A 53,651-nucleotide genomic window follows, 5' to 3' on the forward strand; every position below is an offset into this window, starting at 1 on the left:
CACGCCAGTAAAATACGTTCAGTTGCCACAGGTGCCGATACCAGCAAGCTTACTTTCTGACTGTCTGCCACCAGAAATCCCTGAAGCATTAACTTGGGGAAATAGCCTGTTACTGAATGACACGCTACTAACAGTGATAGAGAAGTGCAACGCAGACAAGGCGAGCATTCGAAAGATAGAGGAATCACGCAAACAGTAAAAGGAAATAATCATGGCCGGAATGACGCTAACAGAAGAACAAAAGGCGCTTTTCGATGCCCTGACACCACTACAGAAAAAGTTTGTCACATGTCTGCTAAATGGTGACCGACAGGCTGAGGCTTATCGCAATGCTGGCGGTAAAGCAAAGGGTGAGGGTATCCACTCCAAGGCCGCCACTATGGTAAGAAATGGTAAGGTTCAAGCCTTCCTCCAGTCAGTTCAGTACGAAGCGATTAACGAAGCCATCATGACCTTTGAGGAGGCAATGGAGCGGCTATCAGTGATGGGGCGTACGTCGATTGCTGATCTGGCTACATTTGGCACTCACGTTGTTGGTAAAGATGATGACGGCAACTCAATCATCCAGGCGGTCTGGTCGTTTAAAGATGCCAGCGAATTGAAGCCTGAGCAGATGGCGGCAATTTCTGAACTGACGGCAGGCAAAGACGGGCTGAAAATCAAGCTGCATGATCCGAAAGCTGCTATTAAGCAATTAGCCGAAATGCGCGGGTGGGAAGCACCGAAGAAAACCGAGTTAACCGGCCCGAATGGTGGAGCAATTCAAACTGTAAGTATGACACCAGATGAAGCCGCCGAAGCTTATCGAAAGCTTATGGGGTAAACTGATAACGTGGTGAATGCGCAGGCTGATGCGCGCGAAAGAGAGAAATCTCTGGACATATGGCAAGACAATTCGATAACTCGATGCGGCCCCCGTTGATATGTCAATGCCGGAGATCAGCGCCGGTCACCACCCCTCAAAACATTCAGAAATAGCCCATTAGATTGATAAATCCTCTATGCAAAATATGGGATGTTTTATGCATGATTTATGCACTCAATTATCTAACACTCTGACACGTTAACCCTGATAAATAAGCCTCTCACGCGGCTTGTTCGGTGAGTGCTGTGCGCTCGGTACGGGTAACGGTCATTATGTTAAAAAGTCCCGAAATTCACGCATTTATCGAGTAAAAAAATCACATGCCAATCCCATTCCCTTTTGACTTCAAGAACCCGGATTACATGCAGGTTTTTGAATGGCGAATGGAAAGATTGCAGCGCATTCGCCAACAGCCTGAATTACTGCCGGTCATGAAGGCGTTTTATAAAGACAACCCCGCTCAGTTCATTATTGATTGGGGTATGACGGTTGACCCACGCAACGTTGAACGGGGATTGCCTGCCCGTATCCCGTTCCTTTTGTTTCCGAAACAGGAAGAGTGGATTGAGTGGTTTGTTGATCGCTGGCGTAGTGCTGAGCCGGGCATCACAGAGAAAACCCGTGATATGGGTATGTCGTGGCTAACTGTTGGTATGGCTTCGTCGCTTTGCCTGTTTAACCGTGGCGTGTTCGCCGGGTTCGGTTCTCGCAAAGAGGAATATGTCGATAAGATCGGTTCGCCTAAATCGCTATTCGATAAGGCCCGTAATTTCATTTCTCTGCTGCCCACTGAGTTTCGTGGTGGCTGGAGCCTAAAACAGCATGCCCCGCATATGCGCATTCTGTTTCCTGAAACTGAATCAGCCATGACCGGCGAGGCGGGGGACGGAATAGGGCGCGGTGACCGTACCAGCTTTTATATAGTCGATGAGTCAGCGTTCTTGGAGCGGCCTTATCTGGTCGATGCGTCTCTGTCTGCGACTACCAACTGTCGGCAGGACGTATCAACGCCAAACGGCATGGCTAACTCATTCGCTGAGCGGCGGCACAGCGGCAAGATTAAGGTATTCACCTTTCACTGGCGAGACGACCCGCGCAAGGATGATGCCTGGTATGCAAAACAGGTTGAGAACCTCGACCCCGTTACCGTGGCACAAGAAATTGATATCAACTACAGCGCCTCTGTTGAGGGGGTATTGATTCCGTCCGCATGGGTACAGGCTGCAATAAACGCACATGAGGTATTGGGTATTGTGCCAACTGGCCAGCGCCTGGGTGCTCTCGATATCGCTGACGAGGGCAAGGACACCAATTCCTTTGCAGGTCGTCACGGCTTCTTACTTGAAAGCATCGAAGAGTGGTCCGGTAAAGGCGATGATATTTTCGGTACCGTACAGAAAGCCTTTGATATTTGCGATGCACAAAACCTCGAAACTTTCCGCTTTGATACCGATGGATTGGGGGCCGGTGCGCGAGGTGATGCTCGGGTTATCAACGAACAACGCGAAGAGCAACGCAGGCGGCACATCGTTGCCACGCCATTCCGTGGTAGCGGTGGTGTTACCGACCCCGATGATGAGGCGGTTCCTGGTGATAACGGACAGCAAGGGCGACTTAATAAAGATTTCTTTGCTAACGCTAAAGCACAGGGATGGTGGAGCCTGCGCACCCGGTTCCAGAAAACGTATCGAGCAGTTAAAGAGAATATGGAGTTCGATCCCGATGAAATTATTTCCATCCCGAAAGACCTCAAAAACCTAACCAAATTAGCTTCTGAATTATCGCAACCCACCTACTCAGTCAATGGCGTAGGGAAAATTGTGGTGGATAAAAAACCTGACGGCACTAAGTCACCTAACCTAGCGGATTCAGCAATGATTTTATATGCACCAATGGATAACGCGCTGGATATCTGGCTACGGCTCGGGGGGGCGTAATGTCGAGAAAACGTAGAGTAGGCAAGGCATCATCACCTCAGAGAACAACCGATAGCTATCAAAACCTCACTGCTCGATATGGACTTCGCACCGAGAATCAAAGCGCTGATTTTAACTACCAACCCAACTGGACATCCCGCAACCGTCAGCTGATAGAAAATGCTTACCGGTCGTCGTGGCTGGTAGGCGCGGCGGTTGACACCATCGCAGATGATATGACCCGCAAGGGGATTAACATCACCTCTAAAATGGCTCCGGATGCCAAGATGCGGATTGAGGGGCGCTGGGAAGAATTATCTTTATGGGATGCTCTCAATGACACCATCAAGTGGTCACGGCTATACGGTGGCTCTATTGGTTTCATCATGATTGACGGGCAAGCACCTGAAACACCTTTACGGATAGAGACCATCGGCAAGGATGCATTTAAAGGGTTGCTGGTACTCGATCGCTGGATGGTTAACCCGACAATCAGCGAGAGAGTGACGGATATGGGGCCAGACCTCGGCATGCCAAAATATTACCAGGTCGTTACGACTGGCAGCGGCATTCCTAGCATGAAAATTCACCACAGTAGAGTTATTCGCCTTGATGGCGTTGGCCTGCCGTATCAGCAGAAACGAACAGAAAACGAATGGGGTATGTCGGTTATCGAACGGTTGTTCGACCGGTTACTCGCTTTCGATAGTACCTCTACGGGGGCAGCACAGTTGATTTTTAAGGCGCACTTACGCACCTACAAAATCAATAAGTTTCGTGAGCTGGTAGCGATGGGGGGTAAAGCATTTGATGGGCTAATGAAAAGCATGGACATGATCCGGCAATTTCAAAGCACTGAGGGGCTTACCCTTATGGATGCGACGGATACGTTTGAAACACACAGTTATGCATTCGGTGGCCTGTCTGACGTAATGGCACAGTTCGCCCAACAGATAGCTGGTGCCATTGGTATCCCGTTGGTGCGCTTGTTTGGTCAGTCCCCGGCTGGGTTCTCAACCGGTGACGCTGACCTGGCTAACTACTACGACAATATCGGTACTCAACAAGAGCGCCGTTTGCGTCGTCCACTGCGCCGATTATTCGAAGTGATCCACTACTCCGAGTTTAGTTCACCATTGCCTGACGGCTTCTCTTTTGACTTCAATCCTCTGTGGCAAATGTCGGAACCTGACCGGGCAACGGTGGCAGAGCAAACGGTCAATACCATTAATGCTGCGATGGATTCAGGCTTGCTGACGTTACAGGGTGGCATGACTGAACTAAGAGACAAAGCAGGCATTATCGGTATCGGCTCTAGTATCAGCGATGAGGATATAGAGAGTGCGAAAGACATCGACCCGCCGAGGTTCGGCGAAAGCGCAGATCTCAACGCGCCTGAAGTCACGACGCGCAGAAGTCCAATATCAAACTCAACTACGCAAGATAGCGCGAATGGTCGGCGACATCGTAAATGGTACTTACGATGGTTCCAATGACTCAGTAACGCTCATCCAGCGGAACCTATCAAGCTATGCGGAAATTATTACCCCATGGGCTGAAGGTGTCGCCAGTAGTATGTTTGATGCCGTGAACCGAAAAGAATCGGAAATGTGGCGTCAGGCATCGAGAGACATTTCATTAGAGTTACGTGATGTCATGGCAAACAGTGCTGTTGGTCAGGTGGCCCGTAGTATTGTTGAGGAAAATATCAAGTTAATGAAGTCTCTTCCGTTGGAAGCTGCGGACAGAGTGAGTGATATTCATGACCGTGCCATTGAAGCCATGATTAATGGTGAGAGAAGCAAAGATTTTGCAGCAGAGATATTCAAATCGGGTGACGTCGCCGAGTCACGCGCAAAGCTTATTGCACGAACCGAAATAGGAAGGGCCTCTACAGCGCTGACACAAGCCAGATCACTCTCTGCAGGTTCCGAGGGCTATATTTGGCGAACCGCAGAAGATGGTGACGTTAGGCACTCACATGCAAAGATGGAAGGTAAGTTTGTCGCGTGGACTAACCCACCAACGTTAGACGGTATGACCGGGCATGCAGGCGCATTGCCTAATTGCCGGTGCTACTGCGAGGTTGTGATCCCAGAAGGGTAAAACCGATTAAATACAGGATTAGCCCCCAAATTCGACTGAACCTCAATACCTGAAAATTGTTATAAAAATGTTATTGCTCTAAAGGGTGAGTTTTAGAGGAGTTAATGCCGACTTTTACTCATCTCGGCATGATATTTAAGTGAGAGCCATTTGCTCGGTGCGCTTAAGGGTCTTTATGTTAAAAAGTCGCTAAATCAGCACAATTATCTATTATCTGGGCAGGTCGCTAAGGCGGCCTTTTTTTATGCCCGCAATCCATCAGGTGACTCATGCAATATTTCTATAACTCCCGCTTAGGGGAAAGCCGCTTTGAAATGAGTGACGGTGGCCTATTGTGTAAAGACGTACCAATAGGCCGAACCGGAGTACAGCTTTATGGTGGTGAAGAGCTGGACGACATAGAGCCTGATAGCGATGGCGAAATACTCGTTGAAAGAACCGAGGATGAGGTATTTAAACCCGAAACACTCGCCAGCTTTGAGGGAATGACATTCACAGTATCTCACCCCATTGAAGATGTAACCCCTGACAACTGGGGCCGTTACGCTGCTGGTCACGTTCAAAATGTCAGGCGGGGTACGGGAGACCAATCAGATTTAATGATCGCCGACATCGTGGTTAAGAAGGCCGAAGCAATATCGGCAATTCTTGATGATGGTGTCGATCAAATTTCGGCTGGCTACGATGCCGAATATCAGCAAACCGCCATAGGCAAAGCCCGTCAGCACGACATTATAGCCAACCATGTTGCTCTCGTTCCTACGGGACGCGCAGGGAAACGCTGCTCAATCGGAGATAGTAAACGTATGACAACCAATAACACCTGGCTAGCTAAGCTACGCCGAGCAATTAAAACCAAAGATGCGGCAGCGATGGAGGAGGCAATGGAAAGTGTCCCTACCGAGCTGACTAATGATGAAGGTACCGGCGAACTGCCCAAGGCCATCAATATCACCATTAACCCGCAGCAACCACTACCGAAGCAAGAACCAGAGCTGGATGCTATCGCGACTACTGATAGTGGTGATATCGAAAGTCGCGTTGCTGCGATGGAGACAGCCTTAGCCGCGATTCTGGAAAAGTTAGGTTCCACTACTGACTCTGACCCGGATGAAGAGGAAGAGGGGCGACGCATGACCAGCGATGCCGCTTATCATCAGGATATTGTTTCCCGCGCCGAATTGATTATACCCGGCATTAAATTACCAGAGGGTGGAAAGCTGTCGTCCTTTAAACGGACCGTATTAGACTCGGCGTTTAAAACAACCGAAGGTGAGAAGCTGCTGAAAGGTATTGTCGGCGACAAACCAGATTTTGCCAAAATGCCGAAACTGTCTCTTGATGCGGCATTCATTGCTGCCAGTGAGATTGCCAAGGGTCGCAATAACACTCAGTTGAACCATCGAACCATCGATTCCGCCGCACCAAATCACCGACCTACCGCCGCCGACCTCAATAAACAGAACGCCGCGTTCTGGGCTAAAAAAGGAAACTAATTCATGACAGCATATTTATTCCGGATGCCTGCGGGCATTGCCGGGGCAGTCTCACGTCCGCAGGATCTGACTATCGAGCCGGTATTGATTAATACAGCCAACCCGTTCAGCCAATACGGTCTGGCGGGCAAGTTCAGTGGCAACTTCTTTGTGCCATTGGAAGAAGATGACACGGCAGACAAAATCGTCGGCATCTTTGTCCGTCCATTCCCTACCACGTCAACACCAGACAAAGTGCGCCAGATTGGTACCAGTAATAACTTTGCCGGTGATGCGCTGAAGCGCGGGTACATGACTGTAAATATTGGCGCTACGGCTGCTGGCGTTGTTAAAGGTGCGCCAGTTTACATCCGCGTTGCTGATGCCACCGAAGCTAGCCCTCTGGGTTCTGTTCTGGCCGCTGCGATTGCTGACGCTACTGTGGTGCTGCCTAACGCTTATTTCACGGGTGCCGGTGATGCTGCTGGTAACACTGAAATCTCTTACAAGATTTAAGGAACAATCAATATGTTCACTTACGACAGCCAGCGCACCATTGATGCCAGCGGCGCATTCCTCATCGGGGAACTGGAGCGATTAGATCCAGAGATTAACCTGCCGTTGGTGGGAACGACTTACACCCGCGATATTCAATTCCGTGAAGATGTGAATATTGCTGATGAGATCAGTTCATTCACTAAAACTGGCTTTGGTGTTGCCGGTACGGGTGCCAATCCAAAAGGTAAAAACTGGGTTAGCCAGGAATCGACAGCGCTGGCGGGCGTTAACGTCGATATCGATAAAAAGGGTTTCCCGCTGACGCTGTGGGGGATGGAGTTGGGCTGGACAGTAATTGAATTAGCCGCAGCTCAACAAGTGGGCCGCCCAATAGACACGCAGAAATATGATGGCATGGTGTTGAAATGGCATATGGACGCCGATGAGCAGGTCTATCTCGGTGATACCGATCTGGGTGTAAAAGGTCTGGCTAACTACACCGGCGTAGCGATTGGTAACGCAACTAAATCATGGCTGATATCGACCGTGGCTGAAATCCGCGATTCCATCAACAAGGTGCTTTCCGATGCCTGGGCTGCCTCTGGTTATACCGTGGTACCGAAAGACCTGTTGTTACCCCCTGAGCAGTACGCCTATCTGGCACAGGTTATTGTGTCTGATGCGGGTAACCAATCTTTGCTGACCTACCTGACCACTAACACTATCGCTTTCCATCAAAACGGTATTCCTCTGAATATCCGTGCGGTGAAGTGGCTGAAAGGTGCTGGTGTGGCAGGTAAGGATCGGATGGTGGCCTACACCAATGACCGTAAATATGTGCGTTTCCCATTAGTGCCACTGACCAGCATCCCGATCCAGTATCGCGGGTTGTGGCAGTTGGTGACCTATTACGGGAAATTGGGCGTGGTTGAAGCCCCCTACATCGAAACACTGGCTTATTTCGACGGTATTTAATAACTCAGATGGCCTCCTGCGAGGCCAGTAAGGTGAAATGATGAAAATTGCAGTACACACACCCTTTAAATTGTCGCTGCCTGGTCAGCCAGATATTGCCTTTCTTGTTGGCACTCACACAGTAACCAAAGACGTTGCTGAGCACTGGTTCACTCTGGCTTATGCCGAAGTTATTGACGGTGAGATCGAGCAAAGCAATGCCGATATGCAAGCAGCCATCCTTGAGATGCAGAAGCAAATCGATGAGCAGGTACTGGCGCTTGTGGCGCGTGATGACACCATCCTTGAGATGCAGAAGCAAATCGATGAGTTGACCAAGCCGAAGGTGAAAGCAAATGCCAAGGAACAAAAACCTACCGACACCGGAACAGTTCAGGACTGATTTTCCTCAGTTTGAGAATGAGGCCCGATACCCTACCGCCGCCATTCAGTTTCGACTATCACTCGCTGACAACCTTTTAGATGAGAACCTACTGGATAATATGTTTCCTTATCTGGTTGAGTTGTTTGTTGCTCACTACATGACGTTGCAGGCGAAGGATATGCAATCAGCGGCAATGGGAGGTGGTAGCGGGGCAACCAGTGGCGTGGCAGCGTCCAAGAGCGTAGACAAGGTTTCAGTGAGCTATGACAACAGCGCCACGCTCAACCCTGATGCCGGATTCTGGAACTTTACCCGCTATGGTGCCGAGTTCTACCAGATCATTCTTATGTTTGGTGCTGGTGGGAGGCAGTTATGAAAAGCGGCTTAAAGGTTCGGGTAGATAAGGCGAATAGCGTTCTGGCTGCGCTCAAATCTATCGGTAATAAGGATGTGCTGGTGGGGATCCCCGAGTCAACCAGCAACAGAAGTCCGGAGGAGGGAGAGAAGGTAACGATAGGTAATGCTCAGATAGGTTATATAAACGAATACGGCTCTCCCGCTCAAAACATCCCAGCACGACCACATCTGCAACCCGGCGTTCAATCCGTTCAGGACAAGACGATAGCAAAACTCAAACAGGCTGCACAGGCCACGTTTGATGGTAACTCAGGGGCAGCAGATAAAGCACTTAATCAGGCGGGGTTAATTGCCAGTAATGCCGTAAAGCGCTACATGACCATCACCAATTTAGTTCCCTTGGCTGATAGCACTCTCGCGGCCAGGGCCAGGCGTGGGCGAAAAGGTGCAGCAAGGGAGTTAGCGAGGCGTTCGGGTGAGAGTTCTGTCATGGATAAAAACGATGCTGGTCAACTTATCAGCAATACCAACGCCAGACCATTGATTGATAAGGGGCAGTATCGACGCGCCATAACTTATGTCGTAAGGAATAAAAATGCCAAATCTTGATGTTACTGACGTGCTGTTTGATCCGGACTTCTGTGACATGTCACTGGTGGTTAAACGAAACATTCAGACGGTGGATGCTGACGGATTTGCCACAAATGAGGTTACTGAAAAGGGTTTTGCAGGTGTAGTGACAGTCGATCGTTCCCTTGAGTCGCGCCGGATGATGTCAGGGAATGTTATTGGTGGTGCCATTCTTATTGTGACCATTGAGCGACTTACACAGGGACAAACGGGGCGTGATGCCGATATCGTGACCTACCAGAATCGTGATTATCGTGTGACGTTTGTTGACCCCTATACGGCGTATGGTGCGGGATTCGTTCAGGCGCACTGTGAACTCCTGCCGTTCGATGGAGGGATACCCATTGAGCAACAACAGCAGTAATGAGGCGGGCTGGTTAACGCCAATCGCTGAGGGTCCCTCATATGATGAGACGCTGGAGCGACAACTTAGCCAATGGCTGAGGGGAGTCTCCGGGTTACCCGATGGTTACGTTCGCCCCAGATGGACCTCAGTCCAACCCCCAATCATGGAGGCTAATGTTAATTGGTGTGGTTTTGGGATTATTGACATACCCGACGATTCCGGCCCAGCCTTTGAGAACCAAACAGAAAACAGTACCGAGTTATGGCGACACGAAGAAATAGAATGTATGGCGAGTTTCTACGGCCCTAGTGGTCAGCGTTATGCAGCCCAATTTCGTGACGGCCTGACTATCACCCAAAATAACGACGAACTGGTAACGATGGGCCTTTCTCTGGCCCGATGCAGTCACATCACACCATTTCCTGAACTCATTAATAACAAATGGGTACGTCGTTTCGATATCACCATCAAGTTACGCCGCAAAGTGATACGCGAGTACGGCATTAAATCGCTGACCTCCGCACCCGTTAAATTCTTCGGAGAATAACCTCATGTCGCAGGGATTACCTGTTTCTAACATCGTCAATGTGACGGTGAATATGGCTGTGCGTGCTGCCATGGCTCGGAACTTTGGTTCCCTGCTGGTGGTTGGCCCGTCGCCTGTTATCGATGCTCACGAACGCCTGCGCAGCTATTCCAGTGCGACGGATATTGCATCTGACTTTGGTCTGGATGCACCAGAGTATAAAGCCGCGAATTTGTATTATCAGCAGTCACCGCAACCGATTGATTCTTATGTCGGGCGCTGGGTGAAAGAAGATTCGGCCGGATTGTTGCGCGGGGCGATTTTAAACCCAACTCAGCAGCTTATGGCTAACTTTACCGCCGTTGCTGATGGTTCCATGAAAATCACCGTTGATGGTGTTGAAACCGTTGTCAGTGATGTTGATTGGACTGCTGAATTAAACCTGAATGGTGTGGCGGCCCGAGTTGAGGAATCACTTCTCATCGCAACGGTTATCTGGAATGGTAGCCGCTTCATCATCACATCCAAAACCACAGGGGCAGCATCGGCGGTCGGCTATGGCTCTGCTGATGCGACCGGCACCGATATCTCTGTATTGATGGGATTGATTGAGAATGCCGGAGCGCTGCCTGTTCAAGGTCTGGCAAAGGAAACCATTCAGGCCTGCATCTATAAACTGGCTGATATGTCTACACGCTGGTATGGATTGGTAATTGCTGACCCGTCATTAAATGATGAGGACGTGATCAGTATTGCCGCGTTTATCCAGAGTGATGATGTATCGCGCATTTACGGCCACACTACGCAGGTAACTTCTGTGCTGGATGCGGATATTGATACTGATATCGCCAGTAAGCTTAAGGCCGCGAACTATGCCCGTACGTTGGTGCAATATTCCAGTTCGAGCCCGTACGCCGTCGCCTCTATTTTTGGTCGCGCCTTTACCGTGAACTTTAACGGCAATAACACCACCATCACGTTGAAATTTAAACAGCAACCAGGCATTACCGCTGAATCAATTAGCCAGTCTCAGTCCAATGCGCTGAAAGCGAAGAATTGCAATGTGTTCGTCAATTACGACAACGACACGGCGATTATTCAGGAAGGTGTGATGTGCAATGGTGATTTCTTCGATGAGCGCCATGGCCTCGACTGGTTGCAGAACTACGTACAGAACAACCTCTATAACCTGTTGTATACCAGCACCACCAAAATCCCACAGACAGACGCGGGTGTAACTCGCTTGCTCACCAACGTAGAAAAATCACTGGATCAGTCTGTCACTAACGGGCTGGTGGCTCCGGGCGTGTGGGGTGGTGATAGTTTCGGTGTGCTGGAAACGGGCGACACTCTGACTAAGGGGTATTACGTCTACGCACCACCTGTAGCAGATCAGGCACAGGCTGATCGTGAAGGGCGTAAAGCGCCGGTGATGCAGTCTGCAACCAAGTTGGCCGGTGCTGTTCACTATGCCGATGTCATTATTAATGTTAACCGCTAAGGGGCTGATGAATGTCTACTTATAGTTTTATGGATGTCACTGCCTCCATTACTGGTGTGGGCGGTTCCTTCGATCTGGGTTATGGCGCAGCTGTAGCTGAAGAGGGCATTACCACCTCGATGATCGAGAATAAAAACACCATGACCATTGGTGCTGATGGTGAGGGTATGCACAGTCTGCATGCGGGGAAAGGTGGGACAGTCACAGTAAACCTACTGAAAACCAGTCCGACCAATCGCAAATTATCGGCCATGTATAACGCGCAGGTACAATCGAGCGCAACGTGGGGCAATAACATCATTCTGATTCGAAATACCGCCAGTGGTGACACATACGCGGCGCGAGGTTGTGCATTCCAAAAACAGCCTGATTTCAATAACGCCAAAGACGGTGCGCTGGTGCCATGGGTATTTGACTGCATCAAAGTAGACCAACTGCTGGGTACTTTTTAGGGGGTAGGTAATGGAATTCACGATTAAAGGTATTGAATACCGCTCTCAGAAACTTGATGTATTCGCGCAACTGAAAGTGTCCCGCAAGTTACTGCCTTTGCTGGCGGGCATTCTCAAAGACCTGCGAAGCGGTACCGTCACGATTGAAACGGCATTACCCAGCATCGCCCAGTCACTTTCGGATATCAGCGACGAGGATTGTAACGCCATCATTCATCCTTGCCTGGCGATAGTGTCACGCAAGCATGGTAGCGCCTATAACCCGATTTTCACCGGTGGTGAACTGATGTTTGATGACATTGATCTGATGGCAATGCTGCAAATTGTTGGTCGGGTGGTGGGCGACTCCATGGGAAATTTTTTGCACGAACTCCAAGAGAGCGCACCAGCGGAACCGCCAGCGGCTTGATGCTGGATACCTTGCCGGGTGGGGAGGATTTTATCTTGCGCCCGGTAAAGCACCAACTCACGACGATGGGTGAAATAAAAAGCGGCAATATTGATTTACTCGACATTGCACTACTGAATGATTACCTCGATCTGGAGGCTGAGAATCAGGCGAAAATAGATAAGTGGAGATCCGATAAATGAGCAACGCTGAAACCATTAAGGACTTCCTTGTCAGTCTTGGCTTTAAACTGGATGAGGCGGGGGAGAAGAAATTCTCCGCTGTTGTTTCTGGCGTCACGGCCAATGTGCTGAAAATGGGGGCCGTTGTAGAGGGTGCGGCGTTGGCCGTGGTTGGCTTTACCACCAAAATTGCCAGCGGGTTAGACAAGGTCTATTTTGCCTCTCAACGAACCGGCGCAAGTGTGGCGGGCATCAAAACTCTGGGTTATGCCGCTTCTCAATTGGGCGTTGATGCCGCGTCAGCGCAAGGCTCACTGGAAAGTCTGGCCCGATTTGTTCGCAACAGTCCGGGGGCCGAGGGCTTCCTGAATCGCCTCGGTGTTCAGACCCGTAGCGCAAACGGCAGCATGCGTGATACATCAGCCATCTTTACCGGACTTAGTGCAAAACTGAGCAGCATGCCGTACTACCGCGCCAATCAGTACGCACAGATGCTGGGTATTGATGAAAATACGCTGATGGCAATGCGTAAGGGGCTGAGGGGCTTTGGCTCCGAATATGCATTAACCGCTAAGAAAATCGGCTTTAATGCGAATACCGCGGCCAAACAATCCAACCGCTTTATGACATCCATGCGTAATCTAACGATGACGGTTGGTCAGGCGCGGGACAAAATCGGCGCAAATCTGGCAGATGGGCTGGCAGGGGATATTGATGCTCTGCGCAAGCAACTTCTCGATAACTGGCCGAAGATTGAAGCGGTGCTGATGAAAGTTATCAAGGGCATTCTCTGGGCAGGGGATGCGGTTGCGCGCGTATTGTGGCGCACTGGACAGGCCATTGATGATGTTATGTCATGGTTTAAAAAGCTAGACCCGGTCACGCAACAACTCCTTATGTTGTTTGGTGGCTTGCTGGTGGCATGGCGTTTACTCAATACAGCGTTCCTGACGTCGCCAGTGGGGATTGTTCTTTCTCTGGGTGCAGCGCTTTTTGCCCTGTACGACGACTATAAAACATGGAAAGAGGGCGGGAATAGCCTGATTGATTGGGGAAAATGGGAGCAGGAGATAAACGCGGCGCTCAAGGGGATAGATGACCTAACGAATTCCATCAAGGGCGTTGGTGTCGAGTTAGCCAGACTGCTTAACATCAACCTGAAAAATTGGTCGCTAAAAGGCGATATCGAGAGCCTGACGAAACAATTCGGCGAGTTCGGCAAAATGATATCGATGATCGGCGATCTGATTAATGCGTTGAAAGATGGAAACCTGAGCGAGGTTGGCAGGATTGGGAAAGCGTTATTTAGTCAGGGTAGCGAACAGCCGGATGCCATGCCTGCCGTAACAGATAGCGCGAATAGCGCCGCTGATTGGTTTAAGGATAAAACTGGCTTTGACCCCAGAAGTGTTGGGCGATGGCTACGTGGCGAAAATAACAGGGCAGAACCTGAACAACATGCCCAGTCAGCGCGTCGGATAAAAGACATTGATCTCCCCGGCACTGTAGCGGGGCAACTCAGTGAGACCGTTGAAAAGATAAAGGGCCAAAAGTTCGCGGATAATCTTACCGATGCCCTGCTGCGATTAGTTAACCGCGCTGCTGAGACCGTCAGTCAGGTTGTTAGCCCTGCTGCAATGCCTGACGGCGTGACCGCACCTAAACCCTCATCGACTGGAGCTGCTTTACTTGGTTGGTTACAGCCAACGTTCAGTAAGCTTGAAGCACTCTATAAGTTGCCAGCGGGCCTGCTTAAAAGTGTGGCAATAACGGAATCGAGCGGTAATCAATACGCCGTTTCTGGCGCGGGTGCTAAAGGGTTATTCCAGTTCATGGACGGAACAGCAAAGGATATGGGGCTAAAAGGCAATGACGTTTTTGACCCTGAAAAATCTGCCGCAGCTGCTGCTAAATATCTCAACATGCTCCTTAAGATGAACGGTGGTGATTTGGATAAGGCTCTAGCCTCTTATAATTGGGGGATCGGCAATGTCCAAAAACACGGTTTAGGCCTGATGCCACCAGAAACCCGCAATTATATCCCTAAAGTGCGGAGCAATATGCCTGGTGGTGGATTACAGCAGGAAACGAACATCAATATTTATGGTGCAGCCGATCCCGTATCCACTGGAAATGAAGTGGCCAGCAGACAGACCGGCGTTAATGCGCGACTGACTCAGCAATTAAACCCAGTAACCCGATAGGAGGGTGAATGGATATTCTTTCTGCTCTCTTTCGACAGCAAACACGAAAAATCGGGGTGTTGGTACCCAGTGTGATTATCTCTGAAAAACATCAGGACGCACTGGAGATTACAGAGCATCCCGTAGAGGTAGGCGCGGCAGTTAATGACCATGCGTATAAACGTGCCGCCGAAGTAACAATGGAGGTGGGTTTTGCCGGCGGCGGTTCATTGCTGGATTTTGTAGATACCTCAACCATAGGGTTAAGTCTGGGTAAAAGCCCGGAGGAGGTTTATCAAGAACTCCGTGATTTACAGGAAAGTAGAGAGCCATTCGACGTCATTACCGGCAAGCGGAAATACAGCAATATGCTGATCCGTGGCATTGAGGTGACAACGGATAAAACCAGTGAAAACGTGTTGATGTGTGTTCTTACCCTGCGTGAAGTCATTATGTCTCAAACTGAATCAGTCAAGGTAGCCGACAAAGAGAATATGCAAGATGGGGTAAGTACATCTGCGATGCAAAACACCGGCACGAAAGCCCCAGCCCCAGCTAATAAATCGCTGTTGAAATCTGGTCTTGATTGGATAACGGAGACCTTTTAAATGAATGTTCAAGAAATCCCTCTAACAGCCAATAATCAGTTTTTCAATATCACTCTCGGCGAAAGAGCACTTAACTTGCGCCTGGTCTATCGTGATGCGGCGGGCTGGATCATGGACGTGAGAGACAGCGGCGGCGTAGATCTGCTTTGTGGTGTCCCGCTGGTGGTCGGTATTGACCTGCTGGCGCAATACCCTGACTTGGGTATCAGTGGTGTGTTTGCTGTGCTCAGTGATGATAGTCGAGAGGAATATCCGACCAAGGCCAATCTAGGCACCGGCAGTCATTTATATTTCGTGCAGAATAACTAAATCAATCCACTCAATACAACCCGCCACTGTGCGGGTTTTTTTATGGGGTTTTTATGAGTAAGAACTGGATACGCCATTTTGAATTGATGTTATTTGATGATGAGGGAAAGGGGATTAATTTCACTGACTTTAAGGTGACGTTTAATATTGAGTGGTATAACACCTCATTCCCGCGCGCGGCTATTTTCAAGATTTATAACCTCTCACAAAATACGGTAAACCGGATCATCGGTACCGAGTTTTCAAAGCTAAAGCTTATTGCTGGTTATGACGGTTCAACCTCACCGAATGGTCAGAATGAAGATGCTAATTTTGGCGAGATATTTTCAGGTGATATTCGATACACGATAACGGGCCGTGATAACCCCACAGATACGTTTATTCTTATTCAGGCTATCGATGGTCATAACGCATTTATTAATGCCACCATAAACCAGACAGTAGCAGCGGGTTACACCGTAGCCGACATCAACCAACTACTCATGCGTAATTTGGAACCATTCGGCATCACTCAGGGCATCATGCCGGAAATGCCGCCTACAGTATTCCCTCGCGGTAAAACCATGTACGGCATGACGCGGGATTATCTGGATAACGTTGCCAAGCAATGCAAGGCCACCTGGCAGTTTGTTAACGGCAAGGTTGATATGGTACCGAATGATAAGTACGTGCATGAGGCTATTGTGCTGAATAGCAATACTGGCTTGATTGGCATGCCACAGCAAACTATCGGTTCGGGTGTTAACGTACGCTGCTTGATTAATCCCAATATTCGCCTGAATGGACTTATCCAATTAAATCAAGAATCGGTCTATCGTACGACGCTATCTAGTCAAGAAGTGCAAATGGCAGGCGGCAGGCTTGAAGAGCAAGATAGTAATGGCAATGTGACCGTTAGCGGGGCATTAAGTCAACCGGCCAGCATTGCGACCGATGGTGTGTATATCGTTAGAGGGATTAGCTATACTGGCGATACGCGCGGCAACCCGTTTTATATGGATATGATGTGTGAAGCTCGCGGGGCTAGGGATTTGTATTCATCTTCAGCTTTTAGCAGAGCACAAGTACCTTGAACTTAATTAATATAAGAAACTATAAAATGAAACTAAAAACTATTTTCTTACCTTTATTATGCATTGTAATGCTGAATGGATGTGGGGCATTGCCTCAAAAGCCCAAAGCAGTAAGTGACAATTGGCAAGGACGTGAAGCCGCAAGATTGGAAGAAAAAAGAAAACAGGATACGGTCGATTATCTTCAAAGGCTTGAGGAAGGTGAGCGCCAAAAAAAGGAATTTAATCTGGAGCATCCAGAGGTAGAAATAACAGGTTTAGGTCAAATGTTTTCGAATACAAAACTGGCCTCTTTACGTGAGCCTTTCGATAGTATGAAATTTTTAACAAGATATCCTGACACCAAAGATATGCAGAAATTATATGTAAAGGTTGGAAATTATGACTTACCGTTAAGTAGGATTCTTATTTCTATAAAAGAACAAGTTATTGAGTGCCAGCGTGTTTCAGCATATTTAGATCATGATGTCGAGAGTCAATGCATAAGTCAGTCAGTGCGTGGTTTATCAAATTTCGCGCAAATGATTAATGATCTTGATACCCCTGCTTTAACGAAAAAGGCAGCACTAGGGGAAGCAACTATAGGTAACGTGATTTATTTTGATCACGCAGCCAGACTAATGAGAATGCATAACAAAATGTGTAATAAGCAAAATGATGATGGATATGTAAACATGGTTACAGTTGCTGTTCCTTGTAAGAATTTTAAAGGTGTTGGCATTAATTAACTTGCATTAATGGTTTGATGCTATCGAGTAATTCTCTACTAATAGATGGAGATAGCTTAATTGTGAATAAGTCATTAGACATAACCTTTAACGGCTCCTATATCAGTAAGTTAAGGGTGGTAGTATCACTGCTAAAGATCTGCTTTTTATTGGTATTTAATGAAAAAGCGATTCTGAGTTTAGAGGATTTTAATCCTAAATAATATTAACCCGCCAATGTGCGGGTTTTTTATTGGAGTTTTTCCATGACGGTATCAACAGACTCCCGTTCGGGAGAGCTATCCGAAACCTTAAGAATATTACAATCATCAATATCATCTCAATTACGCGTATCGATGCCGGGAATTGTTCAATCCTTCGATGCTGACAGCGTGACATGTGATATTCAAATAGGCATTAAAGGCGAATCAGGCGGGGAATCAACAAACCTCTCAGTGTTGACTAATGTACCGGTTATTTTTCCGCGCGGTGGTGGTGTGACCATGACATTCCCCATTAAGGCTGGGGATGAGTGTTTATTGATTTTTGGTGATCGGTGTATCGATTTCTGGCACCAATCAGGCGATATACAGGAAACGGTTGACGAGCGAGAGCATGATTTATCGGATGCTTTCGCCATTATTGGCCCCCAGTCACAAGCAAAGAAAATTAGTGGTATCAGTACCAGCGCCGCGCAGTTTCGTAGTGATGATGGCTCAACCTATTTTGAAATAGACCCGACAACCAAAAAGATAAAAATCGTGGCACCTGGTGGCTTTGAGGTGGTGACGCCTAAGGCTGAGTTCTCTGCTGAGGTTCTGGTTAATGGCCTGTTCACTTTCCTTGGCGGGCTGGTGGGGAGTGCGGCGGAGGGTGTCTCTGCAAAAATTACTGGTGCTATTGAATTCATCGGTACCCTTACCTCTAACGGTAAGCGGGTTGATGATACCCATACGCATAATGAAGTACAGCCAGGTACCGGCAACTCAGGCAAGGTAAATTGATATGCGCTATCGCAGAGAGGACGAGAACGGCGACTACACATTCGGGCAGGGTGATAATACATTCTTGATTGACTCCCCGGAGGCGGTCGCTCAGGCAGTGAAAACCCGCTTTGAATTATGGCGTGGTCAGTGGTTCTTAGATTTAACTGAGGGTACGCCTTATATCCAGTCGGTGCTCGGCAAGCAACGCTCTGATGTTTATATCCTGGCTATCCGTGAGCGTATTCTTGATACGCAGGGTGTTAACTCAATAGTGGATTTTGAAACCAATTACACCGGCGATACTCGCCGCGTCACTTTCACCGCAACTATAGACACCATCTACGGCACCACAACCGTTACCAGCGAGGCTTAAATGTTAAACCTTGATACGCTAGGGCTGAATGCAATTGTCAGCGCTACGGGGATAACTGCGCCCGATTTTGAGACTATCCGTAGCACTTTGGTGAGTTATTTCCAAGAGATTTATGGTACTGACAGCTATCTGGATGCGGATAGTAAAGACGGGCAAATGGTCAGTATCTATGCGCTGGCCATCCATGATGCGAACAATAGTGCTATAGCCGTCTATAACTCATTCTCTCCGGCAACCGCGGTGGGAAATGGCCTTTCCAGTAATGTGAAAATTAACGGCATTCAACGGAGTAAAGAAACCAATTCAACTGTTGATTTGCTGATCACGGGTAGTGTTGGGCTGGAAATTGCCAACGGGGCCGCGCGTGATGCCGATGGTGTGCGCTGGGATTTACCGGCCAGCGTGGTTATTGGTCTGGATGGGACTGCAACTGCGACGGCTATTTGCTCGGTACCCGGTGCAATTGTCGCTCTGGCTAATACCATGAGAGAGATAGCAACGCCGACTCGGGGTTGGTTAAGCGTCAATAATCCGACAGGGGCAACACCGGGCAAGCCTGTAGAGATGGATGCTGAATTACGTACGCGACAAACATCATCCGTAGCGCTTCCTTCACGCACGGTACTTGATGGCATTCTGGGGACCATTGCTGGTATTAGTGGTGTAGAGCGGTATCGAGGTTATGAGAATGACACCAGCATTACAGATGCCAACGGCATACCCAGCCACTCAATCTCTCTCGTGGTGGATGGTGGTGATGCTACGCAAATTGCACAGGCTATCGCTCTGAAAAAGGGACCGGGATCTGGGACGTACGGCACAACCACCATTCCCATTACAGATAAGTATGGAATTGTTCACCCCATTCATTTCTTCCGGAAAGGTACTGTGTTGATTTATGCCCGTTTGGAAATAAAAGCGCTGGTGGGGTATACCTCGTCAATTGGTACTCAGATTCAAAATGCTATCGCTGAATACATTAATGCTATAGAAATCGGTGAACCCGTAAGAATCAACAGTCTCTATCTACCCGCTCAATTAAATGGCAGTGCTGAGCGCCTTACCTACGACATCAACCTTTTACAAATAGGTATTTCTCCATTGGAGCTATTGGAGGAAAATATACCAATATCATTCAATGACGCGGCAGCTTGTGTGCCTGAAAATATAACTTTAGTGGTGACTTAATGAGTGAGACTAAATATCGAAGTCTCATCACTTCCTATCACAAAAATAAGCCTAAGTTTTACGACCATATATCTCTAATCACTGCGCCGTTCCTTGGTATCCAGAAAGCGACAAATCAACTCACCAGCGACTTTGACCTCGATAGCTCAATAGGCAATCAGGAGGATGCAGTCGGGTTGTGGGTAGGTATTGGGCGAAACATCAGAACGCCAATCACCGATGTTTATTTCTCACTGGATACTGAGGGGCTGGGTTTTGATCTGGGGAGTTGGAAGGGGCCGTATGACTCGCTAACAGGCTTCACTCGATTGGATGATGAGACTTACCGCACGATACTTCGGGCAAAAATCCAGGCTAACCACTGGGACGGTACAGTAGAAACCCTCAGCGATATCTATCAAAGCATTTTCCCTGACGGGCGCACAAAGATATTCGCCGTCGATAACTTTGACATGACCATGACTATTTACATTGCTGGTGAACAAATCTCATCGGTGATGCGGGCTGTTATTGCTCAGGGATATTTAGACGTTAAACCGGCTGGCGTTGGCGTCACAAATTACATCATTTCAACTGAGGCCGGTGCGTTATTCGGCTTTGATTTAGATAACGAATATTCCTCGGGATTCGATAATTCATCATGGGGTTTATCATTAAGGAAAGCACATGGCTAAGAATGAAATTCTACCGTTTGGGATTGGTGTTGATGCCAATGTATTGACCCCAGCCGAATATGAGGCGCTAGCGGCACGAGTCGGCGGCTTTTCGTCAGGGGTGGCAAAGTCAGAGCAGTTAAATACTGTTTGGCGTCAATCCGCGTTTCTGTCTTCAATGCTGGCGCAATTTATCGCGGATAATTCCGGGCAAGATGTTTTGGACGATGGAAAGATAGCTGAGCTCCAAGTTAGTTTGGAATTAGCAATCAAGAGTTACGCTAATAGCAACTTACCCAGCGCTTCAACCGCACAAAAAGGGATTGTTCAGTTAAGTAGTGCGACTAACAGCACCAGCGAAGTTTTAGCTGCCACCCCAAAGGCCGTTAAAGCGGCAAATGATGCTGCCCTAAAAATTGTTAATAACCTTTCTGAGATTGCTACAGCGGGTACGGCAGCGGTTGCCACGACTCTCGCAAACCTTGGTTTAGGCGACGCGGCAAAGCGTACCGTTGGGACGGGTACAAATCAAATCCCTGACATGAATTCTTTCTTATCTGGCGCTCAATGGTCGCGTTCACCAGACGGTACAATTGTTCAGAGAGGGGTGGCAGTAAGCGCTGCCAGTGGTTTTATCAACGTGACATTTCCAATTCCTTTCACATCATCATTCAATGTTGTACTTTCTCCAGCAAGCTCAGTAACGCCACCTGCTAGCCGATATTCAGTCGTTCTCGGTGCATCTAATTTAGTGAGTTTCGATTTTGTGTGCTGGATTTTAAACTCAAACGTGTTGGTAGCAAACAGTTGCCAATGGGTTGCGATAGGGAGATAAAATGAAATATATATATGATGCAAAAACTAACGCTTTTTATCCGCAAGCACTTAAAGATGATTATTTACGTTCAGGGACTTGGCCGGATGCGGGTGTTGAAGTTGATGAAGAAACATTTGCGCTTTATACAGGGGAACCGCCAGCGGGTATGGTGCGTGGTTCTGTTGATGGAATGCCCTCTTGGGTAGATGCACCACTTCCTAATCCACCGGATGCGGAGCAGTTGATATCAGAGGCTACAGAAAAAAAACATCAACTAAAAATACAGGCTGATTCAGAAATTGAATGGCGTCAAGATGCTGTTGACGGTGGTTATGCTGAACCTGATGAGGTCACGGCATTGGCTGCATGGAAGAAATATCGTGTTTTACTGATGCGTATCGACACATCAAAAACACCAGAAATTGAATGGCCACGCACGCCGGAATAACAAATCAATCAAGTTTCCTTTCAGCAACCAACTTAAACGCTTCTTCATACTCAAACTGACAGGTAGCAACAGGTCCTAGTATTGGTTCAAACCTTGACACGCCATCCCACCACATCGAATCACCATCTATAATTACTCGCTTTGTTGCCCAGTTTGGCGCATTGGTGAAGTGATTTTCATTACCGGAAATAATTGTCCATTTCATGCGTGGGTGTCCTTATTAATTTTGTGGATAGGGTAGGAGTTGCTTTATAAACATTCGAATTGGTTATGCAGATCAATACTTGATTATTGATCGGCTAAAACGATCAAATTGATATCGAGGGGTTCGGTAGCGTATCTGGGCAGGGTTTAGGTGGCGGCGCTGAATGCCGCCGCTTGTTTCTACTTGTTGATCATTGAATCAAGATAGTCCGCATACCATTGCATCATGCGTTTTCTATCATCAATGTATTGGGCGTGATTATACACGCCTCTGATTTTACTTTTATCAAGATGAGCAAGTTGACGCTCCACCCAGTCACCTTCGAATCCATGCTCATTGAGTATTGAACTCATTTGGTGTCTGAATCCATGGCCACACGTTCGCCCCTCATAGCCAACCCTGCGGATCACCCCCAAAACAGTATTCTCACTGATGGGTTTTGTTCTGTCATTTCTTCCAGGAAACACCAAATCAAAGTGTCCAGTTATTGGTTGTAACTGCATGAACAAGTTAATGACTTGGCTGGATAGCGGAACAATGTGTAAGCGGCGTTTTTTCATTACCTCGATAGGAATGGTCCATATCCCCGCTTCCAAATCTACATCACTCCATTTAGCGTGGCGCAACTCCTTAGTTCGCAATCCTGTTAGCATTAGTATCTGAGTCGCTGTCTTAGCTATCACACTGCCAAAGTATGAATTCAGCGCAATAATAAAATCTGGTACTTCAGCTTCAGTGAGGAATGGATAGTGAGTGCTATTAGGTGGCGTCATTGCCACCGTTAAATCTGGAGCTGGATTATATTCAGCTCGACCGGTAACGATCGCATATTTAAAAACCTCCCCGCACCGCCTTCTTGTTTTTCTCGCCATCTCCATGGCGCCGCGCCCTTCAATTTTCCTGAGTACATCCAAAAGCATTAATGGTTTCACATCTTTTATTGGCATATGTCCTATAAAAGGGAAAACATCACGAACGAACATGGACATAACTAAATCACTGTAGTCAGGTGTCCATACCTTTCTTTTTGAGTTGTGCCACTCTCTTGCTATCGCCTCGAAAGTGTTTTCCGCTGATATGCGCTGAGAGACTTTTTTTGCTTTCTTGTCTTGAGATGGATCCACACCATCAGCAAGTAGCGATTTCGCTTCATCTCTCTTTTGACGTGCGTCAGCCAGTGTAGTAGCTGGAAACAAGCCAATGGTAAGCAGTTTCTCTTTCCCGTTAATTCGGTACTTGAGCCGCCATGACTTAGCGCCAGTGGTAGAAACATACAAAAATAAACCTCCACTATCAGACAGCTTATATGATTTTTCTTGCGGTTTAGCTGTTTCTACCTGCCTAGCTGATAATGGCATTTCGGGGGTATCCTATGTGGAGGTTGTTTCAATACCCCTGATACTACCCCCGATTTATAGTTTATTCACGGTTATTTGTGGTTATGTGTGGTTACATCGATTGCCTGAGAGCGTTACTGTGAAAGGGTTTTTGGTGTGACGTAGTAACGCTGGGTAATGCTGTCGTGGTGTCCCCGACTGGAATCGAACCAGTAACTAGCCCTTAGGAGGGGCTTGTTATATCCGTTTAACTACGGGGACCTTTTTATCAGCGGGTTTACTGCCGATGAAGTGTACTGCCGGAGCATTATACGCATTTTGACCCAGATAATAAGCAGTTAGCTGTCTGTTTGGTTATTCTGTCACCAGCGGGGAGTGAATAATTAGCATTAGTGTGCAAAAAACATCAGACCAAAGCGGTAAAAAGTGGGCCATTATGTGTGCGGGTGATTGTCTACTTTGTCGCTTTTTTTAGGTTGATGGGTCATATCGCTGCGGATCTGTGCGTGACTTATCAATGCAAAAATAAAGGTGCCACCAATAATGTTGCCCGCAAGAGTTGGGATGGCGAACGGATAGATAAATTGCTGCCAGGGTAACGATCCGTTAAATACCAAATAGAAGATTTCTACTGAGCCAACCACGATGTGGGTTAGGTCACATAGCGCCACCAGATAGGTCATCAGAAAAATCACCCAAATCTTGGCCCCTCCCGCGGAAGGCATCATCCAGACCATAGTGGCAATGATCCAGCCGGAAAATATACCATTAGCAAACATCTCACCCGCAGAATTATCCATGACACTTTGTGCAATGCTAACAAACGCGGCACGCGTAGCCTCGTCAAATACGGGCATATAAATAAAAGCGCAGGCCGCGATTCCGGTGCCAATCAAGTTGCCAAACAATACCAACCCCCAGAGACGGAATAGCAGGATAAAATTTTGGCGACTGGGCTTTTGCATTATCGGCAGTACAGGGGTGACGGTATTTTCAGTAAATAGCTGTTGGCGCGCCATAATGACGATAATAAAACCAAAGGTATAACCGATGTTTTCCAGTAAAAAGCTAGCTGGAGTATCTGGTAATTTGGCGTGAAAAATACCTTTGGCAATCAATGATGCTCCCATGGAAAGGCCCGCCGCCACGGCTGACCATAGTAGGGCAAAGCTGTCGCGCTCTAACTCTTTTTCACCCTCGACACGAATAATTTCATGGATTGCTGCGGCTTTGGAGGGCAGGTTTTTTTCGTACACTTTAATTTCCTTACCATCATGTTGTCCGCGGCTCTCCACGTTCAGTTCATCCTCAGCTTGAGAAAGTTTTTCATCACTCATAGGGGATTTCCGGTTAGTCGTGAAATAAGGAGGTCGTCAGAAAATAAGCATAGTAGCTAATTATTGTTCGTGAGCTTTTAGTCACGATAACTAAGATAAGTCGTAACTAAATTTTAACGTTGTTGATTTTTTCTACAGAAATTTGATCTTGACCCGAATATTACCTCTATTAGGGTAGGCCTAGCATTAGACCCATGCTACGTAAGGAATAAGCCTTATGTTATCATTCAGTTTTCCTGAGTGAATAATTCTACGGTGGAAGACAATCCTTCATGCTGGAAGCTAAAAATCTGACCTGCATCCGAGATGAACGAAGCCTGTTCCAACAGTTAAGTTTCTCTGTGGCGGCGGGAGAGATTGTACAAGTGGAGGGGCAAAATGGGGCAGGTAAAACCAGTTTGCTGCGTATTTTGGCCGGGCTTGCTGATGCTGATGTTGGGCAAGTGAACTGGCTGGGTGAAAATATACGCCGTGACCGCGCCCGTTATCATCAGGATTTACTGTTTTTAGGTCATCAGCCGGGCATTAAATCGGTGCTGACACCATTTGAAAATCTGGCATTTTACCAGTCGGTATTCCAGCAGGTGGATAGTGCCGCAATCTGGCAAGCCTTATCTCAGGTTGGGTTGGTGGGATATGAGGATTTGCCGGTCTCTCAGTTATCGGCAGGCCAGCAACGGCGAGTGGCATTGGCCCGTCTGTGGTTGAGTAAAGCACCGTTATGGATTTTGGATGAACCTCTGACGGCGATTGATAAGCAGGGCGTCAGCACATTGTTAGCCCTGTTTGTGGCGCATGCCGCCAAAGGCGGTATGGTCTTGCTCACCACACATCAGGATCTGGATGCTGTCGGCCAGCATGTGCGTAAAATCCGTTTAACCAGCACGCAGGAGAAGTAATGTTTATCAGCGTGTTGCGCCGTGAATTGAAAATAGCCTTCAGAAAAGGCGCAGAAATCGTTAATCCGCTCTGGTTTTTTCTGATTGTTATCACCTTGTTTCCATTAGGGATTGGCCCGGAACCACAATTATTGGCACGTATTGCCCCGGGTATCGTCTGGGTTGCGGCATTACTCGCTTCATTGTTATCTCTGGAGCGATTGTTCCGCGATGATTTCTATGATGGCTCTCTTGAGCAGTTGCTGCTATTACCCACTCCGCTAGCCCTCACGGTGTTAGGCAAAGTGTGTGCTCACTGGGTTGTTACCGGGCTGCCTTTACTTATTTTATCGCCCTTAGTGGCGTTGCTACTTTCCCTTGATAGTGATACTGCCATTGCGATGGCGCTGACCCTGCTGTTGGGGACGCCAACCTTAAGTTTTATTGGGGCTATCGGTGTGGCGCTGACCGTCGGTTTACGTAAAGGTGGCGTTCTGTTGAGTTTATTGGTTCTACCGCTGTATATCCCTGTGCTGATTTTTGCTACCGCAGCTATTGATGCGGCGTCGATGGCACTGCCGATTGACGGTTATCTGGCTATTTTGGGGGCAATGTTAGCAGGGAGCGCAACATTGGCACCTTTTGCTACCGCTGCTGCATTGAGAGTGAGTGTGCACTAGCTAATTATCGCTGGGCACAAAGAGGCTTTTTGTCTGAGAAGTTATTAACAACAACCATTAAAAGAGTAACGGTTTTCAGAAGCTTAAGCGCGGTAGCCAACGCAGATCTGAGCAGATTGTGCGCCGTACCCTGCACCGACATGCCCACGAGGGTGATGGCGGTCCAATTTCAACGTGAGCAATGAAAAATGTGGAAATGGTTTCATCAATTCGCTAAACCCGAGCGACTCTATCAGCTGTGTGGGCGTTTTATTCCATGGCTAGGTATAGTGGCCGTTATCTGTCTGGGGGTGGGCTGGGTATGGGGATTCGGTTTCGCCCCATCGGATTACCAGCAAGGTAATAGCTTCCGTATCATGTACATACATGTGCCTGCGGCGATTTGGTCGATGGGTATCTATATGTCGATGGCTATCGCGGCATTTGTTGGTTTGGTCTGGCAAATGAAAATGTCCGATAACATCGTGGCAGCCATGGCTCCTGTGGGGGCAGTATTTACCTTTATCGCGCTGGTTACAGGGTCTGCTTGGGGTAAACCCATGTGGGGAACCTGGTGGATTTGGGATGCCCGGCTGACTTCTGAGTTAGTCCTGTTGTTCCTCTATCTGGGGGTTATCGCCCTTTATAACGCCTTCGAAGACCGCAAATTAGCGGGGCGAGCTGCCGGTATTCTGGTGCTGGTTGGCGTAGTCAATATCCCTATTATTCATTTCTCAGTCGTTTGGTGGAACACCCTGCATCAAGGTTCGACCAATATGCAGCAAAGCATCGATCCCAGCATGCGCTCCCCGCTGCGATGGGCCATTTTTGGCTATCTGTTCTGTTTTGCCACACTGACATTAATGCGCCTGCGCAATCTGATTTTGCAGCAAGAGCGCCATCGCCCTTGGGTGAGTGCGTTATTACGTAAGGAGCCACGCCTATGAAACCTGCTTTTAACTCTTGGGCGGAATTTTTTGCGATGGGCGGTTATGCCTTATATGTCTGGCTGGCTGTTGCTGCAACGTTATTATCACTGCTATGCCTGTGGGGACATACGCGCTGGCAATACAAACAATTATTAGCGGATATTCAGCGCCGTGAGGCTAGAGAGCAGCGTATTCAACAGGCAAATCAGGCTCAGGTCGAACACGCGAAAAATGCCGCCCGTCCGCAGGAGAAACAACAGTGAACCCACGTAGAAAAAGTCGGCTCTATCTGGCCATTGTAGTGTTGATCGGTATCGGTCTGACCGCCACTTTGGTGCTGTATGCACTGCGTTCTAATATTGATCTATTTTATACTCCAGGTGAAATTTTACAGGGTAAAGGCGAGCGTCATGAGAAGCCGGAAATCGGCCAGCGTCTACGTATTGGCGGCATGGTCATGCCAGGCTCGGTGCAACGCGACGACAAAACATTGGAAATGAGTTTCAAAGTTTACGATGCACGCGGTGCCGTCACTGTGACTTACACCGGTATTCTGCCCGACTTATTCCGTGAGGGGCAGGGCGTAGTCGCACAAGGCGTGTTTGCCGAGGGCAATACCATCAATGCCAAAGAAGTGTTAGCAAAACATGATGAGAAATACACGCCACCAGAAGTGCAAGAGGCAATGAAAGAGAATCATACTCGCCCGGCCGAGGTTTACAGTAGCGCCAATGGTGGGAGCAATGCCTCATGATGCCTGAAATTGGCAGTTTCCTATTATGTCTGGCGCTGGCTATCTCATTATTACTGAGTTTGTATCCACAATGGGGAGCCGCGCGGCAAGATGCCCGTATGATGGCAACTGGCAGACCATTGACCTACGGTATGTTTGCCACGATTGCGCTGTCATTTATATGTCTGATCTATGCGTTTGTGGTAAATGATTTCACTGTCTCTTATGTTGCAGCAAACTCAAATTCACATTTACCGGTTTATTACCGGATTGCGGCGAGCTGGGGGGCGCATGAAGGGTCACTGCTGCTTTGGGTATTACTGCTCAGTTGCTGGTCACTGGCGGTAGCACTGTTTAGCCGCTCAATGCCAGATGATGCGGTAGCCCGCGTGCTATCGGTGTTGGGGATGATTACCGGCGGCTTCCTGCTGTTTATCATTCTGACCTCAAATCCGTTCAACCGCACCTTGCCGGACTTCCCGATTGATGGCAACGATTTAAACCCCCTGTTGCAGGATATTGGGCTGATTTTCCATCCACCTTTACTCTACATGGGTTATGTGGGCTTCTCGGTGGCGTTTGCATTCGCCATTGCTTCTTTAATGGCTGGCCGTCTCGACAGTGCATGGGCGCGCTGGTCACGCCCGTGGACTCAAGCTGCATGGGTGTTCTTAACTTTGGGCATCGTGCTCGGCTCGGCATGGGCCTATTATGAGCTGGGTTGGGGGGGCTGGTGGTTCTGGGATCCGGTAGAGAATGCCTCCTTTATGCCATGGTTGGCAGGTACGGCGCTGATTCACTCATTGGCGGTGACTGAAAAGCGAGGAACGTTCAAAGCCTGGACGGTATTACTGGCGATTACCGCATTTTCTTTATGCCTGATGGGAACATTCCTAGTGCGTTCCGGCGTGTTGGTGTCAGTACACTCTTTTGCCTCTGATCCTGCTCGCGGCATGTTTATTTTGGCTTATCTGGTGATTGTCATCGGCGGCTCTTTACTGCTGTATGCCTTTAAAGGTGCGCAGGTCCGCAGCCGTACCCAACATGAAGTCTTCTCACGCGAAACTTTCCTGCTCGGTAATAATGTGTTGCTGATTGCTGCCATGTTGGTGGTGCTATTAGGTACCTTACTGCCGTTGGTCCACAAGCAGTTGGGGCTGGGTAGCATCTCTATTGGCGAACCTTTCTTTAATACGATGTTTACTTGGTTGATGGCTCCAATGGCATTGTTGATGGGGATCGGGCCGCTGGTGCGTTGGCGCCGTGATGAACCGAGCAAGTTGTGGAAACGTTTAGGTGTGGCGCTAGTGGCAACGTTGCTCTTGTCAATATGGGTACCGTGGTTGCTGCAAGACACTATTGCCGGTATGACGGTGGTTGGGCTGATGATGGCTATTTGGGTGATTATTCTGACCTTGATGGAGTTACATGAGCGCGCCACGCATCGCCATGGTTTCTGGCAGGGGTTAAGCCACCTTTCTCGTAGCCATTGGGGCATGGTGCTGGGGCATCTTGGTGTGGCTGTCACCGTGATTGGCATTGCATTTAGCCAGAATTACAGTGTTGAGCGCGATGTGCGCATGAAAGCCGGTGATAGCATCGATATCCATGATTATCACTTTGTTTTCCGTGATGTTCACGAGATCAAAGGGCCAAACTATACCGGCGGTGTTGGCATTATTGATGTCACTCGAAACGGTAAGCCAGAAGCCACGCTGCATGCAGAAAAACGTTATTACGCGGTTGCCCGTTCAATGATGACTGAAGCGGCCATTGATGGTGGCCTAACCCGTGATTTGTACGCCGCCTTGGGTGAAGAGTTGAATGACGGTTCATGGGCGGTGCGCCTGTATTACAAACCCTTTGTCCGCTGGATCTGGTATGGCGGGGTGTTTATGGCCATCGGTGGAATTCTCTGCATGCTCGATCCTCGTTATCGAATGAGCAAAAAGTTAAAACGCGGCGCTACAACGGAGGCTGAAAAATGAAATCTCAAGGTTCATTCAATAAGCTGATGTTTATTCCGTTGGTGCTGTTTTTACTGCTGGTTATCGCCTTTTTAGTGCAACTAACCCGTAATGCTAATGGCGATGATCCAACCATGTTGGAGTCAGCGCTAATTGGCAAGCCTGTACCGACGTTCAAGTTGGAATCCCTTGAACAACCAGGGAAAACCTTTGATCAGGCAATATTGCATGATGGCCAGCCGATGCTGCTCAACGTCTGGGCAACGTGGTGCCCGACGTGTCGTGCCGAGCATCAATATTTAAATAAACTCGCCGCTCAGGGCATCCGTGTCGTGGGATTGAATTACAAAGATGATCGCGCCAAAGCTGTGCAGTGGCTCAATTCGTTGGGCAACCCGTATGCCCTGAGCTTATATGATGGCGATGGCATGTTGGGGTTAGATCTTGGGGTTTACGGCGCGCCGGAAACTTTCTTAATCGACGGTCAGGGCATTATTCGTTACCGCCATGCCGGTGATCTCAATGATCGTGTTTGGCAGCAGGAAATCCTGCCACTCTACAAAAAGTATCAGGGGGGCGCATGAGATTATTCAGTCTGCTACTTGGCTTGATACTGAGTTGGAGTGCGTTTGCTGCTATTGATACTTACACTTTTAGCACCGAGGCGCAGGAGCAGCAGTATCGTGAATTGACCGAACAGCTGCGCTGCCCGAAATGCCAGAACAATAGTATTGCGGACTCAAATGCCATTATTGCCGCTGACATGCGCGGTAAAGTATATGAGCTGCAACAGCAGGGGCAATCTAAGCAGCAAATCATTGATTATATGGTGGCCCGATACGGTAATTTCGTCACCTATGAACCACCGGTGACTGCTGCCACCCTCATTCTGTGGGTTGGGCCAGCACTGTTTGTCCTGATAGGGGCCGTGATAGTCGTGTTGCGCGCGCGGCGAAGAGTGGCGAGCGAAGCACCACTTTCGGAGCAAGAGCAGCAAAGATTACACCGTTTGCTGGCTGAACAGGCAGTGACAGAACAACACTCCCCGGCTCAACAAGAAAAAACTAACAGGAAACAACCATAATGGCTTTTTGGCTGATAGTGATTATTTTGCTGGTGGTTGCGGGCGCTCTGCTGGTTATTCCGGCTCTGCGGCACAAGACAAATTCGCAAGTGACAACCCGAGATGAGCTGAATAAAGCAATTTATCAAGACCGGTTATCTGAACTGGCGGAAGACGAAGCGCAGGGTGTGGTCGAACAGAGACCTGAATTGATTCAGGAACTGCAACAAAACCTTCTGACGGATATTCCACAGCAATCATCTGAAACCACCAGCCCAATCAATCGTTGGGTACTATTACCGGGTTTAGTGATTATGGTGGTCGTCGCGGTGGGGTTATACCTGAAAACTGGCGGCTTACCTAAAGTGCAAGAATGGCATCAGGTTGAAGCACAAATGCCGGAGTTACGAGCGCGGGTTGCCAATGAACGAGCGGAGCCTCTGAGCATGGAGGAAGTTGCCCGTTTAGGGTTGGGGCTGCGGACTTCTTTGCAGCAAGATACTGGTAACGTTAATGATTGGATGATGTTAGGCCGAGTGGGTATGGCGCTGAATAATGCCACCACAGCAACACAAGCTTTTGCTAAAGCTTACCAACTTGCACCCGATAATGATGATGTCAGGCTGGGCTATGCCGAAGTCTTGACACGCTCCAATGATCCGCAGGATAACCAATTGGCAACTCAGATGCTGCGCACTATGGTGGGGCAGGATCATACCAACTTGCGGGCCATGAGTTTATTAGCTTTTAATGCTTTCGAGCAGGGAGATTTTAAACAAGCCATTGGCGCGTGGGAAGTTATGCTAAAATTGCTGCCGGCTGGTGATTCTCGAATAGAAGTGATAAAACGCAGTATTGCACAAGCCAAATCACAGGCAGGGCAGGAAACAGCTACACTGGGAATAGAGGTTTCATTATCACCTGATGCCGCCCGGGATTTACCGCAACAAGGCATGCTGATTATTTCGGTAACCGATGGCGTAAACCCAATACCGGTTGCTGTAAAACAACTACCATTGAGCCGATTCCCGCTATCAGTGACGCTGGATGACAGTAATGCAATGATGCCAGAGCGTTTGCTCTCTTCTTTGCAGCAGGTGAATGTACGCGCGCGTATCTCACTAGATGGTACTGTTAATTCTCAACCTGGTGACTGGTTTGGCGAAAGCGGAGTGCAGAGTTTTGACGGTAAAGGGCAGCCTCAGACTATTATTAATGTTCAGATAAACAAACAGATCCCTTAAATCGAAGGGGCTGGATAGAATTTCATGGAGAAAAGTATGAACTACCGCCTGATGGGGCTAGCTTTTGCAACCGTACTGTTAGTGGGGTGCGCCAGTAGCTCATCGGATCACATGGAGCAGGGCCGCTCAGATCCACTAGAAGGTTTTAACCGGGCAATGTTCAATTTTAACTATGAGGTTCTAGATCCTTATATCGTACGCCCGGTTGCGGTTGTTTGGCGTGATTATGTGCCGCAACCGGCACGTAATGGGACGAGCAACTTCTTAAGTAACCTTGAAGAGCCAGCCAGCATGGTCAACAGCTTCCTGGTCGGCGACCCGTACAACGCCATGAAGCACTTTAACCGCTTCTTCCTGAACACTATTTTGGGGATGGGCGGCTTAATTGATGTGGCGAGCATGGCGAATCCGAAACTGGCGAAGCAAGTTCCTCAGCGTTTTGGTTCTACATTAGGTCATTATAATGTGGGTTACGGGCCATATGTGGTTCTGCCAGCGTATGGTAGCTTCACGATCCGTGAAGATGGCGGTAATGCCGCTGATTACGTCTACCCAGTGTTGAGTTATCTGACGTTCTGGATGTCGGCAGGTAAGTGGATGCTTGAGGGCGTTGAAACCCGTGCCCAACTGTTGGATTCTGATGGTTTACTGCGTAACTCTTCTGATCCGTATCTGATGGTGCGTGAGGCTTACTTCCAGCGCTATGATTTCTTGGCAAGTGGTGGGCAGCTAAAACCAGAAGTGAATTCGAATGCACAAGCTATTCAGGATGATCTGGAAAGTATCGATTCAGCCAACTGATTATTGATACCCAATGAACAAATAAAAAAGCGCCGAAAGGCGCTTTTTTGTGGGCAAATGTATTGCCAAGCAGGCTATTAGAAAGCGTAGTTGAAGTTCACGCCGTACAGCAATGCCGTCCCTTTAGAGTCAAATTCATAGGTCGTGCCGCCCAATGCTGCTGGTGTTTTTTCCGTAATATGAACGTTCTGGCCATGCATATAGGAAATCCCTACGTCAACAGAGGCATCTTTGTTGAAGGCGTAAGTTGTACCGGCACTGATCCAGAAACGGTCTTGGTCTGGGATAGAGATGGTACGGTTATTGGCTGGAACTGGGCTATCATCGAAGGCGATACCGGTACGGAATGTCCAGTTGTCATCATAATAATAGGTGGTACCCAGTGCGATACGATAAGCATCGTGCCAGCTTTCATCTTTCTGGAACAAGACGTTACCATTAGACCCTGTTGCTTTCAGCTCTTTAAACTGACTCCAACTGGTGTAGGCCATGCTGTAGTGAATTGCCCACTGTGGTGCTACACGATTGTAGCCTGACACTTCCCATACTTCGGGCAGGTTCAGAGTCAATGCACCCGGAATTACAGCACCACCAGTGCCACCAAATGCAGGTGGTAACTGATTACTGAAATCACCATCAAAATCAATTTTCACTTTTGAACGGTAGGTGAAGCTGTAACGGTTTTCTTTATCGATTTCATACAGAACACCCGCATTCCAGCCATAACCCCACTTAGTCCCTTCCATTCGAGTGACTTCGGTGCTGTTTGGTAGGCCTAAGCGAGCACCTGCTTCACCAATATGACGCACGATCTTCGCATCAGCATAAACGGCGTTAAAGCCTAAGCCAAAACTGAAGTTTTCATTTAAACGATATGCTGCACTCAGGTTCAGGTTAGCGGTTTTCAGATCAGTCTGACCACCGAGAGCCCCTGCAACATAATCATCATTAAATTCCGTCGCCAAACCGTAGTTCGAAGTACCAGAGGCACCAATTGCCCACTGTTCATTCAGCGGCATAATAAAGTGGATATTTGGGATCCACTCTGATGGCGCGATATTATTGGCACTGGTGCTTCTACCGCTTGGTGATGTTCCGCTGATATCGACGTTTGGATCAACATAAACGAAGCCACCAGAGAAGGAAGGGCGATCAAACATAGTCATCGCGGCGGGGTTGCGGCTCCCCACTGAAGCATTGTCAGCAACAGCGCCTTCACCAGAGAAAGAGCGGCCCAATGCAGCGGCTGAATATTCATTCAGCTGAAAACCGGCCGCAGACACGTTCGAAGAAATTAATGCTACTGCAGCTGCCAGAGCTGATCGGGTAAACAGGTTTTTCTGGTTCATGACCAAAACCTCATTGTTTTAATTAATGTTACATACCGTAACAAGAGAATGCGGGATTGTAGGGTCCGTTATCACTCAGACAAAGCAGACCAGTGGCTGAAGTATAGGTCCGACCTGTATCAATGTTGCAAGTATGTTTTGACATTTGGTCGTTTTTGATTGCAAAAAATAGACGTAGTTAACAAAAAACTCACAATTTAATAGCAATTAATACATTATTGATGAGTGAACAAACAATTTGACTGTGATTTCCATCACTTAATAGGCCTTTAAACAGTAAGTCCTAGTTCCAAGTGACCGAGGAGAGTAAAATAGAGGATAGAGAAATATTTTTTGCACCATGTTTTATTTTTGTGCCATTTGCACTATCTAATAGGCAATTTGCACCTATTTTGAAATATCCGTTGAGGAGAATTGAAGATGTCAGATGCAATTAATCGCTGTAGTGCCGAAGAAACTGCGGCATGCTGCTGCGTAGATGTGGGTACTGTGATGGACAATACCGACTGCACCGCATCCTATAGCTGTGTATTCGATAACCGTGCTGAAGCTGAAGCTATGCTGAAACTGCTGACTGAAAAAGCACGTGCTGTTGAGTCCGAACCTTGCCTGATTGAACATAAGCTGGAAGAGACTGAAGGTGGTGTGCGCCTGACTATCGATTTCACCTTTGCCTGCCAGGCAGAAACTATGATCTTCCAGTTGGGCCTGCGTTAATTTAGACCCTGCCGCCGTGAGGTTATCGAACGCGGAGCTTTTTGCTTCGCGTTATCCTCAAAGGGCCGTTTTGCAATCTTTGTCTTTCCTCCCTTCTTATTTTTATTCCTAAAAGTTGCTCCTGCTCTCACTTTCCTGCTCTATAGGTTTACCAAATGTAAATATTTGGTTAACAATAATTAGATCAGGTCTGACCTGTTAATTTGTTATGCTTTAATTAAAGCCACTTTTTTATCAGGAGCGTTTATGAGTAAGCCATTACCGCTAGTGACGCGTCAGGGCGACCGCATCGCCATTGTCAGCGGTCTGCGAACCCCTTTCGCCAAGCAAGCCACTGCTTATCATGGCGTACCAGCCGTAGATTTGGGCAAAATTGTGGTCAGCGAATTATTAGCCAGAAGTGGTGTAGCTCCTGAATTAATTGATCAACTGGTGTTTGGTCAGGTCGTACAAATGCCGGAAGCGCCCAATATCGCCCGTGAAATCGTACTGGGGACGGGCATGAGTGTGCATACCGATGCTTACAGTGTCTCACGTGCATGTGCGACCAGTTTTCAAGCCGTAGCTAATGTGGCTGAAAGTATTATTGCCGGTTCGGTGACTGTGGCTATTGCCGGTGGCGCGGATTCCTCTTCCGTTTTACCTATTGGTGTCAGTAAAGCACTGGCGCGAACCTTGGTTGATGTGAATAAAGCACGAACGTTATCTCAGCGGCTGAAATTATTCAGCCGATTAAAATTTCGCGATTTACTGCCTGTCGCCCCAGCGGTGGCTGAATACTCAACCGGCTTGCGCATGGGCGATACTGCGGAGCAAATGGCAAAAACCTATGGTATCAGCCGCGAAGATCAGGATGCTTTAGCATTACGATCTCACCAAATGGCGGCACAAGCTTGGCAGCAGGGGCTGCTGCAAGATGAGGTCATGACGGCTTATATTCCGCCTTATCGTGATGCTATCGCTGAAGATAATAATATCCGTAAAGATTCCACGATGGCGCAATATGCCAAATTGCGTCCGGCGTTTGATCGCAAACATGGCAGTGTGACGGCGGCGAACAGCACACCACTCACGGATGGCGCGGCAGCCGTGATGATGATGAGTGAGTCAAAAGCCAAAGCGTTGGGTCTACAGCCTTTAGGTTATCTGCGCAGCTTTGCATTTTCCGCTATTGATGTATGGCAAGACATGTTGCTAGGCCCATCTTACGCAACGCCATTGGCGCTGGATCGCGCCGGTATCACATTGGCTGATTTGACTCTCATCGACATGCATGAGGCTTTTGCAGCACAGACACTGGCTAATTTGAAAATGTTTGCCAGTGACAGCTTTGCCCGAGAGAAACTGGGGCGTAGCCAGGCTATCGGTGAAGTCGACATGAGTAAATTCAACGTATTAGGTGGCTCTATTGCTTATGGACACCCCTTTGCCGCCACGGGCGCGCGTATGATAACCCAAACACTTAATGAGCTGCGTCGCCGTGGCGGTGGATTAGGGTTAACCACCGCATGTGCTGCGGGAGGTTTAGGTGCCGCGATGATTTTGGAGGTGGAATGATGAATCAGGAACCAGTCATTAATAGCGGTGATGAAATCGCGCTGGTGGATAATGCGGCTTCAGTTCATTCAGCATTTACCCTCCATGTGCGCCCCGACAATATTGGTGTTATCACCATCAATGTTGTAGACGATAAAGTGAATACCTTAAAGGCTGAATTTGCAGAACAAATTACTGAAATACTGCAACAAGCACAGGCTTTGACCCAATTGCAGGGGCTGGTGATGATTTCCGGTAAACCGGATTCATTTATTGCCGGAGCTGATATCACCATGATTGCCGCATGCCGAACCGCACAAGATGCACGTGTTCTGGCACAAAAAGGACAATCCATTTTGGCGCAAATCGCCGCATTCCCAGTACCGGTAGTCGCCGCAATTCACGGTGCTTGTCTGGGCGGAGGACTGGAATTGGCGCTGGCATGTCATGCACGTATTTGTTCGCAAGATGATAAGACAGTGCTGGGTTTACCCGAGGTGCAATTGGGCTTGTTGCCAGGGTCCGGCGGCACACAGCGCTTACCACGCTTGGTGGGGGTTAGTAAGGCGCTGGATATGATATTGACAGGCCGGCAAGTGCGGGCACGTCAGGCGCTGAAAATGGGGTTGGTGGACGATGTTGTACCGCAGGATATTTTGCTGGATGTGGCTATCAAGCGAGCAAAAGCCGGTTGGCTTGATAGGCCAGCACTGCCATGGCAAGAGCGCTTGCTCAGTGGCCCATTAGGCAAAGCGCTGTTGTTTAGTCTTGTGCGCAAAAAAACCTTAGCGAAAACCAAAGGCCATTATCCTGCGGCTGAACGTATTATTGATGTCGTGCGTAAAGGGCTGGATCAGGGCGGTCCTGCCGGTTATGAAGCCGAAGCCAGAGCTTTCGGCGAACTGGCGATGACTCCTCAATCAGCCGCTCTGCGCAGCTTGTTTTTTGCCACTACGTCGTTGAAAAAAGAGACTGGCGGTGAAGCTCGACCACGTACTATTCACCGTGTAGGCGTGCTGGGCGGCGGTCTCATGGGCGGCGGCATTGCCAATGTGACAGCGACCCGAGCGAGGTTGCCCGTTCGTATCAAGGATATCAATCCACAGGGGATTAATCTGGCGCTGAAATATACTTGGGATACGTTAAGTCAACGGGTGCGCAATAAACGTATGCGTCCAGCTGAACGGCAACAGCAGATGATGCTGATTTCAGGTAGTACGGATTATCGTGGTTTTGCCAACATTGATATTGTTGTTGAAGCTGTGTTTGAAGATTTATCACTGAAACAACAAATGGTTGCGGATATCGAGAGCGTTGGTAACGCGCAAACTATTTTTGCCTCTAATACCTCCTCATTACCCATAAGCCAGATTGCAGCACAAGCACGACGGCCAGAGAATGTTATCGGACTACATTATTTCAGTCCGGTGGATAAAATGCCGCTAGTTGAAGTGATTCCTCATAGCAAAACCAGTGAGGAAACTATCGCCACGACTGTTGCTCTTGCGCGAAAACAAGGGAAAACGGCAATCGTGGTTGCTGATTGTGCTGGGTTCTATGTAAACCGCATTCTTGCACCTTATATTAATGAGGCTGCTCGCTGTTTGCTGGATGGCGAACCTGTCGACTCAATTGATAAAGCACTGGTGGATTTTGGCTTCCCTGTAGGGCCGATTACTTTACTGGATGAAGTGGGCATTGATGTCGGCACCAAGATCATGCCAATTTTAGTCGAGCAATTAGGGCCACGTTTCGCGGCTCCCCCTTCATTTGATGTCATTTTGAAGGATGGGCGCAAAGGGCGTAAAAATGGCCGGGGCTTCTATCTCTATCCGGCTAAAAGTTCGGGTTTTAAGTGGAAAAAAAATCCGGGTAAGGAAGTGGATACCAGCGTGTATACGCTGCTGGGTGTCACGGCCAAAGCACATATTGGGTCTGCTGTGATAGCGCAGCGTTGCACCATGATGATGTTGAATGAAGCTGTGCGCTGCCTTGAAGAATCTATTATTCGTCAACCGCGCGATGGTGATATTGGTGCGGTGTTTGGCATTGGCTTCCCACCATTTTTGGGGGGGCCTTTCCGCTACATGGATAGCCTTGGGGCTGACAAAATGGTGAAGACGCTTAAATTGCTCGCGCAGCAATATGGTGAGCGTTTTGAGCCTTGCCAATTGTTGGTCACGATGGCTGAACAACAGCAGAGGTTTTACCCGCTGCAGAGCCAAGTGAATGACGAGCAGGCGAAAGAGAGTGTTATTGGCTAGCGTGACCAGAACATTTTAGGATGTTTTTTCACCTATTCACTGTGGGTCAATACTCTATAATTAACAGTGTGAGCAGGATCACCACCTGCAATTCTAAGAGATAAGGTGGCTGTACACAGGGGTCAACCCGCGCTACCTTACAACCAGAATCACGTGAAGTGACTATTCGTGCCAAAATGAATTAATAGCCACTTATTGTGCAGGTAATAGAGTTTGGATTAAGCTATTGATATGGTTACTCTGTAACCAATCAAGGTTGGCTGTTGATGTTCCTGAGGTAAAAAACAGCCATTTTCTTTACCTTAAGTTTCAGGCAAAATGCCCGGCCGCCATAGAGAGACGGCGCGTTATCGTTATGAAGTTTCTTTGCTTTCCAGCAAAGGTTTCGGCGGTACAGCACGCGAAGCGTTTCTGTATAGCGTTATTTTGTTAACAAAAACGGTGCAATATGCAAGTTTTCATTATGCGTCACGGTGACGCGGCCCTTGATGCAGCAAGTGATGCACAACGGCCTCTAACTCTGTGTGGTCAGGATGAATCACGTCAGATAGCAAGCTGGCTCAACGACCAGTCAGTCGATGTTGATCAGGTTTTGGTCAGCCCTTATCTACGTGCAGGGCAAACATTGGAAGTGGTTCGTGAAGTGATGGCGCTTCCGCCATCACAAGAAGTGATGCCAGAATTAACGCCCGGTGGGGACGCGGCCTTTGTCTGCTGTTACTTGCAAGCGCTGGCAAAAGAAGATTGTGCCGCGGTGTTGATTATTTCGCACTTACCCTTGGTGGGGTATCTGGTCGCTGAACTTTGCCCTGGGCAATGCCCACCGATGTTTGCGACATCGGCCATTGCTTGTGTTGATTTGAATGGCGAGACAGGCAAAGGAACTTTCGATTGGCAGGTTAGCCCAACACAACTTTTAGCGAAAGCTTGCCACGGCTAGATAGAATAATCTCATTCACTGTCAATGGGCGCGGCATAACTGCTGCGCCTATGTTATTTTGTCATCCGCACAATGAATACCCTATTGGCAATAGTGCACAAATCCCTCTAGCATTGTCTTGCTACTGCTCTAACTCAATTAACACCAGCAATGCAGCCGTTCCACCCCACTCTTTAGGGGCCTGATGGAAAGCTAGTACGTCAGGATGCTGCGCCAACCACAGTGGTGTTTGCTGTTTTAAAACATGTTTGCCATGACCATGCATCACACAGGCGCAATGCACGTGCTCGCGTTTACAGGCCGCGATCAATGCCCCCAATTCTTGCTTGGCTTGTTTCTGAGTTAATCCGTGTAAATCCAAAAACATATCGGGCGAATAGTCGCCGCGGCGTAGCTTCTTAACTTCGAAGTGGTCAACACCGGGCCGCACGTACCGTGTCGGGCCTTCGGTATCCAATTGCGGCTGGAATTCATCAGAAAAATAATAGCTAGCATCGACCTGCTCTTGCAGCAATCGTTCAGGTGCAATTTTTTTGCCGAGTTTAGGTGGCACACGGTGAACAATAGTGTCTTGTTTCAGCTTTTTCGCTCCGGCAATCGACTCTTTAAATAGCTGTAGTTCATCCGTTGTCAGGTGATATTTATTTTTCATTGTCTATTCATCGTGCTTATTCATTTTCCTCAGTTTACCTAATGTCCCGCGGAGATTAACCACTTTAATCTGTCTTTCATTATTTGGTTATCATGCAACTGATGTATTGCTGCTGATTTGTGGCGGGCTTCATGGCAAACTAGGCAAATAGATAATGATTTTACGTACCCGCTGGAGAATATTTTGGACAAAATTTTCGTCGATGAAGCAGTCAATGAGCTGCACACCATTCAGGATATGCTGCGCTGGGCTGTCAGTCGTTTTAATGCGGCCAATATTTTTTATGGTCACGGTACTGATAATCCGTGGGACGAAGCGGTGCAGTTGGTTTTCCCAAGCCTATTCTTGCCGATTGATATTCCAGAGGATATGCGCAATGCGCGTCTGACTTCCAGTGAGCGTCACCGTATTGTTGAGCGCGTTATTCGTCGGGTTAACGAGCGTATTCCGGTCGCTTATTTGACTAACAAAGCTTGGTTCTGTGGCATGGAATATTATGTCGATGAACGTGTGCTGGTGCCACGCTCGCCAATTGGTGAGTTGATCAATAACCGCTTTGATGGGCTGATTCGTCATCAACCTAAGCATATTCTGGATATGTGTACCGGTAGTGGTTGTATTGCGATTGCTTGCGCCTATGCCTTCCCTGAAGCGGAAGTGGATGCCGTCGATATCTCCAACGACGTATTGGCCGTCACTGAACATAATATCCAGCAGCACGGCATGGAGCATCAAGTTACGCCAATTCGTTCTGACCTGTTCCGCGATTTACCTCCAATCAAATATGACCTGATTGTCACTAACCCGCCTTATGTCGATGCTGAAGACATGGCCGATTTACCGCAAGAGTTCCGCTTTGAGCCAGAACTGGGGCTAGCTGCGGGCAGTGATGGCCTGAAGCTGGCGCGCCGAATTCTGGCTTGTGCGCCTGATTTCTTACAAGATGACGGCGTGCTGATTTGTGAAGTGGGCAACAGCATGGTGCATTTGATGGATGAATATCCTGATGTGCCGTTCACTTGGCTCGAGTTTGACAACGGTGGTGATGGCGTCTTTATGCTGACTAAACAGCAACTTATTGACTGCTCATCACATTTCAGCATGTATCGTGATTAATCATCACTTTTAAAACTGCCAGCCGGTTAATACTATGCTGGCAGTGAACTTAATGACTTAGAGGAACCGTGATGGCTGGGAACAGTATTGGGCAGTTTTTCCGCGTCACCACTTTTGGTGAATCTCACGGCATTGCCTTGGGATGTATTATCGATGGCGTCCCACCAGGAATTCCCATCACTGAAGCTGACATTCAATTGGATCTTGATAGACGCCGCCCTGGGACTTCACGGTATACCACACAACGCCGTGAGCCAGATCAGGTGCGCATTTTGTCAGGCGTGTTTGAGGGCGTGACTACCGGTACGAGCATCGGGTTGATGATTGAAAATACCGACCAGCGTTCACAAGATTACAGTGCTATTAAAGATGTATTTCGTCCCGGGCATGCTGATTACACTTACGAACAGAAATACGGTGTGCGCGATTATCGGGGGGGAGGTCGCTCATCTGCCCGTGAAACGGCGATGCGTGTCGCCGCCGGCGCTATTGCTAAAAAATATCTTGCGCAGAAATTTGGCGTACAGGTGCGTGGCTATCTGGCACAAATGGGTGATATCAGTTGTGATTTAATTGATTGGGATTTGGTCGAGCAAAATCCATTCTTCTGCCCGGATGCCAGCAAACTGGAACCACTGGATGCCTTAATGCGCGAGCTGAAAAAGGCCGGTGACTCGATTGGTGCCAAAATCACTGTCGTGGCTGAGCATGTGCCCGTGGGGCTAGGTGAGCCGGTATTTGACCGTCTAGATGCCGATTTGGCCCATGCATTGATGAGCATCAATGCTGTGAAAGGGGTAGAAATCGGTGATGGCTTTGCGGTGATAACCAAACGCGGTAGCGAAAATCGCGATGAAATTACGCCACAGGGTTTCCAGAGTAACCATGCGGGCGGCATTCTCGGTGGGATTAGCAGTGGGCAGCCGATTGTGGCGCATATCGCACTGAAACCGACCTCCAGTATTACGGTACCGGGGCACACGATTAATCGGCAGGGTGATGCGGTTGAGATGATTACCCGTGGTCGTCATGATCCTTGTGTCGGCATCCGTGCTGTTCCGATCGCTGAAGCGATGATGGCGATTGTGTTAATGGATCACCTGCTGCGCCAGCGCGCTCAGTGTGGTGATGTAGTTTCAGACGTCCCGCGTTGGTAAACACAATGAAAAAATGGATAACGGGTGTCGTGGCATTAGCCGGTTTAGCGGCGCTCGCGACCATAAGCCCGGTAATGGCAGCGACGCCGTGGCAACAGATTACACATCCGGTGGCCGGACAACCGCAGTCAATTGGTGGTTTTGCCAATGGCTGTGTTATTGGTGCCATGCCTTTGCCGCTTGAGTCAGCTGATTATCAGGTGATGCGTCCGGATCAGCGCCGCTATTTTGGCCACCCCGATTTACTGAATTTTATTCATCGTCTGGGTGATAAAGCCCAACAAAACCAGCTCGGAACTGTCCTGATTGGCGATATGGCGATGCCTGCTGGTGGGCGTTTTAGTAGTGGGCATGCCAGCCATCAATCGGGGCTAGATGTGGATATTTGGTTGCAACTGCCACAACAGCGCTGGAGCCAGAAGCAGCTATTGAAACCACAACCCATTGATTTGGTTGCAGCCGATGGTAAACGAGTCGTTCCTGCATTGTGGCAACCACAAGTTGAAAGCCTGATTAAACTGGCCGCCAAAGATAATGAAGTCACGCGTATTTTCGTCAATCCGGCAATTAAAAAACAGCTTTGTCTGGATGCTGGCGCGGATCGTAACTGGCTGCATAAAGTGCGTCCATGGTTTGGTCACCGCGCTCATATGCATGTGCGCTTACGCTGCCCAGCAGATAGCCTTGAATGTCTGGATCAAGATACGCCACCGCCGGGTGATGGTTGTGGTGCCGAGTTAGAAAGCTGGTTCCAGCCACATCAACCAAGCGCCAAACCGGGTAAAACCTTACCACCACCATTGCCGCCTTCTTGTCAGGCTTTGCTGGATAACCATTTCGCTGCGGAATAAACTTTGATGTTTAATAGAATCCGTTAACATCGAATAAATACCTCAAGGCCTCGCATTTGCGGGGCTTTGTGTTTATTGGCATCTAACGACATTGATTGACAGCGAATAACAAACCGGACAAGCTACCGGACAAATAAACGGTTATCCGGTGGCCCTATGAAGTTAACTGATACCAAAGCACGCAACGCTAAACCTCAAGAAAAAGCCTATCAATTGCAGGATGGTAACGGCCTGTACTTGGATGTGCGCCCCTCAGGTGTAAAGACATGGCGTTATCGCTACTGGATCACTCCTACAAAGGACGGACGCTACACTATCGGGAGTTACCCTGCCGTATCGTTGGCCGAAGCTCGTCGAGTGCGTGAGTGGGCTAGGGAGCAGGTAAAAAACGGCATTGCTCCCAAGGAAGCCAAAGCAGTTGAGCGGGATATCGCAAAAGCTGAGAACGCCAATACATTCGAAATAGTGGCAAAAGAATGGCTGGATAAAAAAGGGGAGCATTGGGCCAAAAATTCAAAAAATCAGATCACTGGTTTTATGTATAACGATATTTTCCCCGCCATTGGCGCTATGCCTATGCGTGAAATTAACGCCTCTCATATATTAAAAATAATTAGAGACCTTGAGAGTCGGGGCGCTAAATCCGTAGCGGTTAAAGTACGGCAGTGGTGCTCTGCTGTTTTTTGCTATGGCGTAGCGACATTACGCGCAGACTCCGATCCGGCTGCGGCATTAAGGGGGGCTATTATAGTTCCTAAAACCGAACATTCCAGACCGCTCACTGGTGATGAGTTGCGTGATTATTATTTGCGTCTTGACAGCTCCACCGGTAACCAAGCAACTATTATAGCGCTAAGAATCTTGCCGCTAGTATTTGTTAGACAAGCTGAATTACGTTCGGCTGAATGGTCACATATTGATTTAGATAATGCGGAGTGGGTTATCCCCCCAGAATTAATGAAAATGGGGCGAATGCATAGAGTACCATTGTCGGCCCCAGCAATATCTCTACTAAATGAATTGAAGAAAATTACGGGCAATAGGCGTTGGTTATTCCCCAATACCAGACTAAACAACACTTACATGGGAGCATCCACTTTAAATAGGGCTATCGTGCAGTTGGGATATGCTCGTACGGTGATAACAACTCACGATTTCCGCGCTACAGCTTCAACCAGATTGCATGAAATGGGATATCGGCATGAGGTTATCGAGCGGCAGCTAGCACACGTTGAAAAAAACCGTGTGTCAGCCGCATACAATCACGCCGAGTACATGCCAGAGAGACGGCAGTTAATGGAAGAGTGGGGCCAGTGGGTTACTGGCCTGTTTGCTTCTGATTCTCCACAATAAGGTTATCAATCCATTCCTGAATCACCGTTGACGGCCAACGAGAGTTGCGCCCGTCTTTAACTGGTTTTGGGAATGTCCCTTCTTTGATGCGCAGGTAGATGGTTGTGCGGTCATACCCTACAGCCTTTTCTACCCGTTCAATTGTCAATAATTCACATGTGATCATAATTAGCCGCCTTGCTTATCTGTAGGGTAAAACATTGGTGAACACTCGCTTGAGTAACCCGCCTTCCGGATCGCTATAGAGCACATAGCAATGGCAGCGTTGAAATGGTTCGCGGAGTTTAGGTCTTCACCCTCCAGACCAGTGATATCAATCATTGGGGGGGAGCATTACCGGTGTTTTGATTGCCGCTTGCCACCATGTCCAGCCTAAATCCGTTCTGTAGCTAGCGTAGCCGTTGCCATGGCGAGTTAAATCAAAGCCGCCTACGTAGTGACAACGTTTTTCAAACTGCTGACGGTTGCTCATCTGCGCATACCTCCATGACAAAATCAGTAATAGTGGCTTCACCCATCGAGGCCCACCAGTGCCAATGCCCGTAGCAATCGGCCTCGTCTTCTGCTTCGGTAACGCGCTCGAATGGTTCACCGTTCCACTTGCCTGTACATTTGAATTTCACTGTTTCGCCTCCACAATTAGCTCTTCGTATAGCGGCTCTGGGGTTCCTCGAAAACCGGGCTTAAGTGCATCCTCTCGCGTTGAAAATAGGATTCCGGCAATCTCCCAATAAACCGGTTCAGCCATTAGCGCAGATAGGGCAACTCGGTAGCTAGAGAGAACAAACTCAGCGTGTAGCGCGGCGCATGGATTGCTTGATGCTGTCTGTTTTTCCAACAACTCAATCTCAAACTGAAGCATTTTTATATGGTCTTGTTTATTCATCACACCGCCCCTATCGCTTTCTGAACCACCTTATAACCCCGTTTCCGGGGCTGTTTAATCGGCGTTATTGTCACTGGTGCTACCTTCGGTCTGGCTGGTGGTGCTTCATTTATCCCATTCCGCATGCGGTACTTTTCACGCATTTTCCAGTTAAGCCATTTCGTCCAGTCGCGACCATCATCTATCCGAACCGTGGCCCGTACTTGGGTGTCGTTGATATCAGCCTGTTTACCCATTGGTACCCACCTTGCTGTATCCGGCGTCGATAATCGCCCTTGCAACACTGACGGAGTTCGAGTTATCTAGATATACAGCCTCGAAAACAATCAGGTTCAGTTCGCCAGATAGCACGTGGTCATAAGTTGTGGGCCAATACTCGAAAGGGATATCATTTCCGTAATAATCATTCGTAATCAGATCCAAAGTCAGTAGAGCGGCTTCCTCGGCTGATTTCTCTGGCTTACGGTAACCAGCCGCCCATACAGCGCCTGTGATATCGCCGGGGTTACCCCACGCTAATCTGATGATGTACGCCAGTGGTAATATGCTTTGCTGACCAGATTGGCCGATAGCCTTGCTATTAGCGGGAACGGGTGCGACAACCCCCTTATCTTTGCCACCAATTAGCTCAAGTGATTTCTTCATCGCGACACCCCCCGAGCCACAAGTTTATAAGCCCTGAGCACCGCCGCAGAGCGACCGGAAAGCACGGTTTTCATGAAGAATGATCCGGTTCGGTGTGGGCTAACATCTACCAGAAGCAACACCTTATCAACCACACGGTTATGTTTACGGAATTCAAATATCGTGCTGGTGATCGTGATGCTGGCCACCGCGCCGCTGTCTTGATAATCGAATTTCATGCCAACACCTCCCGCAACCAAATGACCCAGCCAAGCCAAGCATAGAAGCCAGAAGTAAGCCCAACGCCGACAAGGGTAGAAAAGAACAGCGTCCACATAATCTCAAATACCTTCTTCATTCAGCACCCCCTGGCAGAGTTCAAAGGCGTTTGAATGTAGCGGCATAATTACCAGAAATGGGTTTCCGTACAGGTGATTAGTGGCTGGGTCGAGCAGTAACTGGCACGGTGCTTCTTTCCCGTAAGGCTTGAATTTCACCGGGCCAAAACCATGACGAAACATCAGGTAAGGCAATGCCAGTAGTCGGGCATTGAACATGGGAAATTCTTCGCATGGTTCCAGTTCAGCGGGTAATAGCTTGCTAAAATCGGGGTATTTGCAATCGAGTAGTTCCAGCATGTTTGAACAAATTGGCTTCTCGTTTTCATCGTAATGGACTGCATACCAGTTGCTGCCGTCAGCAACAATCGCGGTTAATTCGGCATCGGCGGCTTCGTCAGGAATGTCACCATCAAAGACAAACACGCCATCAATATCATTACCGACCTCACAGCCATGCTCCATCATCACCAGCGCACGGCCATCAGTAGCCTTGATATGGGTTGGGGTGATGTACACCCCTTTCAGGTATTCGCGGGTTTCGCTCTCTCCAGCGACACAGAGCAGAGCGGCGCGAAGAATATCGGTTGGAATAAACATTATTTTGTCTCCCCTGTGTGGTTTTCGGATTTCAGACGTAAAGTGAAGCCGCCGAACTCTGGATGCTGCCAGCGCTTAAGTTTGCCGGTGGGTGGTGTGGACTCATCAAGCAAGGTTTGAGCTGCCGACATAAACGAATCACGGTGAATCAGTAAATGGCCTCGCTCACCATTGGTCAGGCGGGTAGGTAGCTTCGAGAACGTAGTCAATCGGCGGCAGGCATCATCTGATAACCCACAAGCCCACGACAGATCAGACACAAGGGCATATTCAGATTGTCCGCTATCTGGCGTGTGGTGGCTGACCTGCAAGGCTTCTGGTGCTGGTGGCGCGATAGCTACAACTGGTTCAACTACGGGTTGGTACTTCTGAATGCCAACAATATCAATTACCGCTTTCATGGTTGCCGATGCGGTTGCCTCAGCTACAACACGCGCCAGAGAAAGAATGTCATTATTCATGTGGGTTTCCTGTGGTGCTGGCGGTGAGAGGAGAGGCTGGGATTCGCCCGTTTCAAGTGCGTGCCAACGATCAATGATTGCAGCGCGACGTTTAACGTCGTAACCAGAAACCAAAATTTCCGAATGTCGGCGATCGAGGAGGAACTCAGAGACAAAGCCACGATTATCGATGCAGGCAATAACGCCAGAAACCAACGTAACCTGTTGATTTTTATAATTACGCAAATTTGCGTTATCTTTGCTGATACCATAAAGAGATTCCAGCATCACCCACACGTCGCGGATCACGTCTGCTGGGCGTTTTTCAGTCATCTTTGCAATTTCTTTGGTACCCATCATTGGCGCACCATTGACTACTAGTTCAGTTTTATTCGTCATTTCACTTCACCTCTTTGATGTTGATGCCAATGTGTTTTGCGTACCGGCGCATGCTTCGGTTTAATGGCATTTCAACTACGCCGTCGTCTGTTCGGTATTTCGCTACTGATTCCTGCACGTTGACGTATTCCCTTGCTGGCGCTCGGTCTAGTCGGTGTCCTTGCGCCAAGGTCACACCACAAAGGCCCTGACGAGTTTTGCTATTGCGTTTTTTAGTCATACTTCTGGTTTTCCTTTGTATTTCGCCTGGTCAGAGCAACGCTGCGCATTGCTGGCACATATTCCCTGAACCTCTATTGATGGGGCGTGAGGTAATGCGTCACGCCAAGCACATGCAGCACGGCGATATAGCCCTTTAGCTTCAAGCTCGGTTGCTTGTTCGGCTCTTTGGGCGTAATTGCTCATTTCACTTCCCGTGTGTCGCTGGTGGCTGGTTCGTCAGATGCTGTAACAAACCCATCAATTAACCGATCAACAAGGGCGTGACCGCTTTGGGTAAGTCCACCAAACTTTTTGACGCAATCCTTATAGGTTTCAACAATCGACTCACGAGCCTTGGCCTTTCCTAATGATTCAATAATTACCAGCTCAAACATTTCTAATGCGCGTGTTAATACCTCAGCCGTTAATTCAATGGAGATAATCTCCCCGCTGGCTGATTCTTTAATTACGCAGGTGCTGCCTGTTTTCCGCTGCAATGAATCCAGTTTTGCAGCCACTATGCGATTACGATATCTTCCGATTAATTCAAGATTGCTCATATTTGGGTTGCCTCATTTACGGCCTTTAGGTATGGGGAGTCCTAACCCGAAGGCCATAGTTAATATTTTGTTTAGTTAGTAATTAAGACTTACAATCTCTTTCTTTAATTCGGCAACCTTATCTATTGCCTTTTTATATTTATCGATAAGAGAGTCAGTTTGCTTTTTCTTTTTGGCTTCCTGTCTTAATATTTCGCGTCGCTTGGCTAACAGGCGGCGAATACGGCGCATACAGCGCGAGTGGGCAATAATATAATCTATAGTGTGTTCACCGCGATTATGTGCAATCCTGCCATCTTCAAGTGTTGTGTAGGTTTCGCCTACGCGAGACTTAACACCCGCCCGTTTAAATACTTTTTCAGTCATAAAGTGAGCTAGACGATTAATTGCAGTTTCACGGCTAAAGCATTTCTTACGGCGACCGTGACGCATAACAAAATAAACAGGTTCCGGCCTTAATTGGAATGCAACCTCGACACCACCATCATCAATTAAATCAAATTCCCACTCTTCGAATCTGGATGGGTCAACTTTTTCAATTTTCATTATTTTCATCCATTAATTTTTTAGCATTTCTGGATGATTGTGTTGTCATTATTACCAACTCTTCTGTAAGGCTCCATAGCCTCGCTGCAACATCTTCATCAACCTTTCGAATTGCGTCATCAATGAGCGTTGTATATAAATATCTTAATTGCTTTGCATAACGATCAGCATTACTAGCCGTGTAGGCAAGGTATTCTATTTGCCCTTTCGGAGGGAAAATACCAAAATTTAATGGTGTAAAATTATCAGGTTCTTTGTACAAGATATCTTTCTTGTCTTATATGTATACACCTTCGGAAGAGCCACCGGAGACAGAGATGATACCTGGTGTGATTTGGTTTGATGTCGATAAATTACGCATAGATTCCAGCTCCTTTATTCATTTGTAAATAGCGCGTCTGAGTCTTAATAACACAGCCGGTTTCTTTGCAAGCATGCGTGATAGTATAATTACCCAATACATCACCGACGCTAGGGAACGGTTCTTCAATATATATCCCGTAAGCCTCTCTCAACTTCCAATTGGCTAATAACCAACCGTATTCAGTTTTATAGTCACTTGCCAATTTTTGGGCTACATGCCGAGCGTCTTTATCAACTAGAATAACTTTCTCAGATGATGGGTTTGTAGTTGCATTTTTAATTATGATACTATTTGACTTAACCATATAACTAACCTCTCAGGTATGTGTATTTGGCTAGGCTCATGTATTCGATTGGCGTCAGTACATGAGTCGTTAAACTAAGCATTCAAGTTTCTTTCTTTATAATTAGAATAACCAATAATTGAATTTTTAAACTTTTCGCATTCATCAATTATTTTTCGAGCTTGTTCATTTGCTGATTCGTAACTGTTAAAAAAATCCACAAGAACAAAGTAATTTTCAATCCGTTCATAAATGGCGTATTCAACTTCACCAACAAAACAAGTTTGAAGTTGGTAAGTTGATTTAGGGTTAAAATGTTTAGCATCAAACAAATACGACCAGTGGGATTTACTCTCACGTAATTTTTTATGAATATCCTGATGGTTAACCTCTGAGTGTTTCATCTTATCCTCAACGCAATTATGTGTGGCGGTGAGGTAATAATACTAAAAGTTTTAATATCTGCAATACTAAAAGTATATAAAATATTATCATAAGTATTAACTTTTTGAATTTTAATGGTATTTATTTTTATTTTGGCGATAAAAAAGGCCCGAGGTTAACCGTGGGCCTTTTGTTGGGGGTGTGGGTAGGTGGTTTTTAAGAGAACATAATTTTAGCTTCTACCACAACGCCAATGATTTTACAGTTTCCATTAATGGGGATTAATGGGTACTGAGGGTTTAGGGGCTTAAGGTAGGATGATCCTCCGTCTGTCACTAATTTTTTGAATGTGGCTTCGTTGGCATCAGTTAATTTAGCGATAACAAGGCTGCCATTTTTTGCTTCTCGCCCAGTATCTACCAGAACAATCATTCCCTCTGGAATGCTGACACCTACAGGGGATGTCATTGAGTCACCTTGGACTCTCAACCAAAAGCCATCACCTTCAATGTGAGCTGAAGTATCATACCACTCATCGATATCTTTCAGGGTATAGGGTTCTATAGCCTCACACCATGAGCCTGCACTGACCCAGCTAATTAATGGATAACTCCCCTTGGGAGTATTTTGCTCTACAAATGACACGTTGGAGACTTGTGATAAGCGGGATGCCTCTTTTGCAAGAGATGGACTAAATTCTGATATAGGAACCTGTAGAAAACTTGCAAAAACAGCGGCAACATTTAGGTTGAGAGGGTTTCGCCCATTCAGATAATGACCTACAGCCCCCTGAGAAATATCAAGTTCGTTGGCAATTACCTGCTGAGTAATCCCTAAAGATTTTTTCTTTGACTCATACAAAGCCTTCAGACGCATCGCATCTTCCAACTGTTCTGTCGTCAGGACTCTTTTGTTTTCCATATCTTATTTTAATACCTTTAGTTTGATAATGTCTCCTACTTGTAGTAGCATTTATATTAATACTTTTAGTATTATAAATGCAACAGATAGGACATTTATGACTAATATGACGTTGAGAGAGTATGTGGATATGCATGGGCAAGTCCGTACTGGGAAGGCTCTTGGCTTAACCCAGATGGCAATCAGCAAGGCGCTTATATCTGGGCGAAACATCAAGGTTTCTGTTCAGGAAGGAGGAGCTCTTGAGGCATTCGAGACAAAACCCTTCCCGAGTAAGAAAAAAGTAACCAAGCGGAATTAACCCATGACTCCCGATGCATTTACCCAAGTAATCATGCCAACGGTGTTTTGCCCCGAGGATGGGAAGTGGATTCAGGAGCAGTTACAGCAATTGGCACCCTCGTTGCGCAGAAAGGTTGTCGTTAAGTATGCAGAGGCTTATCAGGTCGCGTTTTACACGGAGTCTGTTTCATACCGTCAAGAGAACAAAGCAAGGCATGAAGCTAATACGCGATTGAGATTGTTTGTGAACAGCCACGGAAAAGCACTACAGGGTTACACGGTCAGTCCGCCGTTGGTAGCACAACGGTAAACAACCTGCGGATAACCAGACTTAAAGGTGTTTGGTTGCATTACAGCATCAAGGTGCTGGCAGGTTACTAAATCTACATATCAAGATGCGTAATTTTTAGGTGGCTAGATGTGCGGATATCTAAGCGCTTAAGTGTCTGGATGTATAGATGCTCACCTCAAAAAATGAGGGGGGTAAGGGGGGAGTTGGGTTTAAGTGCGAAGCACTGGAACAGGCTTTTCCAACAGACAACTCCATAGGTTAGGTAGATCTCGATCTAAGGGGTAGCCCTTAAAAATGCGATGTACCACCAATCTAGTACGTTAAGTAATTATGAGGAGACTCTATGAGCAAAGAACTGAAACAGAAATTAATCGCCCTTCTGGAAGAGCAATTCATTCGGTCTGACGACAAGGTCACTTTTGACTACGTCATGCAAAGGAAAATCAAATCTCAAGGTTATTACCTGCAACGCAACTTTGCTATCAGCGTGGCCAGTGGTCGCAAAGGGTTTATTGATTGCCTAGTTACATCGCCTGACGGGCAGCAATGCGCCATTGAAATTGACAAAAAATCTCCTCGTTGTCGCTCACTGATGAAGTTGAACGTATTACCTGACGGTATGTCTGGTTTCGTCCTGCTCATGGATGGTAGGCACCCACTGCGTTATATCGCTGATGGCGTCGAGGTTATCCGAGCCACCAGATTCAAGTAAACGCTTTGTACTAGCTAGATGATATGGGGTCACACAATGCTGAACATCACACCGAACTTTGCACAGGAACGCGCCCTGAACATGCTGCGCAGTGACTGGAAGTCATTCGGCTCTTTCATGGTCTATGCACCGACAGGCAGCGGCAAAACCGGCTTAGCGGCATTTATCGCTGATGGGTTTGTTAGTCGCGGTATGCGTGTGCTCTTCATTGCCCCGTACACAATTTTAATTAACCAGACTGCGCAGCGCTTTATCGAATACGGACTCCCTGAAGATGAGATTAGTTTCATCTGGCAGAAACATCCGAGCTATGACCCAGCGTTAAAAATTCAGATTGCCAGTGCCGCCACGCTGATCCGCCGTCAGTTCCCGGACAATATTGATCTGCTGATCGTTGACGAGGCTCACCTCCGGCAGAAACAAATTCTGATTGAGATTGAGCGCCTGACACGTGAAACACAGGTGAAAGTGATTGGTTTATCCGGTACGCCTTTCTCACCGTTCTTGGGTAATTACTACCAGCAACTGGTTAAGCCGACCACCATCGGGGAGTTAATCCAGCGTGGCGACCTGAGCGGTTACGAGTTCTATGCGCCGAGCAAGCCAGACCTGAAAGGCGTGAAAACAACCAACACCATTGATTGCGGACGAGACTACAACGAAAACCAACTCGCAGAAATCATGTGTGGTGCTGACCTTGTTGGCGACATCGTTGATAACTGGCTACAGAACGGGCGGGACCTGCCCACGGTGGCATTCTGCGTAAATGTAGATCACGCCAATTACGTCACCATCCAATTCAACA

The 53,651-nt window shown here is 47.9% G+C and carries 72 protein-coding genes and 1 tRNA gene (2 of these 73 only partly in view); 50 read left to right on the top strand and 23 right to left on the bottom strand.

Annotated features, from left to right (window positions below):
• The 28 genes from ACIOG0_RS06685 to ACIOG0_RS06820 all read left to right on the top strand — a co-directional run.
• Window positions 1-60: the 3' portion of an exotoxin gene (locus ACIOG0_RS06685; protein WP_404704961.1), read on the top strand. The gene continues 330 nt to the left of window position 1, outside the view; 60 of the gene's 390 nt are visible here — the last part of the coding sequence; its start codon lies off the left edge, out of view; the stop codon is at window positions 58-60.
• Between the two features lie 151 nt (window positions 61-211).
• Window positions 212-823: a terminase small subunit gene (locus ACIOG0_RS06690; RefSeq protein WP_404704962.1), complete on the top strand. Its 612-nt coding sequence runs from the start codon at window positions 212-214 to the stop codon at window positions 821-823.
• 362 nt (window positions 824-1,185) lie between these two features.
• Window positions 1,186-2,802 (top strand): TerL protein, encoded by a 1,617-nt coding sequence (locus tag ACIOG0_RS06695; RefSeq protein ID WP_404704963.1) that lies wholly within the window; start codon window positions 1,186-1,188, stop codon window positions 2,800-2,802.
• Window positions 2,802-4,277: a DUF1073 domain-containing protein gene (locus ACIOG0_RS06700; protein WP_404704964.1), complete on the top strand. Its 1,476-nt coding sequence runs from the start codon at window positions 2,802-2,804 to the stop codon at window positions 4,275-4,277. The genes ACIOG0_RS06695 and ACIOG0_RS06700 overlap by 1 nt, the downstream gene beginning before the upstream one ends.
• Window positions 4,234-4,887 (top strand): phage minor head protein, encoded by a 654-nt coding sequence (locus tag ACIOG0_RS06705; protein WP_404704965.1) that lies wholly within the window; start codon window positions 4,234-4,236, stop codon window positions 4,885-4,887. Before ACIOG0_RS06700 ends, ACIOG0_RS06705 begins: the two co-directional genes overlap by 44 nt.
• A gap of 269 nt (window positions 4,888-5,156) precedes the next feature.
• Entirely contained in the window at window positions 5,157-6,383 is a 1,227-nt protein-coding gene (locus ACIOG0_RS06710; protein ID WP_404704966.1) for a DUF2213 domain-containing protein, read from the top strand.
• A 3-nt stretch (window positions 6,384-6,386) separates the two neighbouring features.
• Window positions 6,387-6,878: a hypothetical protein gene (locus ACIOG0_RS06715; RefSeq protein WP_404704967.1), complete on the top strand. Its 492-nt coding sequence runs from the start codon at window positions 6,387-6,389 to the stop codon at window positions 6,876-6,878.
• Between the two features lie 12 nt (window positions 6,879-6,890).
• Entirely contained in the window at window positions 6,891-7,835 is a 945-nt protein-coding gene (locus ACIOG0_RS06720; protein WP_404704968.1) for a DUF2184 domain-containing protein, read from the top strand.
• A 40-nt stretch (window positions 7,836-7,875) separates the two neighbouring features.
• A complete protein-coding gene (locus ACIOG0_RS06725; protein WP_404704969.1) occupies window positions 7,876-8,217 on the top strand; it encodes a hypothetical protein in 342 nt (113 codons plus the stop codon).
• Entirely contained in the window at window positions 8,171-8,575 is a 405-nt protein-coding gene (locus tag ACIOG0_RS06730) for a DUF4054 domain-containing protein (RefSeq protein ID WP_404704970.1), read from the top strand. Before ACIOG0_RS06725 ends, ACIOG0_RS06730 begins: the two co-directional genes overlap by 47 nt.
• Window positions 8,572-9,165: a hypothetical protein gene (locus ACIOG0_RS06735; RefSeq protein ID WP_404704971.1), complete on the top strand. Its 594-nt coding sequence runs from the start codon at window positions 8,572-8,574 to the stop codon at window positions 9,163-9,165. The genes ACIOG0_RS06730 and ACIOG0_RS06735 overlap by 4 nt, the downstream gene beginning before the upstream one ends.
• The gene (locus ACIOG0_RS06740) at window positions 9,152-9,550 is read left to right on the top strand and encodes a head-tail adaptor (RefSeq protein ID WP_404704972.1); all 399 of its coding nucleotides are present in this window, start codon (window positions 9,152-9,154) and stop codon (window positions 9,548-9,550) included. Before ACIOG0_RS06735 ends, ACIOG0_RS06740 begins: the two co-directional genes overlap by 14 nt.
• Entirely contained in the window at window positions 9,516-10,079 is a 564-nt protein-coding gene (locus ACIOG0_RS06745; protein ID WP_404705045.1) for a hypothetical protein, read from the top strand. Before ACIOG0_RS06740 ends, ACIOG0_RS06745 begins: the two co-directional genes overlap by 35 nt.
• A gap of 4 nt (window positions 10,080-10,083) precedes the next feature.
• Window positions 10,084-11,559, top strand: coding sequence for a DUF3383 domain-containing protein (locus ACIOG0_RS06750; RefSeq protein ID WP_404704973.1), 1,476 nt, complete (start codon window positions 10,084-10,086; stop codon window positions 11,557-11,559).
• Between the two features lie 11 nt (window positions 11,560-11,570).
• A complete protein-coding gene (locus tag ACIOG0_RS06755; RefSeq protein WP_404704974.1) occupies window positions 11,571-12,011 on the top strand; it encodes a DUF3277 family protein in 441 nt (146 codons plus the stop codon).
• A gap of 10 nt (window positions 12,012-12,021) precedes the next feature.
• Complete coding sequence (locus tag ACIOG0_RS06760; protein ID WP_404704975.1) at window positions 12,022-12,420, top strand: phage tail assembly chaperone; 399 nt, start codon at window positions 12,022-12,024, stop codon at window positions 12,418-12,420.
• Window positions 12,420-12,602, top strand: a complete 183-nt coding sequence (locus ACIOG0_RS06765; protein ID WP_032912096.1) for a DUF6889 family protein — start codon at window positions 12,420-12,422, stop codon at window positions 12,600-12,602. The genes ACIOG0_RS06760 and ACIOG0_RS06765 overlap by 1 nt, the downstream gene beginning before the upstream one ends.
• A complete protein-coding gene (locus ACIOG0_RS06770) occupies window positions 12,599-14,785 on the top strand; it encodes a transglycosylase SLT domain-containing protein (protein WP_404704976.1) in 2,187 nt (728 codons plus the stop codon). Before ACIOG0_RS06765 ends, ACIOG0_RS06770 begins: the two co-directional genes overlap by 4 nt.
• An 8-nt stretch (window positions 14,786-14,793) precedes the next feature.
• Entirely contained in the window at window positions 14,794-15,372 is a 579-nt protein-coding gene (locus ACIOG0_RS06775; protein WP_404704977.1) for a phage baseplate protein, read from the top strand.
• The gene (locus ACIOG0_RS06780) at window positions 15,373-15,681 is read left to right on the top strand and encodes a phage baseplate plug protein (protein WP_404704978.1); all 309 of its coding nucleotides are present in this window, start codon (window positions 15,373-15,375) and stop codon (window positions 15,679-15,681) included.
• 53 nt (window positions 15,682-15,734) lie between these two features.
• Window positions 15,735-16,754 (top strand): phage protein, encoded by a 1,020-nt coding sequence (locus ACIOG0_RS06785; RefSeq protein WP_404704979.1) that lies wholly within the window; start codon window positions 15,735-15,737, stop codon window positions 16,752-16,754.
• Between the two features lie 26 nt (window positions 16,755-16,780).
• Window positions 16,781-17,482 (top strand): hypothetical protein, encoded by a 702-nt coding sequence (locus tag ACIOG0_RS06790; RefSeq protein WP_404704980.1) that lies wholly within the window; start codon window positions 16,781-16,783, stop codon window positions 17,480-17,482.
• A 245-nt stretch (window positions 17,483-17,727) separates the two neighbouring features.
• Entirely contained in the window at window positions 17,728-18,465 is a 738-nt protein-coding gene (locus ACIOG0_RS06795) for a Gp138 family membrane-puncturing spike protein (protein ID WP_404704981.1), read from the top strand.
• A 1-nt stretch (window position 18,466) separates the two neighbouring features.
• On the top strand, window positions 18,467-18,820 hold the full coding sequence (locus tag ACIOG0_RS06800; protein ID WP_404704982.1) for a hypothetical protein: 354 nt from the start codon (window positions 18,467-18,469) through the stop codon (window positions 18,818-18,820).
• Window positions 18,821-20,008: a baseplate J/gp47 family protein gene (locus ACIOG0_RS06805; protein WP_404704983.1), complete on the top strand. Its 1,188-nt coding sequence runs from the start codon at window positions 18,821-18,823 to the stop codon at window positions 20,006-20,008.
• A complete protein-coding gene (locus ACIOG0_RS06810; RefSeq protein ID WP_404704984.1) occupies window positions 20,008-20,682 on the top strand; it encodes a DUF2612 domain-containing protein in 675 nt (224 codons plus the stop codon). Before ACIOG0_RS06805 ends, ACIOG0_RS06810 begins: the two co-directional genes overlap by 1 nt.
• Window positions 20,675-21,496 carry a phage tail protein gene (locus tag ACIOG0_RS06815; RefSeq protein ID WP_404704985.1) on the top strand — a complete coding sequence of 274 codons (822 nt, stop codon included), beginning with the start codon at window positions 20,675-20,677 and terminating at the stop codon, window positions 21,494-21,496. The genes ACIOG0_RS06810 and ACIOG0_RS06815 overlap by 8 nt, the downstream gene beginning before the upstream one ends.
• A gap of 1 nt (window position 21,497) precedes the next feature.
• Window positions 21,498-21,926 (top strand): tail fiber assembly protein, encoded by a 429-nt coding sequence (locus tag ACIOG0_RS06820; RefSeq protein ID WP_404704986.1) that lies wholly within the window; start codon window positions 21,498-21,500, stop codon window positions 21,924-21,926.
• A 4-nt stretch (window positions 21,927-21,930) separates the two neighbouring features.
• Here ACIOG0_RS06820 and ACIOG0_RS06825 read toward each other — a convergent pair whose 3' ends face one another.
• The 4 genes from ACIOG0_RS06825 to ACIOG0_RS06840 all read right to left on the bottom strand — a co-directional run bounded on the left by ACIOG0_RS06825 (window position 21,931) and on the right by ACIOG0_RS06840 (window position 24,805).
• The gene (locus ACIOG0_RS06825; protein ID WP_404704987.1) at window positions 21,931-22,131 is read right to left on the bottom strand and encodes a hypothetical protein; all 201 of its coding nucleotides are present in this window, start codon (window positions 22,129-22,131) and stop codon (window positions 21,931-21,933) included.
• Window positions 22,132-22,310: 179 nt separating this feature from the next.
• Complete coding sequence (locus ACIOG0_RS06830) at window positions 22,311-23,489, bottom strand: tyrosine-type recombinase/integrase (RefSeq protein ID WP_404704988.1); 1,179 nt, start codon at window positions 23,487-23,489, stop codon at window positions 22,311-22,313.
• 165 nt (window positions 23,490-23,654) lie between these two features.
• Window positions 23,655-23,729 (bottom strand) — tRNA-Arg (locus ACIOG0_RS06835).
• Window positions 23,730-23,902: 173 nt separating this feature from the next.
• On the bottom strand, window positions 23,903-24,805 hold the full coding sequence (locus tag ACIOG0_RS06840; protein WP_050101524.1) for a formate/nitrite transporter family protein: 903 nt from the start codon (window positions 24,803-24,805) through the stop codon (window positions 23,903-23,905).
• A 272-nt stretch (window positions 24,806-25,077) separates the two neighbouring features.
• On the opposite strand from ACIOG0_RS06840, the gene ccmA reads away from it, so the two are divergent.
• From ccmA to mlaA, 10 genes are all read left to right on the top strand, one after another.
• A complete protein-coding gene (gene ccmA / locus ACIOG0_RS06845) occupies window positions 25,078-25,704 on the top strand; it encodes a cytochrome c biogenesis heme-transporting ATPase CcmA (RefSeq protein WP_050101526.1) in 627 nt (208 codons plus the stop codon).
• On the top strand, window positions 25,704-26,363 hold the full coding sequence (gene ccmB, locus ACIOG0_RS06850; protein ID WP_050101528.1) for a heme exporter protein CcmB: 660 nt from the start codon (window positions 25,704-25,706) through the stop codon (window positions 26,361-26,363). The genes ccmA and ccmB overlap by 1 nt, the downstream gene beginning before the upstream one ends.
• 188 nt (window positions 26,364-26,551) lie before the next feature.
• Window positions 26,552-27,289, top strand: a complete 738-nt coding sequence (locus ACIOG0_RS06855) for a heme ABC transporter permease (protein ID WP_050101529.1) — start codon at window positions 26,552-26,554, stop codon at window positions 27,287-27,289.
• On the top strand, window positions 27,286-27,534 hold the full coding sequence (gene ccmD, locus ACIOG0_RS06860) for a heme exporter protein CcmD (protein WP_050101532.1): 249 nt from the start codon (window positions 27,286-27,288) through the stop codon (window positions 27,532-27,534). The genes ACIOG0_RS06855 and ccmD overlap by 4 nt, the downstream gene beginning before the upstream one ends.
• Window positions 27,531-28,025 (top strand): cytochrome c maturation protein CcmE, encoded by a 495-nt coding sequence (ccmE, locus tag ACIOG0_RS06865; protein WP_050101533.1) that lies wholly within the window; start codon window positions 27,531-27,533, stop codon window positions 28,023-28,025. Before ccmD ends, ccmE begins: the two co-directional genes overlap by 4 nt.
• Window positions 28,022-29,992: a heme lyase CcmF/NrfE family subunit gene (locus tag ACIOG0_RS06870; protein ID WP_128450955.1), complete on the top strand. Its 1,971-nt coding sequence runs from the start codon at window positions 28,022-28,024 to the stop codon at window positions 29,990-29,992. The genes ccmE and ACIOG0_RS06870 overlap by 4 nt, the downstream gene beginning before the upstream one ends.
• Window positions 29,989-30,555 carry a DsbE family thiol:disulfide interchange protein gene (locus tag ACIOG0_RS06875; protein WP_050101537.1) on the top strand — a complete coding sequence of 189 codons (567 nt, stop codon included), beginning with the start codon at window positions 29,989-29,991 and terminating at the stop codon, window positions 30,553-30,555. Before ACIOG0_RS06870 ends, ACIOG0_RS06875 begins: the two co-directional genes overlap by 4 nt.
• Entirely contained in the window at window positions 30,552-31,055 is a 504-nt protein-coding gene (locus ACIOG0_RS06880) for a cytochrome c-type biogenesis protein (protein ID WP_050101539.1), read from the top strand. Before ACIOG0_RS06875 ends, ACIOG0_RS06880 begins: the two co-directional genes overlap by 4 nt.
• Entirely contained in the window at window positions 31,055-32,278 is a 1,224-nt protein-coding gene (gene ccmI / locus ACIOG0_RS06885; protein WP_050101540.1) for a c-type cytochrome biogenesis protein CcmI, read from the top strand. The genes ACIOG0_RS06880 and ccmI overlap by 1 nt, the downstream gene beginning before the upstream one ends.
• 36 nt (window positions 32,279-32,314) lie before the next feature.
• Window positions 32,315-33,079: a phospholipid-binding lipoprotein MlaA gene (gene mlaA / locus ACIOG0_RS06890; RefSeq protein WP_072086769.1), complete on the top strand. Its 765-nt coding sequence runs from the start codon at window positions 32,315-32,317 to the stop codon at window positions 33,077-33,079.
• A 77-nt stretch (window positions 33,080-33,156) separates the two neighbouring features.
• Here the strand turns inward: mlaA and fadL are convergent, their stop codons facing one another.
• A complete protein-coding gene (fadL, locus tag ACIOG0_RS06895; RefSeq protein ID WP_050101545.1) occupies window positions 33,157-34,428 on the bottom strand; it encodes a long-chain fatty acid transporter FadL in 1,272 nt (423 codons plus the stop codon).
• A gap of 420 nt (window positions 34,429-34,848) precedes the next feature.
• Here fadL and ACIOG0_RS06900 point away from each other — a divergent pair, with 420 nt between their 5' ends.
• The 4 genes from ACIOG0_RS06900 (at window position 34,849) to sixA (ending at window position 39,885) form a co-directional block, all read left to right on the top strand.
• Entirely contained in the window at window positions 34,849-35,145 is a 297-nt protein-coding gene (locus ACIOG0_RS06900) for a YfcZ/YiiS family protein (RefSeq protein ID WP_072086771.1), read from the top strand.
• 246 nt (window positions 35,146-35,391) lie between these two features.
• Entirely contained in the window at window positions 35,392-36,702 is a 1,311-nt protein-coding gene (gene fadI / locus ACIOG0_RS06905; protein WP_050101546.1) for an acetyl-CoA C-acyltransferase FadI, read from the top strand.
• The gene (gene fadJ, locus ACIOG0_RS06910; RefSeq protein WP_050295388.1) at window positions 36,702-38,945 is read left to right on the top strand and encodes a fatty acid oxidation complex subunit alpha FadJ; all 2,244 of its coding nucleotides are present in this window, start codon (window positions 36,702-36,704) and stop codon (window positions 38,943-38,945) included. Before fadI ends, fadJ begins: the two co-directional genes overlap by 1 nt.
• 448 nt (window positions 38,946-39,393) lie before the next feature.
• Window positions 39,394-39,885 (top strand): phosphohistidine phosphatase SixA, encoded by a 492-nt coding sequence (gene sixA / locus ACIOG0_RS06915; protein WP_050101548.1) that lies wholly within the window; start codon window positions 39,394-39,396, stop codon window positions 39,883-39,885.
• Window positions 39,886-40,006: 121 nt separating this feature from the next.
• On the opposite strand, the gene smrB is transcribed toward sixA, so the two are convergent.
• Entirely contained in the window at window positions 40,007-40,537 is a 531-nt protein-coding gene (gene smrB / locus ACIOG0_RS06920) for an endonuclease SmrB (protein WP_050101550.1), read from the bottom strand.
• Between the two features lie 183 nt (window positions 40,538-40,720).
• Here smrB and prmB point away from each other — a divergent pair, with 183 nt between their 5' ends.
• From prmB to ACIOG0_RS06940, 4 genes are all read left to right on the top strand, one after another.
• Complete coding sequence (gene prmB / locus ACIOG0_RS06925; RefSeq protein ID WP_050101552.1) at window positions 40,721-41,653, top strand: 50S ribosomal protein L3 N(5)-glutamine methyltransferase; 933 nt, start codon at window positions 40,721-40,723, stop codon at window positions 41,651-41,653.
• Between the two features lie 71 nt (window positions 41,654-41,724).
• Window positions 41,725-42,810 (top strand): chorismate synthase, encoded by a 1,086-nt coding sequence (gene aroC, locus ACIOG0_RS06930; RefSeq protein WP_050101553.1) that lies wholly within the window; start codon window positions 41,725-41,727, stop codon window positions 42,808-42,810.
• Between the two features lie 5 nt (window positions 42,811-42,815).
• Entirely contained in the window at window positions 42,816-43,661 is an 846-nt protein-coding gene (mepA, locus tag ACIOG0_RS06935; RefSeq protein ID WP_050101555.1) for a penicillin-insensitive murein endopeptidase, read from the top strand.
• A gap of 156 nt (window positions 43,662-43,817) precedes the next feature.
• On the top strand, window positions 43,818-45,014 hold the full coding sequence (locus ACIOG0_RS06940) for a phage integrase central domain-containing protein (protein ID WP_050151972.1): 1,197 nt from the start codon (window positions 43,818-43,820) through the stop codon (window positions 45,012-45,014).
• On the opposite strand, the gene ACIOG0_RS06945 is transcribed toward ACIOG0_RS06940, so the two are convergent.
• The 17 genes from ACIOG0_RS06945 to ACIOG0_RS07025 form a co-directional block, all read right to left on the bottom strand.
• Window positions 44,980-45,180: an AlpA family transcriptional regulator gene (locus tag ACIOG0_RS06945; protein ID WP_050151973.1), complete on the bottom strand. Its 201-nt coding sequence runs from the start codon at window positions 45,178-45,180 to the stop codon at window positions 44,980-44,982. The two genes, ACIOG0_RS06940 and ACIOG0_RS06945, sit on opposite strands and share 35 nt — an antisense overlap.
• A 147-nt stretch (window positions 45,181-45,327) precedes the next feature.
• Complete coding sequence (locus tag ACIOG0_RS06950; RefSeq protein WP_155408998.1) at window positions 45,328-45,486, bottom strand: hypothetical protein; 159 nt, start codon at window positions 45,484-45,486, stop codon at window positions 45,328-45,330.
• Window positions 45,464-45,637: a hypothetical protein gene (locus ACIOG0_RS06955; RefSeq protein WP_019210767.1), complete on the bottom strand. Its 174-nt coding sequence runs from the start codon at window positions 45,635-45,637 to the stop codon at window positions 45,464-45,466. The genes ACIOG0_RS06950 and ACIOG0_RS06955 overlap by 23 nt, the downstream gene beginning before the upstream one ends.
• The gene (locus ACIOG0_RS06960) at window positions 45,634-45,900 is read right to left on the bottom strand and encodes a hypothetical protein (RefSeq protein WP_019210766.1); all 267 of its coding nucleotides are present in this window, start codon (window positions 45,898-45,900) and stop codon (window positions 45,634-45,636) included. The genes ACIOG0_RS06955 and ACIOG0_RS06960 overlap by 4 nt, the downstream gene beginning before the upstream one ends.
• Complete coding sequence (locus ACIOG0_RS06965; protein WP_019210765.1) at window positions 45,900-46,136, bottom strand: hypothetical protein; 237 nt, start codon at window positions 46,134-46,136, stop codon at window positions 45,900-45,902. Before ACIOG0_RS06965 ends, ACIOG0_RS06960 begins: the two co-directional genes overlap by 1 nt.
• A complete protein-coding gene (locus ACIOG0_RS06970) occupies window positions 46,129-46,545 on the bottom strand; it encodes a hypothetical protein (RefSeq protein ID WP_019210764.1) in 417 nt (138 codons plus the stop codon). Before ACIOG0_RS06970 ends, ACIOG0_RS06965 begins: the two co-directional genes overlap by 8 nt.
• Window positions 46,542-46,763, bottom strand: a complete 222-nt coding sequence (locus ACIOG0_RS06975; protein ID WP_019210763.1) for a hypothetical protein — start codon at window positions 46,761-46,763, stop codon at window positions 46,542-46,544. Before ACIOG0_RS06975 ends, ACIOG0_RS06970 begins: the two co-directional genes overlap by 4 nt.
• A 102-nt stretch (window positions 46,764-46,865) precedes the next feature.
• Window positions 46,866-47,462 carry a hypothetical protein gene (locus ACIOG0_RS06980; RefSeq protein ID WP_019210761.1) on the bottom strand — a complete coding sequence of 199 codons (597 nt, stop codon included), beginning with the start codon at window positions 47,460-47,462 and terminating at the stop codon, window positions 46,866-46,868.
• On the bottom strand, window positions 47,462-48,301 hold the full coding sequence (locus tag ACIOG0_RS06985) for a Rha family transcriptional regulator (RefSeq protein ID WP_019210760.1): 840 nt from the start codon (window positions 48,299-48,301) through the stop codon (window positions 47,462-47,464). The genes ACIOG0_RS06980 and ACIOG0_RS06985 overlap by 1 nt, the downstream gene beginning before the upstream one ends.
• Before the next feature lies 1 nt (window position 48,302).
• Complete coding sequence (locus tag ACIOG0_RS06990) at window positions 48,303-48,521, bottom strand: hypothetical protein (RefSeq protein WP_019210759.1); 219 nt, start codon at window positions 48,519-48,521, stop codon at window positions 48,303-48,305.
• Window positions 48,518-48,706, bottom strand: a complete 189-nt coding sequence (locus ACIOG0_RS06995; protein WP_019210758.1) for a hypothetical protein — start codon at window positions 48,704-48,706, stop codon at window positions 48,518-48,520. Before ACIOG0_RS06995 ends, ACIOG0_RS06990 begins: the two co-directional genes overlap by 4 nt.
• Window positions 48,703-49,062, bottom strand: coding sequence for a hypothetical protein (locus tag ACIOG0_RS07000; protein WP_019210757.1), 360 nt, complete (start codon window positions 49,060-49,062; stop codon window positions 48,703-48,705). The genes ACIOG0_RS06995 and ACIOG0_RS07000 overlap by 4 nt, the downstream gene beginning before the upstream one ends.
• Before the next feature lie 75 nt (window positions 49,063-49,137).
• Entirely contained in the window at window positions 49,138-49,608 is a 471-nt protein-coding gene (locus tag ACIOG0_RS07005; protein ID WP_019210756.1) for a hypothetical protein, read from the bottom strand.
• Window positions 49,598-49,870, bottom strand: a complete 273-nt coding sequence (locus tag ACIOG0_RS07010) for a hypothetical protein (RefSeq protein WP_404704989.1) — start codon at window positions 49,868-49,870, stop codon at window positions 49,598-49,600. The genes ACIOG0_RS07005 and ACIOG0_RS07010 overlap by 11 nt, the downstream gene beginning before the upstream one ends.
• Window positions 49,871-49,961: 91 nt before the next feature.
• Complete coding sequence (locus ACIOG0_RS07015; RefSeq protein ID WP_019210754.1) at window positions 49,962-50,276, bottom strand: hypothetical protein; 315 nt, start codon at window positions 50,274-50,276, stop codon at window positions 49,962-49,964.
• Window positions 50,277-50,350: 74 nt separating this feature from the next.
• Entirely contained in the window at window positions 50,351-50,659 is a 309-nt protein-coding gene (locus ACIOG0_RS07020; RefSeq protein WP_019210753.1) for a hypothetical protein, read from the bottom strand.
• A gap of 196 nt (window positions 50,660-50,855) precedes the next feature.
• Complete coding sequence (locus ACIOG0_RS07025) at window positions 50,856-51,560, bottom strand: LexA family transcriptional regulator (protein WP_019210752.1); 705 nt, start codon at window positions 51,558-51,560, stop codon at window positions 50,856-50,858.
• Between the two features lie 97 nt (window positions 51,561-51,657).
• Between ACIOG0_RS07025 and ACIOG0_RS07030 the strand changes: the two genes are divergently transcribed.
• From ACIOG0_RS07030 to ACIOG0_RS07045, 4 genes are all read left to right on the top strand, one after another.
• Window positions 51,658-51,861 carry a Cro/CI family transcriptional regulator gene (locus ACIOG0_RS07030; RefSeq protein ID WP_019210751.1) on the top strand — a complete coding sequence of 68 codons (204 nt, stop codon included), beginning with the start codon at window positions 51,658-51,660 and terminating at the stop codon, window positions 51,859-51,861.
• Window positions 51,862-51,864: 3 nt separating this feature from the next.
• Window positions 51,865-52,152, top strand: a complete 288-nt coding sequence (locus tag ACIOG0_RS07035; protein ID WP_019210750.1) for a hypothetical protein — start codon at window positions 51,865-51,867, stop codon at window positions 52,150-52,152.
• 325 nt (window positions 52,153-52,477) lie between these two features.
• Window positions 52,478-52,846: a hypothetical protein gene (locus tag ACIOG0_RS07040; RefSeq protein ID WP_019210749.1), complete on the top strand. Its 369-nt coding sequence runs from the start codon at window positions 52,478-52,480 to the stop codon at window positions 52,844-52,846.
• 36 nt (window positions 52,847-52,882) lie between these two features.
• On the top strand, window positions 52,883-53,651 hold the 5' end (the start) of the coding sequence (locus ACIOG0_RS07045; protein WP_404704990.1) for a DEAD/DEAH box helicase. The gene runs 854 nt beyond the window's last position; only the first 769 of its 1,623 coding nucleotides appear in the window; its start codon is at window positions 52,883-52,885; its stop codon lies beyond the right edge, outside the window.

This window comes from Yersinia vastinensis, from assembly GCF_044905075.1.
GTDB lineage: Bacteria > Pseudomonadota > Gammaproteobacteria > Enterobacterales > Enterobacteriaceae > Yersinia > Yersinia vastinensis.

What these genes read in the sequence shown, in the direction of transcription:
- ACIOG0_RS06690 (WP_404704962.1), top strand. Translation starts at nt 212, where the DNA reads ATGGCCGGAATGACGCTAACAGAAGAACAAAAGGCGCTTTTCGATGCC.
- ACIOG0_RS06695 (WP_404704963.1), top strand. Translation starts at nt 1,186, where the DNA reads ATGCCAATCCCATTCCCTTTTGACTTCAAGAACCCGGATTACATGCAG.
- ACIOG0_RS06700 (WP_404704964.1), top strand. Translation starts at nt 2,802, where the DNA reads ATGTCGAGAAAACGTAGAGTAGGCAAGGCATCATCACCTCAGAGAACA.
- ACIOG0_RS06705 (WP_404704965.1), top strand. Translation starts at nt 4,234, where the DNA reads ATGGTCGGCGACATCGTAAATGGTACTTACGATGGTTCCAATGACTCA.
- ACIOG0_RS06710 (WP_404704966.1), top strand. Translation starts at nt 5,157, where the DNA reads ATGCAATATTTCTATAACTCCCGCTTAGGGGAAAGCCGCTTTGAAATG.
- ACIOG0_RS06715 (WP_404704967.1), top strand. Translation starts at nt 6,387, where the DNA reads ATGACAGCATATTTATTCCGGATGCCTGCGGGCATTGCCGGGGCAGTC.
- ACIOG0_RS06720 (WP_404704968.1), top strand. Translation starts at nt 6,891, where the DNA reads ATGTTCACTTACGACAGCCAGCGCACCATTGATGCCAGCGGCGCATTC.
- ACIOG0_RS06725 (WP_404704969.1), top strand. Translation starts at nt 7,876, where the DNA reads ATGAAAATTGCAGTACACACACCCTTTAAATTGTCGCTGCCTGGTCAG.
- ACIOG0_RS06730 (WP_404704970.1), top strand. Translation starts at nt 8,171, where the DNA reads ATGCCAAGGAACAAAAACCTACCGACACCGGAACAGTTCAGGACTGAT.
- ACIOG0_RS06735 (WP_404704971.1), top strand. Translation starts at nt 8,572, where the DNA reads ATGAAAAGCGGCTTAAAGGTTCGGGTAGATAAGGCGAATAGCGTTCTG.
- ACIOG0_RS06740 (WP_404704972.1), top strand. Translation starts at nt 9,152, where the DNA reads ATGCCAAATCTTGATGTTACTGACGTGCTGTTTGATCCGGACTTCTGT.
- ACIOG0_RS06745 (WP_404705045.1), top strand. Translation starts at nt 9,516, where the DNA reads ATGGAGGGATACCCATTGAGCAACAACAGCAGTAATGAGGCGGGCTGG.
- ACIOG0_RS06750 (WP_404704973.1), top strand. Translation starts at nt 10,084, where the DNA reads ATGTCGCAGGGATTACCTGTTTCTAACATCGTCAATGTGACGGTGAAT.
- ACIOG0_RS06755 (WP_404704974.1), top strand. Translation starts at nt 11,571, where the DNA reads ATGTCTACTTATAGTTTTATGGATGTCACTGCCTCCATTACTGGTGTG.
- ACIOG0_RS06760 (WP_404704975.1), top strand. Translation starts at nt 12,022, where the DNA reads ATGGAATTCACGATTAAAGGTATTGAATACCGCTCTCAGAAACTTGAT.
- ACIOG0_RS06765 (WP_032912096.1), top strand. Translation starts at nt 12,420, where the DNA reads ATGCTGGATACCTTGCCGGGTGGGGAGGATTTTATCTTGCGCCCGGTA.
- ACIOG0_RS06770 (WP_404704976.1), top strand. Translation starts at nt 12,599, where the DNA reads ATGAGCAACGCTGAAACCATTAAGGACTTCCTTGTCAGTCTTGGCTTT.
- ACIOG0_RS06775 (WP_404704977.1), top strand. Translation starts at nt 14,794, where the DNA reads ATGGATATTCTTTCTGCTCTCTTTCGACAGCAAACACGAAAAATCGGG.
- ACIOG0_RS06780 (WP_404704978.1), top strand. Translation starts at nt 15,373, where the DNA reads ATGAATGTTCAAGAAATCCCTCTAACAGCCAATAATCAGTTTTTCAAT.
- ACIOG0_RS06785 (WP_404704979.1), top strand. Translation starts at nt 15,735, where the DNA reads ATGAGTAAGAACTGGATACGCCATTTTGAATTGATGTTATTTGATGAT.
- ACIOG0_RS06790 (WP_404704980.1), top strand. Translation starts at nt 16,781, where the DNA reads ATGAAACTAAAAACTATTTTCTTACCTTTATTATGCATTGTAATGCTG.
- ACIOG0_RS06795 (WP_404704981.1), top strand. Translation starts at nt 17,728, where the DNA reads ATGACGGTATCAACAGACTCCCGTTCGGGAGAGCTATCCGAAACCTTA.
- ACIOG0_RS06800 (WP_404704982.1), top strand. Translation starts at nt 18,467, where the DNA reads ATGCGCTATCGCAGAGAGGACGAGAACGGCGACTACACATTCGGGCAG.
- ACIOG0_RS06805 (WP_404704983.1), top strand. Translation starts at nt 18,821, where the DNA reads ATGTTAAACCTTGATACGCTAGGGCTGAATGCAATTGTCAGCGCTACG.
- ACIOG0_RS06810 (WP_404704984.1), top strand. Translation starts at nt 20,008, where the DNA reads ATGAGTGAGACTAAATATCGAAGTCTCATCACTTCCTATCACAAAAAT.
- ACIOG0_RS06815 (WP_404704985.1), top strand. Translation starts at nt 20,675, where the DNA reads ATGGCTAAGAATGAAATTCTACCGTTTGGGATTGGTGTTGATGCCAAT.
- ACIOG0_RS06820 (WP_404704986.1), top strand. Translation starts at nt 21,498, where the DNA reads ATGAAATATATATATGATGCAAAAACTAACGCTTTTTATCCGCAAGCA.
- ACIOG0_RS06825 (WP_404704987.1), bottom strand. Translation starts at nt 22,131, where the DNA reads ATGAAATGGACAATTATTTCCGGTAATGAAAATCACTTCACCAATGCG.
- ACIOG0_RS06830 (WP_404704988.1), bottom strand. Translation starts at nt 23,489, where the DNA reads ATGCCATTATCAGCTAGGCAGGTAGAAACAGCTAAACCGCAAGAAAAA.
- ACIOG0_RS06840 (WP_050101524.1), bottom strand. Translation starts at nt 24,805, where the DNA reads ATGAGTGATGAAAAACTTTCTCAAGCTGAGGATGAACTGAACGTGGAG.
- ccmA (WP_050101526.1), top strand. Translation starts at nt 25,078, where the DNA reads ATGCTGGAAGCTAAAAATCTGACCTGCATCCGAGATGAACGAAGCCTG.
- ccmB (WP_050101528.1), top strand. Translation starts at nt 25,704, where the DNA reads ATGTTTATCAGCGTGTTGCGCCGTGAATTGAAAATAGCCTTCAGAAAA.
- ACIOG0_RS06855 (WP_050101529.1), top strand. Translation starts at nt 26,552, where the DNA reads ATGTGGAAATGGTTTCATCAATTCGCTAAACCCGAGCGACTCTATCAG.
- ccmD (WP_050101532.1), top strand. Translation starts at nt 27,286, where the DNA reads ATGAAACCTGCTTTTAACTCTTGGGCGGAATTTTTTGCGATGGGCGGT.
- ACIOG0_RS06870 (WP_128450955.1), top strand. Translation starts at nt 28,022, where the DNA reads ATGATGCCTGAAATTGGCAGTTTCCTATTATGTCTGGCGCTGGCTATC.
- ACIOG0_RS06875 (WP_050101537.1), top strand. Translation starts at nt 29,989, where the DNA reads ATGAAATCTCAAGGTTCATTCAATAAGCTGATGTTTATTCCGTTGGTG.
- ACIOG0_RS06880 (WP_050101539.1), top strand. Translation starts at nt 30,552, where the DNA reads ATGAGATTATTCAGTCTGCTACTTGGCTTGATACTGAGTTGGAGTGCG.
- ccmI (WP_050101540.1), top strand. Translation starts at nt 31,055, where the DNA reads ATGGCTTTTTGGCTGATAGTGATTATTTTGCTGGTGGTTGCGGGCGCT.
- mlaA (WP_072086769.1), top strand. Translation starts at nt 32,315, where the DNA reads ATGAACTACCGCCTGATGGGGCTAGCTTTTGCAACCGTACTGTTAGTG.
- fadL (WP_050101545.1), bottom strand. Translation starts at nt 34,428, where the DNA reads ATGAACCAGAAAAACCTGTTTACCCGATCAGCTCTGGCAGCTGCAGTA.
- ACIOG0_RS06900 (WP_072086771.1), top strand. Translation starts at nt 34,849, where the DNA reads ATGTCAGATGCAATTAATCGCTGTAGTGCCGAAGAAACTGCGGCATGC.
- fadI (WP_050101546.1), top strand. Translation starts at nt 35,392, where the DNA reads ATGAGTAAGCCATTACCGCTAGTGACGCGTCAGGGCGACCGCATCGCC.
- fadJ (WP_050295388.1), top strand. Translation starts at nt 36,702, where the DNA reads ATGAATCAGGAACCAGTCATTAATAGCGGTGATGAAATCGCGCTGGTG.
- sixA (WP_050101548.1), top strand. Translation starts at nt 39,394, where the DNA reads ATGCAAGTTTTCATTATGCGTCACGGTGACGCGGCCCTTGATGCAGCA.
- smrB (WP_050101550.1), bottom strand. Translation starts at nt 40,537, where the DNA reads ATGAAAAATAAATATCACCTGACAACGGATGAACTACAGCTATTTAAA.
- aroC (WP_050101553.1), top strand. Translation starts at nt 41,725, where the DNA reads ATGGCTGGGAACAGTATTGGGCAGTTTTTCCGCGTCACCACTTTTGGT.
- mepA (WP_050101555.1), top strand. Translation starts at nt 42,816, where the DNA reads ATGAAAAAATGGATAACGGGTGTCGTGGCATTAGCCGGTTTAGCGGCG.
- ACIOG0_RS06940 (WP_050151972.1), top strand. Translation starts at nt 43,818, where the DNA reads ATGAAGTTAACTGATACCAAAGCACGCAACGCTAAACCTCAAGAAAAA.
- ACIOG0_RS06945 (WP_050151973.1), bottom strand. Translation starts at nt 45,180, where the DNA reads ATGATCACATGTGAATTATTGACAATTGAACGGGTAGAAAAGGCTGTA.
- ACIOG0_RS06950 (WP_155408998.1), bottom strand. Translation starts at nt 45,486, where the DNA reads ATGAGCAACCGTCAGCAGTTTGAAAAACGTTGTCACTACGTAGGCGGC.
- ACIOG0_RS06960 (WP_019210766.1), bottom strand. Translation starts at nt 45,900, where the DNA reads ATGAATAAACAAGACCATATAAAAATGCTTCAGTTTGAGATTGAGTTG.
- ACIOG0_RS06965 (WP_019210765.1), bottom strand. Translation starts at nt 46,136, where the DNA reads ATGGGTAAACAGGCTGATATCAACGACACCCAAGTACGGGCCACGGTT.
- ACIOG0_RS06970 (WP_019210764.1), bottom strand. Translation starts at nt 46,545, where the DNA reads ATGAAGAAATCACTTGAGCTAATTGGTGGCAAAGATAAGGGGGTTGTC.
- ACIOG0_RS06975 (WP_019210763.1), bottom strand. Translation starts at nt 46,763, where the DNA reads ATGAAATTCGATTATCAAGACAGCGGCGCGGTGGCCAGCATCACGATC.
- ACIOG0_RS06980 (WP_019210761.1), bottom strand. Translation starts at nt 47,462, where the DNA reads ATGTTTATTCCAACCGATATTCTTCGCGCCGCTCTGCTCTGTGTCGCT.
- ACIOG0_RS06985 (WP_019210760.1), bottom strand. Translation starts at nt 48,301, where the DNA reads ATGACGAATAAAACTGAACTAGTAGTCAATGGTGCGCCAATGATGGGT.
- ACIOG0_RS06990 (WP_019210759.1), bottom strand. Translation starts at nt 48,521, where the DNA reads ATGACTAAAAAACGCAATAGCAAAACTCGTCAGGGCCTTTGTGGTGTG.
- ACIOG0_RS06995 (WP_019210758.1), bottom strand. Translation starts at nt 48,706, where the DNA reads ATGAGCAATTACGCCCAAAGAGCCGAACAAGCAACCGAGCTTGAAGCT.
- ACIOG0_RS07000 (WP_019210757.1), bottom strand. Translation starts at nt 49,062, where the DNA reads ATGAGCAATCTTGAATTAATCGGAAGATATCGTAATCGCATAGTGGCT.
- ACIOG0_RS07005 (WP_019210756.1), bottom strand. Translation starts at nt 49,608, where the DNA reads ATGAAAATTGAAAAAGTTGACCCATCCAGATTCGAAGAGTGGGAATTT.
- ACIOG0_RS07015 (WP_019210754.1), bottom strand. Translation starts at nt 50,276, where the DNA reads ATGGTTAAGTCAAATAGTATCATAATTAAAAATGCAACTACAAACCCA.
- ACIOG0_RS07020 (WP_019210753.1), bottom strand. Translation starts at nt 50,659, where the DNA reads ATGAAACACTCAGAGGTTAACCATCAGGATATTCATAAAAAATTACGT.
- ACIOG0_RS07025 (WP_019210752.1), bottom strand. Translation starts at nt 51,560, where the DNA reads ATGGAAAACAAAAGAGTCCTGACGACAGAACAGTTGGAAGATGCGATG.
- ACIOG0_RS07030 (WP_019210751.1), top strand. Translation starts at nt 51,658, where the DNA reads ATGACTAATATGACGTTGAGAGAGTATGTGGATATGCATGGGCAAGTC.
- ACIOG0_RS07035 (WP_019210750.1), top strand. Translation starts at nt 51,865, where the DNA reads ATGACTCCCGATGCATTTACCCAAGTAATCATGCCAACGGTGTTTTGC.
- ACIOG0_RS07040 (WP_019210749.1), top strand. Translation starts at nt 52,478, where the DNA reads ATGAGCAAAGAACTGAAACAGAAATTAATCGCCCTTCTGGAAGAGCAA.